A 55,580-nucleotide genomic window follows, 5' to 3' on the forward strand; every position below is an offset into this window, starting at 1 on the left:
GGCCCCGGGTGTGCACCGACTCCTGGCCCCGGGCGGTCAGGCCGGCCCTGGGGGTGCCCGACTTAAACCTGCCGAGGGACCGCCCGGCGCGCGGCCCCGCCGGCCCGCGCCCGCCTCCCCCGGCGGGCGCGGCCGTCGCCGTGCGACGTCGCCCGTGCGACGTCAGGTGTCCTCCAGCCGGAAGCCCACCTTCATGCCCACCTGGTAGTGGGCGACCTCTCCCCCTTCGATGTGCCCGCGCACCTCCGTAACCTCGAACCAGTCGAGGTGACGCAGCGTCTGCGAGGCGCGCCGGATGCCGTTGCGGATGGCCTCGTCGACGCTTTCGGCCGAGGTCCCGACTATCTCGGTGACCCGGTACGTTCGGTCCGTCATCTCCACATCCTCCTTACTCGAAAGCCATGATCGCATGACCCGTCTTCCAGGGCCGGGCAGCCGTCGCCCGGTGCCCCTCCGAGGTCTACGGTGGGAGATATGAGGATCTGGCGCAGGAAGAACGACGTTCATCAGGTGACGGACGCCAGACCCTCGCTGAGCGCGGACATCCAGCGCCGCGAGGTGAGCTACCTGATCAAGATGGGCATCCGGACGATCTGCCTGATCCTGGCCGTCGTGGTGCCCGTGCCGTGGCCGTACAGGCTGCTGTTCATCGCGGGCGCAGTCTTTTTGCCATACATAGCCGTAATCGGAGCCAATGAGAGGGGGATGGATGTCCCTCCTCCCACCTTTCAGACACCGGAAGCTAACCAAAGCGAGATACCGAGGCACCGACGCGAGATCGGGTCGTGACTAAGTCTTGACGCATCCCATGGGTTGTAGGTGTACGCTTTAGCCAGCACTCCGGTCCCCCGTCGGAGTGCTGGTGCCGGCGTTCCGGGCCCCCGTCGGAACGCCGATGAAGCGACGCCGGGTGGTTTGCCCCCGTAACCACCCGGCGTCGCCCTTTCCCGGGGAAATCCGCGCCGTAGATGATCAGTCCGGCGACGACACCACCCGTGTGATAGGGCCCCTTTCCCGAAATCGTTTTCGCTCCGTCGCGTCCATAATTGCCAGGAAACTTTCAGGTTCGCGCAGCGCTTGACATGAAGAGTTCGTTGGAGTGTCAGTCGCCGGTCAGCGTCCGGGGCGCGGCCTGCCCCCAGTCGCGGGCCAGGGCGGTGAGGCGGGCGACGGCGTCCTCGGGCGCGGTGCCGGCGCCCTCGGCGAGGCCGAGCAGGTAGGCGGTCAGCGGGGCGGCGGGCCGGGCCACGCCGTGCGCCACCTCCTTGGTCAGCTCCAGGATCAGGTCGCGGTCGACGCGGGCCGGGTCGACGCCCAGCTCCTTGCAGGCCAGCGCGGTCCACTCGTTCAGCACGTTCATACGGTTGTGCGGCGCGCACGTCCCCGCACGCCACGGCCTCGCGGCACGTCCTGCCGCGTCACGGCCGTCACGGGGCGGGCGTCGCGCCTCCTCCTGTCGTCGGGAAGGGGACACGGGTCGTGTCACCGAGGCGGGCTTCGTCCAGGTCGTCCATTGTGTCGCAGTCGAACCAGGCCCGCTCGGGCAGCGCCACGCGGGCCGCGACGAGGGGGGCCAGCAGGCCGCGCAGGGACCGCCCCCCGTACCGGCCGAGCGCCGCCCGCAGCGGCGCGGCCTCCCACCCGCCCAGCAGCCACTGCTCCCGCCCGTCACCGTCGACCGCCACCACCCCGGCCGGCCGTGCCGCTTCCTCGCCCCCGCGGTCGCCCGGGGCGCTCCCACGGCCCTCGTACGCGCCCGGGGCCTCCGGGGCGCCCGTGGGCCGGGCCGCCGCCGTTCCGGGCGCCAGAGACGGGCCTCGCGCCTGCGCGGGGTGGACTCCGGGGGCCGCGGGAGGGCCGCCGGAGGTCTCGGCGGGGCGGCCGGGGACGGCGGAGGTCTCGGCGGGGCGGCCGGGGACGGCGGGCATGGCGGACAGGAGGGTGGCGATGTGGGCCGGGGTCAGGAACGGGAGGTCGGCGGCCAGCAGGACCACCACCGGCGCCGTGACCTCGCGCAGCCCGGCACGGAGCGCGAGCACCGGGCCGCCGCCCGGAGGGTCCTCCCGGGTGAAGACCACGCCGGGCAGGTCCCGTTCGGGCCCGACGACCACCACCCGTCCCGCCCCGGGAACGGCGGCGACGACCCGCTCCAGCAGCGTCCGCCCGCCCACGACGAGCCCGGGCTTGTCGGCGCCGCCGAGCCGCCGCGCCTCTCCCCCGGCCAGCACCACCACGTCGTACCCACCGCTCATGCCTTCACCGTACGCACCTCGGTCCGCGCCCGGTCCCGATACCCCGCCGCGTATCCGACGACGCCGCGCCGGGCGTCCGCGCCCCGCCGCCCACTGCCTCCGCAACCGCGGGGAGCCGGCCACCCTCTATGGCAACAGCGATTGACATAGAAAGTACAGGAGTGGTCCGATGGCGCGATGAGTACCGAGTTCCTCCTCACCACCCTCGTCATCGTCGTCACGCCCGGCACCGGTGTGCTCTACACGATGGCCGCCGGCCTGGCCCGGGGCGGGCGTGCCGGCATGGTGGCCGCCCTCGGGTGCACCCTGGGCATCGTGCCGCACATGGCCGCCGCCATCACCGGCCTGGCCGCCGTCCTGCACGCGAGCGCCCTGGCGTTCCAGGTGCTGAAGTACCTCGGCGTGGCGTACCTGCTCTACATGGCCGTCCTGACCCTGCGCGAGCGCGGGGCGCTCAGCGTCGAGCCGGAGACGGCCCCGCGCCCGGCAAACCGGGTGATCGCCTCCGGCGTGCTGGTGAACATCCTCAACCCCAAGCTGTCGATCTTCTTCTTCGCGTTCCTGCCGCAGTTCGTGAGCGTGGACGAGCCTGCGGCGTTCGCGCGCATGCTGGAGCTGAGCGGGGTGTTCATGCTGGCGACGTTCGTGGTGTTCTGCGGGTACGGGTGGTTCGCCGCGGCCATCCGTGGTCAGGTGATCTCACGTCCCCGGGTGATGGCGTGGATGCGCCGGGTGTTCGCCGGCGCGTTCCTGGCGCTCGGGGTGAAGCTGGCGCTGACCGAGAACTGAGCCTCAGCCGCCGATCGCCGACATCGGGCGGGACGGCTGCAGGAACGACGGGTCGTCGATGCCGTGTCCCGCGCGCTTGCGGGCCACGGCGGCGGTCCAGCGCGCGGCCAGCTCCTCGTCCGTGGCGCCGTCCCTCATCGGCGTCTTGAGGTCGGACTCCTCGGTGGCGAACAGGCAGTTGCGCACCTGGCCGTCGGCGGTGAGCCGGACGCGGTCGCAGGCGCCGCAGAACGGCCGCGTCACCGAGCCGATCACGCCCACCCGGGCCGGCCCGCCGTCCACGAGGAACCGCTCGGCCGGGGCGCTGCCGCGCTCCTCCAGGTCGTCGGGGGTCAGGTCGAACGCGGGTGAGAGCCGGTCGAGGATCTCGTCGGCGGTCACCATGCCCTCGCGGCTCCAGCCGTGCTGGGCGTCGAGCGGCATCTGCTCGATGAAGCGCAGCTCGTACCCCTGGTCGAGGCAGAAGCGCAGCAGCGGCACGGCCTCGTGGTCGTTGATGTCGCGCATGAGCACGGTGTTGACCTTGACCGGGCGCAGGCCGGCGTCGTGGGCGGCGGCCATCCCCTCGACCACGTCGGCGAACCGGTCGCGGTGCGCCAGCCGCTTGAACGTGTCGCGGTCGAGGGTGTCGAGCGAGACGTTGACCCGGTCGAGCCCGGACTCCGCCAGCGGCCGGGCGAGCCTGGACAGGCCGATGCCGTTGGTGGTCAGGGAGACCTGCGGCCGGGGGCGCAGCGCGGTGGTGCGGGCGACGATCTCCACCAGCTCGCGGCGCAGCAGCGGCTCCCCGCCGGTGTAGCGGACCTCGGTGACGCCGAGCCGCTCGACGCCGATCGTGACCAGCCGGACGATCTCGTCGGCGGTCAGGAGCTGGGCGTTGGGCAGCCAGTCGAGCCCTTCGGGCGGCATGCAGTACGTACAGCGAAGGTTGCACTTGTCCGTGAGGGACACCCGCAGATCCGTCGCCACCCGTCCGAACGAGTCCCGCAACATGGGCGTCACCTCCTGTCAGATCACCGGACGGCAAGCCTACGGCCCGGCCCCGCCGTAGCCCCAACCCGGCTGGTCACATGGTGCCGTATCCCATGACAACAGCCGCACACCACACCGGATTCCCCCGGCATCACGCCCCCGGAAATCGAGTACCGGGCATGCCGGACAGGATGCCATCATCCGGACCATGCATCACTGGCCGCTCTTCTCCCTGACGATCACGACGCCCCGGCTGGAGCTCAGGCTGCCCTCGCTGGCCGACCTGGACGAGCTGGCCGGACGGGCCGCCGAGGGCATCCACGACCCCGCGGTCATGCCGTTCCTCCACCCCTGGTCGGACGCCGAACCGGAGGAGCGCGCCCGCAGCACCGTGCAGTACCACTTCCGGCAGTGGGCCGGCTGGACGCCCGCCGCCTGGAGCTGCCCGCTGGTCACCGTCTTCGAGGGACAGGTGGTGGGCGTGCAGGAGGTGGAGGCCGTGGACTTCGCGATCACGCGGGAGGTGCGGACGGGCTCGTGGCTCGGGCGGCGCTTCCAGGGCCTGGGGATCGGCACCGAGATGCGCCGCGCCGCGCTGCATCTGGCGTTCGACGGGCTCGGGGCCGAGAGCGCCGTGTCGGAGGCGTACCTCGACAACCACGCGTCGCTGCGCGTCTCGCGCCGGCTCGGCTACCGGGACGACGGCCTCGTCCGTCACAGCCGCCGCGGCGAGCTGGCCCTGCAGCAGCGGCTGCGGCTGGACCGCGAGGAGTGGAGCACGCCGCCCGGCCACCGCATCGACGGGCTGGAGGCGTGCCTGCCGCTGTTCGGCCCTCCGACCGGCCCGGAGCGGGCGCCGGGAAAACGAGTGGGGTTCTCGTCATGATCGCGGCACACTGGGGCACGGACGAGTAAAGGAGACCTCGGACATGCCGAACCAGCCCGCACCCAACGTGCTCTCGTGGGCCAGCGAGATCGACGACGCCGCGATCATGCAGGCCGCGCGCACCGCACGCCTGCCGTTCGTCGCCGGCCACGTCGCGCTGATGCCGGACGCGCACGTCGGCATCGGCGCCACGGTCGGCTCGGTCATCCCCACCGAGGGCGCGATCATCCCGGCCGCCGTGGGCGTCGACATCGGCTGCGGCATGGTCGCCACCGAGACGACCCTCACCGCGGCCGACCTGCCCGACAGCCTCGACGCGCTCATGCCGCTCGTGGAGCGGCGCATCCCCGCCGGCGTCGGCAAGGGCCACGACGACCCGTCCGTGGACCGCACGCTGAGCGCCCTCGGGCTGCCGCACACCGATCTGACGGCCAAGCAGGAGAAGACGGTGGCGGTGCAGTTCGGCACCCTCGGGTCGGGCAACCACTTCGTCGAGGTGTGCCTGGACGAGCGGGAGCGGGTGTGGACGGTGCTGCACTCGGGCTCGCGCGGCATCGGCAACCAGCTCGCCACCCAGCACATCGTCGGCGCCAAGGGCCTGATGCGGCGCCAGGCCATGGGCCTGGAGGATCCCGACCTGGCCTACTTCACCCAGGGCACCCCGGAGTTCGAGGCGTACGTCGAGGACATGCTGTGGGCGCAGAGCTACGCCATGGCCTCGCGCGCCCGGATGGACCGGGTGCTGGTGGACGCCCTGTTCCGGGTCGTCGGCAAGGGATCGCGTGTCCGTGTCATCAACTGCCACCACAATTTCACCCAGTTGGAGAGCCACGGCGGCAAGGAGCTGTGGATCACCCGGAAGGGCGCCATCAAGGCCGCCACCGGTGACGAGGGCGTGATCCCGGGGTCGATGGGCACGCGGTCGTACATCGTGCGCGGGCGCGGCAACCCCGCCTCGTACGACTCGTGCTCGCACGGCGCGGGACGGCGGATGTCGCGCAGCAAGGCCAAGAAGCGGCTGACGGCCGGCTCGCTGGCCGAGGCGATGCGCGGCCGCACGTGGAACGCGGACCGGGCGGCCGCCCTGGTGGACGAGCACCCGGAGGCGTACAAGCCGATCGACCAGGTCATGGCCGACCAGCGGGACCTGGTGGAGGTGCGGCACACGCTCAGCCAGGTGTTCAACTACAAGGGCTGAGCCTCACAGCCGCAGGTGCGCGCGCTGGGCGGCGTATAGGTCGGCGACCTGGGGCCGCTCGCCGTGCCCGGCGAGCAGGCTCTCCAGGTCGCCGGCGAAGTCCGGGACCAGCCCGCTCACCGTGCCGGTGACGCCCCGGACGCCGACCGTGACGCTGCGGGGCGCGACGTCGGCGATCGTGACCGCGTACGGGTCGCCGCCGGTGACGCGGATGTTCCAGTGGGCGATGCGGGCGCCGAACAGCGGCCCCGAGGCGGCCGAGCCGCCGACACGGCCGTTGTTGACGAGTGTGACGTCGGTCCGGACGTTCTCGAACGGCAGCGCCCGGTGGGTGTCGAACGTGCCCTCGGCCATGGTGCCGCGCCGCCAGACGTTGCCGGACGACAGGCCCTCCAGGTTGAGGCCGTGGTGCACGGCCCCGGCGGGCACGGGCGGGGACCAGGGGGTGGGCTCCCTCCGCCTGCGCCCACTGCTCCAGGAGCGCGGCGGAGGCGTCCTGCGGTCGCGCGCGGGCGGGACCGGCCTGCTCGGCGCCGGCCGGCTCGGCGCGCGCCTGCTCGCGGGCCGGCTCGGCGCGGGCCGGCGCGGCCAAGGGTAAGGACGGCACCGCCAGGGCTCCCGCGGCGGCGCCGATCAGCGCCCGGCGGCTCACCGGGGAAGGATCGTGACGCATGGTGCTCCCTAGGGTCCTTCAGGGCGGCGGGACCGCCCAGCGCGGCCCCGCCGGGTGGCGTGACGGCGCTAGCCCAGGGACACGCGGTCCAGGTCCGGGGCGGCCGCCGTGTCGTTGTAGACCTTGATGGTGTTGGCGCCCGCCTTCAGCGCGACGGGCACGGACGTGACGTAGGGGGTGTTGTTGCCGACGCCGCTGACCTTCACCTCGACCGGCGCGCCGCCGTTGACGGACACGTGGTAGGAGCGCTCGCCGTTGACGGTGAAGTCGAGGTACAGCGTGTACTCCTTGGCCTGGTCGACGGTGACGTCCTCGAACAGCACGTACGCGTCCGGGGAGCCGCCGAGGTTGCGCACCTTCTGCCCGCCCGAGCACGGGGTGCAGCCGGTGATCCCGGCGTCGCCGATCCGGTTGCGCGAGTCCTCGGCCTCGCGCATGAACACCCGGTCGGCGGGGCGCGGCCGGACGCGGACCTGCTCGCTCGTCCCGGCGGGCCGGCCCAGGCTCCGGAACGACGCGGTGACCGGGATGTCGGCCTGTCCGGCGTCCTGGCCGGCCGGGGAGGTGACGGTCCAGGAGCCTTCCAGGGTCTGGCCGAGCCGCATGGACGCGGCCGTGGCCGGGGCGCCCTCCAGGGTCCAGCCGGCGGGCACCGCGGGCGCCAGCGTCACCTCGTCGACGGACTCGTCGGTGTCGAGCCGCAGCGTCGCCGTCACCTTGATCGACTGCCGGCCGGGGCCGGTCCACTGGATGCCCGAGGGTGAGACGGTCAGCGTCGTCCGGGGCGTCTCCGACGCGGGCGGCATCGGCCCCACGGCGATCCGGTCCACGCCGGGGCCCTGGGCGGCGGCGCTGGACAGGCGGATCGTGTTGGCGCCGACGTTCAGCGGCACGGCCAGGGCCGTGCTCGCCACGACGCCCGCCTTGTCGCCGGGGACCGTCACCTGGACCGGCGCGGCGCCGTTGACGCTCACCGACAGCGGCGCGGGCGTGGCGGCGGTGTGGTCGATCTGCAGCCGGTACGTGCCCGCCGCGGCGGCGGTGACGTCGCGGAACGTCACCGCGTCGCGGTCACCTCCGCCGAGGCCGGTGACCTGGGCGAGCCCGGAGCAGGCGGGGCAGACGGCGACGCGGGCCGCGCCGTCCCGGCTCGCGCGCTCGGCCTCCAGCGGCGGCGGCGCGCTCAGGGAGAGGGGATGGCCGAAGCCGACCCCGATCTCGTCGATCTGGAGCTGCCGGTGGAAGCGGGGCGCCTGGGGGCCGCTCCACGTGCTGAGGATCTCCAGCTTGACGTGGCGGGTGGTGCGCGGCCCGAGGTCGATGAACTGGACGCCGCGGGCGCTGCGCAGGGCGGCGGCGCGCACGGGCTCACCCCACCGCTTGCCGTCGTCGCTGACGTAGACGCGGTAGTCCTTGATCCGGGCGGAGTCCTCGGGCCGGCCGAACGACTCGCGGGCATACGTGGGCGACATCTCCCGCTGGTTGACGGCCAGGTAGGCGACGGGGCGGCGCCGGCCCAGATCGAGCGTCACCGACACGGGGAGCCGGGCGTCGCTGTCCCAGTAGTCCTGGAAGCCGCCGTCCACGAGCGCGGAGGCGGGGTGGCCGGCGCGGGAGGAGGTGGCGGTGGCCGTGAACCCGGACGAGTCGTACACGAACGGGCGGCCCTTGGTCTCGATCTCGAAGACCGTGTCGTAGTCGTCCCACCTGGTGATGCCGAGGATCGTCAGGTGGCCGCCGGACTGGTGGAAGCGCATGCGCTCGCCGGTCCGCAGGTCGCGGACGCCGGTGACGAGGTGGCCGTTGTCGCGCAGGCGGACGAAGTCCGTACGCGGCCTGGTCACCACGTGGACGTACTGGGTGCCCGAACCGCGGGCGACGGTGACGACGCCGTGCGCGCCGTCGTTCCAGAAGCCGGGCTGCAGGCCGCCGTACAGGTAGCCGCCGCCCTCGGTCCGCTCCAGCGAGGCCCGGATGGGCCGCACCCAGCTTGCCATGAACGCGTTGAACGCCTCCTGCTGCGGCGGGAAGCGGCCGTTGACCATCGGCGTCTCGGCCATGAGGGACTTCATGGAGGAGCCGGCGTTGGTGATGTAGCGGCCGGTGCTGAGCCGGACGTCCACGGGGTGGTCGCTGCCGTCGTACCACCAGTCGCCGGTGGTGGGCAGCTTGTAGTCGGCCTCGGTCAGGCGGGGCATGGGGGTGAAGGCGGCCTGCGGGTAGTCGTAGGCCGGGGTCATGCCGGTCTTCTGCTCGTTGCTGACCGTGTCCATGATCGGCGTGTCCTCGTTGTTGTTGCTCAGCAACCAGGACGGGCGCTTCTCGCGGATCTGCTGGTAGAGGTGGTTCTGCTCCCAGTACTCGTTGTCGTTGTCGATCCAGAACCCGGCGAGGTCGGGGTAGTTCCGCATGACCTCGAAGAACAGGTCGTAGCTGAACATGCCGAACCCGGGCCGGGTGGTGAGGTCCACCTGCCGGCCCTTGTAGGCGGAGTAGGCGGCCGAGTCGAGGGTCTGCACGCCCTGCTCGCTGTGCCACTGCGGGTCGTCGGTCATGTAGAGCAGGACGCGGACGTTCTTCGCCTTGCCGGCGGCGACCAGCTCGCCGAGGAGGTCACGCCGCGTGGAGCAGCTCCCGGGGATCTGCGACGGCCATGGGCGGGCGTAGCCCAGGCGGCTGTGGAAGGTGGCGAGCACGATGTACGAGGCGCCGAGCTTGCGTGCCTCGTCGACCCAGTAGCCGGCGCTCCAGCCGCCGTCCGTGACGTCGCGCTCCCACTGGGCGCAGTCGAGGTGGCGGGGGGCGGTGAACATGCCCCAGTGCAGGAACAGTCCGGCGGTGGAGTCGCGTAACCACTGCTGGCGGGGGTGCTCGACCTCGGCCGCGGCGGGGCGGACGGCGACGAGGGTGGTGAGGGCGGCGATCAGGGCGAGGACGAGCGCGGCGCGGGAGGCGCGCCGAGCGGGTCTCACCTGGGTGCGGGGCTGCGGAGGAAGTCCCATGACGGCGGCTCTTTCGTCGAGCTGTGGCGGAGACTCGCGGATCAGAGATCCGATGATTACATCGACGTTGACGACGGTCAAGGGACTGACTCGCGCATCCGTGCCCCATCCATCCGATGACTGGCGGGAGGATCGTGGGGGTTCGACCTGGTGACGCTGGGTAGCGGAAGAACCATCGGATATCCGGGGGAGAGAGAGTTCGACATGCGCCGTACCGTCGCAGTCTCCGCCGTCGCGCTGACGCTCGCGACCGCGGGATGCAGCGGCCTGACGTACAACTCCGAGGACGTCACCCGCATCTTCACCCCCCAGAACGAGGGAGCCAACGCCAGCGGCAAGGGGGTCCACGTCCGCAACGCGTTCCTCCTCGGCGGTCAACCGGGGGCGCGGCCGGCCACGCCGCCGGCCGGGCTGCCGCTGTACGCCGTGCTCGTCAACGACCGAGCCGAGCCGGTGCGCCTGGCACAGGTGACGCTGCAGAAGGGCGGGCAGGCCCGGCTGACGGCCCCGGTGGTGGTGCCCGCGCGTGGGATCGTGGGGACCGACCGGCCGATCGGCACGGTGACGGGCGTGGCCGACACGGGCTCGGTCCCGATGACGTTCAGTTTCGACGCGGGGCGGGGCAGCCTGCGGCTCATCGTGCCGGTCGAGGCGAGGAACGGCCTGTTCGCCACGCTCAACCCCGGCGGCCCCTCGACCCCCACCGGCCCGGCGTCACCGGCGGCGCCGGGTTCACCGGGCGCCACGACGAGCCCGTCACCCGCGAGCACCCCGTGACCGTCCGGGCATACCCCCCCGGGCCGCCCGGCCGGTCTCCGGCAAGCCGGCGAACGTGGGGCTTCCCGTCACGCCGCGCCGGCGTCGCCGGCTCCGGTCACTGGCCGGCCAGGCCGGTGTGCGCGACGCCTCGCACGATCTGCCTCTGGAACAGCACGAACACCACCAGCAGCGGCAGCCCCGCGAGCACGACGGACGCCATGATCTGGGCGTAGCGCAGGCCGAACGTGCCCTGCACGACGTTGGCCAGGCCCACCGGCAGGGTCATCGTGTTCGGGTCGGTGGAGACGATGAACGGCCACAGGAAGTTGTTCCACGTCGTGATGAACGTGAAGATCGACACGGCGGCGAGCACCGGCCGCGACAGCGGCAGCACGATGGTGAAGAACACCCGCCAGCGCCCGGCCCCGTCCACGAAGGCCGCCTGCTCCAGCTCCGGCGGCACGTCCTGGAAGAACTTGTAGAGGATGTAGACGATCAGCGGCGCGGCCACCTGCGGCAGGATGACGGCCCACCAGGTGTCGACAAGCCCCAGCGACACCATCTCGGCGAACAGCGGCGCGATGAGCACCTGGGGCGGCACCATGATCCCGGCCAGGATGAGAGCCAGCAGCGCCCGCTGCCCGCGGAAGCTGGTCCGGGCGAAGCCGTAGGCGGCCATGGCCGAGAACAGCACGGTCATGGCGGTCACGATCACGGCGGTGACCACCGAGTTGACCGCCCACTTCACGATGCCGCCGGTGCCCAGCACGAGGCTGTAGGCGTCGAAGGTGATGCGGCTGCCGATCCACTCCAGCGGCAGCTTGGTCGTCTCGCTCTCGGGCTTGAGCGAGGTGGCCACGGCCCAGGCGACGGGCGCGAGCCAGGCGGCGGCGAGCACGAGGGCGACGGCCAGCAGCACGAGCCGGCCCCAGCCGAACCTCTTGGTCATGACGGCTCCTCGCTCTTGCGGAACAGCCGGAGCTGCGCCAGGGAGACCACGACGATGATCGCGAACAGGATGTAGGAGACGGCCGAGGCGTAGCCGATGCGGTAGCCGGTGAACCCGGCGTCGTAGGCGTACTCGATGATCGGCCGGGTGGAGTCCTCGGGGCCGCCGCCGGTCATCAGGTAGATCTGGTCGAAGACCTTCAGCGAGGCGAGGAGCTGGAGCACGACGACGACGCCGGTCGTGCGGCCGAGCAGGGGCAGCGTGATGGAGCGCAGCCGGTTCCAGGAGGACGCCCCGTCGATCGCGGCGGCCTCGTACAGGTGGCGCGGGATCGACTGGAGCGCGGCGAGGTAGAGCAGGAAGTTGAAGCCGACCGTCCACCACACCGTGGTCAGCACCATCGACCACATCGCCGTGGACGGGTCGCCCAGCCACAGCACATCGGTGCCGAGGCTTCCGTTGAGCAGCCCGTACTCGGGCGGGTAGATCATCTGCAGCCAGAGCAGCGAGACCACGGCCGACGGCAGCAGGAACGGGCCGAAGAACGACAGCCGCCACAGCCACTGCATGAAGCGCAGCTGGTGGACCAGCAGGGCGAGGGCGAGGCCGAGCAGCACGAGCGGGACCGTGCTGAGCACGGTGAACACGAGGGTGTTCCACAGGGAGCGCCACATGCGGGGGTCGGCGAACGCCTCGGCGTAGTTGGCCAGGCCGACGAAGCGGTCGTTGGTGCCGGCGATGTTGACGCTCGACAGGCTCATGCGCAGGCCCTGCAGCAGGGGCCAGACGAGGAAGGCCAGGTAGATCGCCAGGAAGGGCGCGATGAACAGCATCCCGTGCTGGGTCCAGCGGCGGCGCGCCCGGGCGTGCTCGGCGGGCGCGGCGGCCGGGGCGGCGGGGGCGGCGACGGTGGTGGTCATCATCGCTCCTCTGCGGGGAAGGGGTTGGGCGCGGCCATGAGCCGGCGCAGCGCCTGCCTGGCCTGGGCGAGCCCCTGCTCGGGGGTGCGGGCGCCGCTGACGACCGGGGAGAACGCCTCGCCGAAGTCGAGCCAGAGCCGCGACGCGGATCCGGCGAACCACGCCCTCGGGTCGAGCGCGACCTCCGTGATGACGGAGCGGTACTCCGACTGGGGGTGCAACGCGAGGTACTCCGGCTCCTCCAGCGTGGGCAGGTAGGCGGGGACGTGCCCGGCGACGGCCCAGTCGGCGCTGTTCTTCACCAGGTAGGCGATGAAGCGGTAGGTGGCCCGCTCGATCTCCGGGTCGCGCTCGCGCTGGTGCGGCAGCACGAACGCGTGGCAGTCGGCCTGGGCCGCTCCCGTGCCGAGGACGCTGGGGAAGCGGGCCATGCTGAACGGGGTGCCGCGCTGCTTCAGGCCGGTGGTCTCCCAGTCGCCGTTCCACAGGAAGGCCGCCTGGCCGTTGGTGAAGGCGGCCACGGAGGCGCCGTAGTCGGTGCGCGGGTCGCACAGCCCCTCCGCGCCGAGGGTGCGCATGAGGCGCAGCGCGTCGAGCGCCTTGGCGTCGTCGAGGGTGACGCGCGAGCCGTCCTCCGACAGCAGGGTGCCGCCGCTCTGCGAGTAGAGCGACCACCACAGGCGCCAGGGGCCGACGGTGCCGAGGCCGAGGGCGTCGAAGACGAGCGGCGGCCGGCCGCCGAGCACGCCCTTGGCCTTGCGCAGCGCGGCGAGCAGCTCCTCGGGCCCGTCGGTGGGCCGCAGCCTGCCGTCGGGGGCGAGCAGGCCGGCCCGCTCGCAGATCTCGGTGTTGTAGTACTGCACCATGGGGTGGGCGTCGAACGGGACGGCGTACAGCTCGCCGCCCACGTGCGCGCGCTCCCAGATCGGCGGGCTGAAGTCGGCGGCTTCGAGACCGTTCTCGGCCAGCAGGGCGGGGTCGATCGGATCGAGGATGCGGCCGGCGCCGATGCCGGACAGGCGGGCGAGGTGGAAGGTGGCCAGGTCGGGCGAGCGGCCGCCGGCGCCGGCCATGGCGATCTTCGTGTAGTACGCCTCGCCCCACGCGAGCACGTTCTCCTCGACGGCGATGCCCGGGTTGTCCTTGGCGAACCCGCGGACCATCTTGTTCATGATGATGCCGTCGCTGGCACCGAGAAAGTGCCAGTAACGCACGCGGGTCCCGGCCGAGCCGAGTCCGACGGGAAGGGAACAGCCGGCGGCGCCCGCGCCCAGCAGCGCGAGACCACCGCCCAGGAGGCTGCGGCGGGTGAGGGATGGTCTGTCCACGGTGGGCCTCGTTCCTCTGGACAGCGATGCCTCAGGAGTGTTAGCGGTCACAATCCGCATGTCAAGACCTTGCTTCCATCAGTGCACAGACCTTGACGTTGATGGTGATAACGCTAACAATCGGGGCATTCCAGTCACACCTGCACCACAGGAGCGCGAGAGCACGTGAGCAACCGCAGGGCCCGCGAGGCGCACCTCACCATCGACCCGGCGTTCCGAGTGGCCCCCGTGCGGCGGCGCACGTTCGGCACGTTCGTCGAGCATCTGGGCCGGTGCGTCTACACCGGCGTCTACGAACCCGGCCACCCCTCCGCCGACGAGGACGGCTTCCGCCGTGACGTCCTCGACCTCACCCGCGAGCTGGGCGTGTCCACCGTGCGCTACCCGGGCGGCAACTTCGTCTCCGGCTACCGCTGGGAGGACGGCGTCGGCCCGCGCGAGAGCCGGCCGCGCCGGCTGGACCTGGCCTGGCACAGCACGGAGACCAACGAGGTCGGCGTGGACGAGTTCGTCCGCTGGTGCCGCAAGGCCGGGGTCGAGCCGATGATGGCGCTCAACCTGGGCACGAGGGGCGTCGCCGAGGCCCTCGACCTCCTGGAGTACTGCAACCACCCGTCCGGCACGGCCCTGTCGGACCAGCGGATCGCCAACGGCGCCAAGGAGCCGCACGACATCCGCATGTGGTGCCTGGGCAACGAGATGGACGGCTTCTGGCAGACCGGCCACAAGACCGCCCCCGAGTACGGCCGGCTGGCCGCCGAGACCGCCCGCGCCATGCGCATGGTCGACCCGGGCCTGGAGCTGGTGGCCTGCGGCAGCTCCGGCTCCTCCATGCCGACGTTCGGCGCCTGGGAGGCGCAGGTGCTGGAGGAGACATACGACCTTGTCGACTACGTCTCCTGCCACGCCTACTACGAGGAGAAGGACGGCGACCTCGGCAGCTTCCTGGCCTGCTCGACCGACATGGAGTACTTCATCTCCTCCGTCGTGGCCACGGCCGACCACGTCGGCGCGAAGCTCAAGTCCCGCAAGAAGATCAACATCTCCTTCGACGAGTGGAACATCTGGTACCTGTCGCGCTTCCAGGCCGCCGAGCCGCCGCGCGACTGGCCGGTGGCGCCGCCGCTGCTGGAGGACCACTACCACCTGGCCGACGCCGTCGCCTTCGGCGGGCTGCTCATCACCCTGCTGCGCAACAGCGACCGGGTGACCGCCGCCTCCCTGGCCCAGCTCGTCAACGTCATCGCGCCGATCATGACCGAGCCGGGCGGGCGGGCCTGGCGCCAGACCACCTTCCACCCCTTCGCCCAGGCCTCCCGGTACGCCACGGGCGACGTGCTGCGGGTCGAGCCCGTCTCCCCGTCGTACGAGACGGCCGAGTACGGCGAGGTGCCGCTGCTGCACGCCGTGGCCACCCGGGCCGAGGACGGCGGCGTCACCGTGTTCGCCGTCAACCGCTCCACCGACGAACCGCTGTCCCTGGAGATCGACGCCCGCGCGCTCGGCGGCGTGCGGATCACCGAGGCGACCACGCTGACGGACACGGACGTCTACGCCCGCAACACCGCCGACGATCCCGGCCGGATCGCCCCCCGTCCCAACCCGGACGTCGAGCACGACCCCCTGCGGGTGCTGCTGCCGCCGGTCTCGTGGAACGTGATCCGGCTGAGCTGAATCAGCCCGGGCCCGGCCCCTCAGGCCCGCTGCGGGGTGCCCGTGCTCTCCCGCACCACCAGGTCGGGCTCGACCAGCCGGCGCCGCTCGCCCTTCTCCTCGCCCGCCATGCGGTCGAGGAGGAGGTGGAAGGCGTGCCGGCCGACCTCGCGGAAGTCCTGCCGTACGGTGGTCAGCGGCGGCCAGAAGTACGCCGACTCGGGAATGTCGTCGAAGCCGACCACGCTGACGTCCTCCGGCACCCGCCGCCCGGACTCGCGCATGGCGCGCAGCACGCCCAGGGCCATCTGGTCGTTGCCGACGAACACGGCCGTCACGGACGGGTCGGCGGCCAGCCGGCGGCCGAGCTGGTGGCCCGAGCGGGGACTCCAGTCGCCGCGCAGCGGCTCGGGCACGGAGCGGCCCTCGGCCTCCAGGACGCCGCGCCAGCCCTCGATGCGGCCGCTGGCGTCGATCCAGTCGGCCGGGCCGCCCACGTGCCAGACGGTCTCGTGGCCGAGGCTCAGCAGGTGGCGGGTGGCGCGGATCGCGCCGGCCCGCTGGTCGACCATGGCGACCGGGACCGGGATGTCCTCGCCCGCGTCGACCGCGACCACCGGCAGGTCGGGCGGCAGGTGGTGCAGGCCGTCGGCGGCGGACTCGTGCGGGGCGACGATGATGACGCCGTCGACCGACTGGGAGCGCAGCCGATGGACGCCCTCCTCGATGGAGCGGCGGTTGAGCGCGCTCAGGCTCGCGATGCTCACGGTGTAGCCGCTGAGCCGGGCGGTCTGCTCGATGCAGTACAGGGTGGAGGCCGGGCCGTACAGGGTGGTGTCGATGCTCACCACGCCCAGCACGCCCGAGCGGCCGGTGACGAGCTGCCGGGCCGCGGAGTTGGGCCAGTAGTCGAGCTCGCGCACGGCCGCCAGCACGCGCGCCCGGGTCTCGGCGCGCACGCGGTGAGGCGTGTTGAGCACCCGGGAGACGGTCATCGCGGAGACGCCGGCGAGCGCGGCGACGTCCCCGAGCACCGCGGGCCGGCTGCGCGGCCTCCCTCCCCCGTCAGAAGCCGTCGCCATGCGCCTCACCCCTTTCGCGATAACGCTAACAGGAACGGTCCCGCACCGCGTGCCCAAAGGCGATCTCCTTTGCGTCGACGCGGGCTCCCGTGCGACCGGTCACCCCTGGCGGAACCCCATCAGGCGCGTCTTCGTTCGCTAGGCAGGCGGGAGCCCCCCGCGCGACAGGACGGACGCGGAGGTACCCGATATGCCCGGACAAACCACTCAGACGGCCCGGCCCCTTCCGGACGCCGCCGGAGACCGGGTGCTGCGGTACCCGGCCGGGGCGCTGGTGATTTTGACCGGGCTGCCGGGGGCCGGCAAGAGCACGATGCTGCGCCGCCTGTACGCGATGGACGGCACCGAGGCGGCACCCGTGGTCGTGGACGGGGTCACGGTCATCGACTCCGCGCAGTCGAAGGCGCGCTGGGCGGGCACCCTCGTCCGGGCGCCAGGACGGGTGCGCACCGCGGTCGTCTTCGCCACCCACCTCCTGCGGATCCGGCGCGCGCTCGCCGCCGGCGGCCCGGTGATCGCGCACAACCGGGGCTGCGGGCCGCTGGTGCTGCGCGTCTTCGCCCGGATGGCCCGGCGCAGCGGCGCCGCCTTCCACCTGCTGCTGCTCGACGCCGGCCCCGAGGCGGCCCTGGCCGGCCAGCGGGCCCGCGCCCGGGTCGTGCGGGCGCGCACGTTCTCCTACCACCGCCGCCGCTGCGAGGCGCTGCTCGCGCGGGTCAGGGCCGGGACGGCCGCTCCCGCGGCGGGCGCGGTGGTGATCGACCGGAGCGCGGCGGCCCTGCTCCGCGGCATCGTCTTCGACGGGGAGCCCGCCTCCCCCTCCTCGCGCACGGAGCCCAGTACGATCTACAGATGACCGAAATGACCGAAACCACGCCGGGCTGGCTCGCACCCGAGGAGCTGGAGTCGCTGCGCGGCCGGATGCCGATCCTGTACGTCGACGCGGTGCCGGTGCGGGTGGACGACATGGGCATCGTCACCCACGTGGGACTGCTGCTGCGCATCGCCCCCGACGGCAACGTGAGCCGGGCCCTGGTCTCCGGGCGGGTGCTCTACCAGGAGCGGGTCCGCGACGCGCTGCTGCGCCACCTGGAGAAGGACCTCGGACCGGTCGCCCTGCCCAGCCTGCCGGCCTCCCTCGCGCCGTTCACCGTGGCGGAGTACTTCCCCTCCCCCGAGGTCACGCCGTACCACGACCCGCGCCAGCACGCGGTGTCGCTGGCCTACATCGTGCCGGTGCGGGGCGACTGCCGGCCGCGCCAGGACGCGCTGGACCTGGTGTGGTTCACGCCGGAGGAGGCGGCCTCGCCGATGGTGCAGCAGGAGATGACGGGCGGCCAGGGAGTCCTGCTCAAGCAGGCGCTGGCGCACGTGGGCCGGCTCACCTGACACCCCGGCCGGCCCCGGCGAGGGCCGGGAGGCGGAAAGGCGACCGCCCGGCCCCCAGGAGGGAGCCGGGCGGCGCCGCGCGAAGGGCCGGGCGGGTCAGCGGCGGTGGCCGACGACCTTGACCCAGTCCGTGGCCTCCACCGGGTCGAGGCGGCGCGAGCCCTCGAAGACCGCGCGCCACGTGCCCGAGGTGTAGGCCGGGACCCTGGTGTGGAAGGAGCCGTCACGACCGGTCGTGACCGTCTCGACGTGCTCCCAGTCCCCGCCGCGGTCCGGGCGGAAGAGGATCACGATCCGCTTCCAGCCGAGCCGGTGCCACGACTCCGACTCCTTGCAGTAGTCGGCGTGGTGGACGGAGACGAAACCGCTGATGTAGTCCTCCTCGCACTCCACCGAGAGCCTGCCGTCCAGCGAGAGGCTCCTGCCCTGCCAGACGGGCTCGGGGCCCGCGTCGAACCGGAGCGCGGTGTGGCCGCCGTCGACGTCCGGGTCCGCCAGCGCGGGGGCGGCGGCCGCCCCCACCATGGTGACGCCCAGAGCGGCCGCCGCCAGGCCGGCGGCGAGTCGTCGCATCATTGGGTGAACTTCCTTCCCCGTGTGGAACGCGCGCCCGGACGGGTGCGCGTCATCGCGATTGACGCGACGCGGTAAAGGAAAGTTGCGATCCGCCGATCACAATCATGCAACGACTCTTCATTTCATAGCCCGAAATATGCCTTTCTCGGGCCATTTATCGTGCTATTCGGCTATTTGGTGGATTTTTGAGAGGATCGGGGCGTAGCGGGAGGTCCCCTCGTAGCGCAGGCGCCAGGAGCCGCCGGTACGGCCCGCCACCGACGTGGTGAAGGCGCCGGTCTCCCCCGTGGTGGCCTCGGCCACCTCCTCCCACGTGTCACTCCCCTCGGGCCGCCAGAGGACGTCGACCGGCTGCGCGGCGAACGGGGCGTAGTCGGCCAGGCCCCGCGGTCCCACGCGGGTCAGCGAGCCGGTGAACCGCACGGCCGAGCCGTCCGGTGCGGGAGCCACGCGCACGGCGTCCAGCCTGGTCTCGCGGCGCAGCTGGAACGTGGTGTACTTCGTCGCCGTGGCCCCGTCGGCGCCGACGGCGGTCGCGGTGATCGTCCACGTGCCGGCCGGATAGGTGCGGTTCAGCGCCTTGTCCGGCAGGAAGCGCCACGTCTGCCAGTCGCCGTCGAACCGCATCCAGCCCGGCGTCGGGCGCCAGGACACCGTCGCGTCGCCCTTGTCGCGCCCCGCGTCCCGGCCCGCGGCGGAGCCCCGCTTGTGGTCGCGCTCCGGGGAGCGCGGCGCCAGGCGGGCCGCGCCGTGGATCTCACGGGCCGTGCCGGGCGACGCGGACGAGGAGTGGTCGTGGGACACCACCACGCCCGGCTGGTGGTCGCGCGTGGGCAGCAGCGGACGGCCCGCCGGCCGGATGGCGTGGCCGGACGGCATCGGCGCGCCCAGGTCGTCGAAGGCCACCGCGGGCGCCACGGCTGGTGGGCCGGCGGGTGAGCCGGCGGGCGGCGTCCGGTCCTGCGTCCCGGGTCCGGAGGCGGCTGATCCGGGCCTGCCCGTGCCGGGAGCGGCGGGGCGGGGAGCCGGAGCGGCCGGGCGGGGCGCCTGGGCGGCGGGCTCGCCGGGGGCGACGGCTCCCGTGGCCGGGGAAGTCCCGTCGGAAGAGCCGGGAGAGCCGGGGGCCGACTGGGGCGGTGCGCCGGGCTCGACCTTGACGCTCACCCCGTTCCTTCCCTTGACGTCCTTGGCCACGACGTCGATCACCATGCGGACGGAGTCTCCGGCGCCGACGACGGGAGACGCCGGCCGCAGGTTGATCTCGCGGATGGTCGGGACACGGGCGGCACGCGCGGCGGCGGCGAGCCCATGGCCGGAGGCGGAGGTGGAGGTGGAGGCGACCCCGGCGGGACTCGCGGCCCCGGGCAGGGTCGTGGCGGCGGAGGACGCCGGCGCGGGCACCGTGAGGGCCCCCGCCGCGAGCGAGACGAGAACGAGTCTTCTGGTCATGATCCAGACCGTAGGAAGCGCCCGGTCATGGCAGTGACCACGACACACGCCCCGGAGGGCAAAGACTCGTCAGCCGGAGTACAGCTCCTCGATCAGGTCCGCGTACTTGGCGTGGATGACCCGCCGCTTCAGCTTCAGGCTGGGCGTCAGCTCCTCGGTCTCGGCCGTCCATTCGGCGCCGAGCAGCGCCCACCGCTTGACCTGCTGGACCCGGGCGAGCCGCTGGTTGGCGGCGGCGACGGCGGTCTCGACCTCCTTGAGCACGTCGGGGTGGGCGGCCAGCTCGGCGAGGGTGCCCTCGATGCCGCGGGCCCGGGCCCAGCCGGGCGCCATGTCCGCGTCGAGGGTGAGGAGGGCGACCGGGTAGGGGCGGTTGTCGCCGTAGGCCAGGGCCTGGCCGACGAGGGGGTGCTCCTTGAGGTGGTTCTCGATCGCGGCGGGCGAGATGTTCTCTCCGCCGGAGGTGATGATGAGCTCCTTCTTGCGGTCCACGACCCGGTAGAAGCCGTCGTCGTCGACCGTGCCGATGTCGCCGGTGTGCAGCCAGCCGCCGGCGTCGACGAGCGCGGCGGTGCCGTCGGGCCGGTTGAGGTAGCCGCGGGTGTTGAGGGGGCTGCGGGTGAGGATCTCGCCGTCCTCGGCGATGCGCACCTCGACGCCGGGCTCGGCCCGGCCGACGGTGCCGAGCCGGTAGCAGCCGGGGCCGTTGCCGGTGAACGCGCCGGTCGTCTCCGTCATGCCGTACACGTCGATGACCTTGAGGCCGAGACCGGCGTAGAAGCGCTGCACCTCGGCGGGCAGCGGCGCGGCGCCGGTGGCGGTCCACTCCGCGCGGTCGAACCCGATGAGCGCGCGCACTCCGGCCAGCAGCTCCGCGTCGGCGCGCTCGTAGGCGGCGCGGACCTCCGGGGTGACGGTGTGGCCGTGCTGCCCCGCCTCGACGTAGGCGAGGCCCGCCGCCATGGCCCGCCGCACCGCCTCCTGGCGCTCCTCGGGCTGGGCGGAGAGCACGGCGAGCAGGCGGGCCATCATCTTCTCCCACACGCGGGGCACGCCGAAGAACAGCATCGGCCGCACCTGCCCGAGCGTGGCGCCGAGCTGGGCCAGGTCGGTGCAGAAGTGCACGTGCGATGCCTTCACCAGCGGCAGGTAGAGGCTGAGGACCCGCTCGGCGATGTGCGCGTACGTCAGGTAGGAGACCTGGGTGCCGCGCTCCGGCAGCCGGGCCATGCGGTCGGTGGCCGCGACCTCGTACAGCACGTTGCGGTGGGTGAGCGGCACGCCCTTGGGCGTGCCGGTGGTGCCCGAGGTGTAGAGGACGGTCACCACGTCCTCGGCGGTGACGGCGCGCACGCGGGCCTCGGCGGCCTCCGGATCGTCGGCCAGCGCGGAGCGGCCGAGCGCGAGCAGGTCGTCCCACGCCATGAACCGGTCGCCGGCCGGCGCGCCCTCCAGCAGGATGACCTTCCGCAGGCCGGGCAGCTCGTCGAGCACGGGCTGCCAGCGCGCGAGGTCGTCGGGGCCGCCCAGCACGGCGTAGGCCGCGCCGGCGTCGGCGGCGGCGAACGCGATCTGGCCGGGCGCGAACGTGGAGTAGATCGTGCACCCGACGCCGCCCGCGTGGACGGCGCCCAGGTCGGCCAGCACGTGCTCGCTGCGGTTGACCATCATGAGCGCGACCGTCTCACCGGGCCGCAGGCCGAGCGCGGCGAACCCGGCGGCGATCTCCAGCACCCGCAGCCGCGCCTCGGCGTAGGTGAGCGTGACCCAGCCGCCTCCGGCGGCCGGATCCGAATAGGCGGGAGCGCCGGGATGCCGCTCGGCCGCCGTCCTGAGCTGGTCGCAGATGGTACGGCCGGCGATCAGCTCGTCGATCTCCGCCCGCACGTCGAGGACATCGGCCATGGCAACCGCCTCCGCAGCTGTTCACTTGTCCGCTCACTTGCCCGCGTGGCATGCATCGCACCACACGACCGGGGTAGCGGCAAGGCCCCACCGGTGACGGAGTCCGCTATCACGTAGAGTGATGAATCGACTGCGGAAGAATGCCCGGGGGCGCGCATGAAAACGCACGAACGCACCTTTTTCGGCCATCCGTGGGGGCTGGCCACGCTCTTCGGCACGGAGATGTGGGAGCGGTTCAGCTGGTACGGCCTGCGCGCCATCCTGGCCACCTTCATGGCCGCGTCCCCCGCCCAGCACGGCCTGGGCATGAGCGAGCAGACCGCGACGGCCGTCGTCGGCGTGTACGGCGCGCTCATCTACCTGGTTGCGCTGCCCGGCGGCTGGATCGCCGACCGCATCCTCGGCCCGCGGCGCTCGGTGTTCTGGGGCGGGTTCGTCATCATGTGCGGCCACATCAGCATGGCCGTGCCGGTGACGTCGCCGGTCTTCGTGTGGCTGGGGCTGGGGCTGATCATCGCCGGGACCGGCCTGCTCAAGCCGAACATCTCCGTCATGGTGGGCAAGCTCTACCCGGACGAGGACGACGGCCGCCGCGACGCCGGGTTCTCGCTGTTCTACCTGGGGATCAACCTGGGCGCGTTCTTCGCGCCGATCGTGGTGGGCTGGCTGGCCGACGGCGACCGCTGGCACCTGGGCTTCAGCGCCGCGGCCGTCGGCATGGCCCTCGGCCTGGCCCAGTACGTCCTCGGCCGCGGGAACCTGCGCGGCGTCGGCGACCGGCCCGGCATGCCGCTGCCGCCGGAGCACCGCCGGCAGGTGCTGCGGCACGTGGGGCTGGGCACGCTCGGCGTCGTGGCGGCCATGGCGATCTGGGTGGCGACGGGCACGTTCACCATCGACCGGTTCACGGTCGTCGTGACCGTGATCATCCTGGCGGTGCCGGTCGTCTACTTCGGCTACATCCTGCTGGGCAGCCACGACCTGACCGAGGACGAGCGCTCCCGGGTGAAGGCGTACGTGTGGCTGTTCGCCGCCGCGGCGATCTTCTGGATGCTGTACGACCTGGCGCCGAGCAAGCTGCTGTTCTTCGCCGAGAACAACACGGACCTGACGCTGTTCGGGATCCACATCAACGCGGCCACCACCCAGTCCTTCAACCCGCTGTTCATCATGATCTTCGTGCCGGTGTTCGCGGCGCTGTGGGTGAAGCTGGGCACGCGGGTGAGCACGCCGCAGAAGTTCTCCTTCGCGCTGGTCATGGTGGGGCTGAGCTTCCTGGTGATGGCGGTGGCGGCCACGCTCGCCCAGGGCGGCCGGGTGTCGGTGTGGTGGCTGGTGCTCGTCTACCTCATCCAGGTGTTCGGCGAGCTGTCGCTGAGCCCCGTCGGGCTGTCGGTCACCACCAAGCTGGCTCCCCGGGCGTTCAAGGGGCAGATGCTGGGGCTGTGGTTCATCGCGGTCTCGGTGGGCGACGCGGTCGGCGGGCAGACCGGGCGGCTGAGCGGCGTCGTGTCCGAGCCGATGTACTACACGTTGCTGGCGCTGATGGCGATCGTGGCGGGGCTGGCCCTGCTGATGTTCACCCGCAGGCTGCGCCATCTGATGTCCGAGCACCACGAGCCCGCGACGCCGCCGATCCGCTGACTCCGCCCGCCCGTCCCGCGCGCTGAGCCCGCCCGCTGAGCCCGCCCGCGCGGACCCGCACGCGCCCGCGGGACGGCCGATCCGATAGACATGTGACCGTGCCCGAACTGCTCGACCTGGTGGGAATCTTCGTCTTCGCGCTGTCCGGCGCGCTCATGGGCGTGCGCAAGCGGCTCGACGTCGTGGGGATGGCGGTGCTCGCCGAGATGACGGCGCTGGGCGGGGGCGTGGTGCGCGACCTCATCCTGAACGTGCGGCCGATCGCGTTCCAGAGCGTGGGGTACGTGCTCGTGCCGCTGGCGGCCACGGTGATCGTGTTCTTCTGGCACCCGCACGTGGCGCGGGTGATGCCGGCGATCCTGGTGTTCGACGCGGCCGGACTCGGGCTGTTCTGCGCGGTCGGCACGCTCAAGGCCCTCGAGTACGGGCTGAGCCCGCTGCACGCCACCCTGCTCGGCGTCACCACGGGCGTCGGCGGCGGCATGCTGCGCGACGTGCTGGCGGGCGAGATCCCGACGCTGCTGTACGACCGCCAGCTCTACGCGGTGCCCGCGCTGCTCGGCTCGGCCATGATGGCGGAGCTGTCCACGCTGGGGCTGCACGGCTGGCCGGCCACGCTGGCCTCGGCGCTGGTGGCCTTCGGGCTGCGCGTGGCCGCGATGCGCTACAAGTGGCGCGCCCCGCTGGCCCGGGGCGTCAAGCCGTCCGAGTGAGCACCGGTCAGACCATCGGGACCAGCGAGTCGGCGGGCCTGTCCCCTCCCGCGGGGCCGTGGTCGCGGGCGGCCACGATGCGCTCCACGGCCTCCTCCAGCACCGCCGGCGGCAGCGTGTACGGCAGGCGCAGGTACCCCTCCAGCGTCCCGTCGACGCCGAACCACGGCCCGGGCGCCAGCCGCACCCCGCGCGTGGCGGCGGCCTCGGCCAGGGTGACGGCCGAGCCGGAGTCGAGCCGTACCCACAGCGTGCCGCCGCCGCGCGGCACCGTGAACTCCCAGGCGGGCAGTCGCTCCCGCAGCGCGGCCACGAGCATGGCGCGGGAGGCGCGCAGCCCGCGCAGGCGCTCGGCCCTGGTCTCCTCCAGCCGGTCGAACAGGCGGGCCACCACGAGCTGCTCCAGCACCGGGCTGGCGATGTCGACGGCGGCCCGGTGCACGGCCAGCCGGCGGATCAGCGCGGCGCTGGCGCGCAGCCAGCCGATGCGCAGCCCGCCCCACCACAGCTTCGAGGCGGAGCCGATGCTGATCATCCGGTTGTCGGAGTCGAAGGCGCCCATGGGCGCGACGGTCCCGCTCCTGACGGCCGTGTGAGGGGCCGGCTCGGACGGGTCGGGCCCGGACAGGTCCAGCTCGGCCCAGGTCTCGTCGATGAGGATCGTGGTGTCGGTGCGCCTGGCCGCGCCGGCGACGGCGGCGCGGGTGGCGTCGTCCATGAGCGCGCCGGTGGGGTTCTGGAAGTCGGGCATGAGGTACGCCACCCGGGCCGCCGACTGGCGCAGCGCGCAGGCGACCAGGTCGGCCTGCCAGCCCTCGTGGGAGATGCCGACCGGGACGATCCGGGCGCCGCACCGGCGGGCCACGTCGATGGCGTGCGGGTAGGTCGGCGACTCGACGAGCACGGGGTCGCCGGGCCCGGCCAGCAGGCTCATGGCGAGGTGGAGGGCGTGCTGGGAGCCGGTGGTGACGAGGATCTGCTCGGACCGGGTGGCCAGGCCGCGCGCGGTGTAGCGGGCGGCGACGCGCTCGCGCAGCGCGGGCAGGCCCATGGGGTCGTAGCCGTGGCCCATGCCGTACCGGGGCAGGTCCTCGACGGCCTCGGCCATCGCCTCGCGCAGCGCGGACGGCGCGGGCGGGGCGGCGGCGTGGAGCTGGATGAGCCCGTCGCGGCCGGTGGACAGCCACGGGTTGTCGGTGGTGGAGGCGGGGTCGGGCAGGGCGGTCCAGCTTCCGGAGCCCTGCCTGCTGTCGAGGTAGCCTCGTTCGCGCAGCAGGTCGTAGGCGGCGGTCACGGTGGTGCGGCTGATCCCCAGGGTGGCGGCGAGGTGCCGCTCGGCGGGCATGCGCACGCGGACGGGGATGCGCCCGTCGAGGATGAGCGCGCGCACGGCGTCGGCGAGCGCCCGGTAGTACGGGCGGGCCTCCGGCGGCACGTCGGCGAGCCGGGCCACCTGCGCCGCTCCCACATATCTCATCAGGCCACTTTTGATGATTGGCCCTGTTTTGGCAAGGGGGTGGCCTGCCACTCTGGGTCCACTATGAGCGAAGCGACCGTCCCGCAGCTGGGCTCCCTCCCCTCCCGTCTCGTCCGGCTCTACGGCGGCCTGGCCCTGTACGGCCTCGGCATCGGCCTCCAGGTCAGCTCGGGGCTGGGCAACGACCCGTGGGACACCTTCCACCAGGGCCTGGCCGGCCGCCTCGGGCTGTCGATCGGCACCGTGATCATCGGGGTCGGCGCGCTGGTGATGCTGCTGTGGATCCCGCTGCGGCAGCGGCCCGGCGTCGGCACCATCAGCAACGTGATCTTCGTCGGCCTGTTCGCCGACGCCGCGCTCTTCGTGCTGCCCGCCTCCGGCCACTGGGCGTTGAGCTGGCTCTACCTGGGCCTCGCCATCGTGTCGATCGCGCTGGCCACCGTGCTCTACATCGGCGCCGGCATGGGTCCGGGACCGCGTGACGGGCTCATGACCGGCCTGGCGCGGATGGGGCTGTCCCTGCGGCTCGGCCGCTTCCTCATCGAGATCGCCGTGCTGGCCGTGGGCTGGCTGCTCGGCGGCACCGTCGGCATCGGCACGCTGGTGTTCGCGCTCGCGATCGGGCCGCTGACCCAGCTGTTCGCCCGCCGCTTCCCCCTCACGTGATCGCGCGGCAGGGCCCGTCACGACGCGACGTGATCGGACCCGGCCGCGTGATCACCCTCCGGCCGAGTAGCGTCAAGGCATGCGGATCGAGGACTACGCGCTGATCGGAGACATGCAGTCGGCCGCCCTGGTGGGCAGGGACGGCTCGATCGACTGGCTCTGCCTGCCCAGATTCGACTCCCCGGCCTGCTTCGCGGCGCTGCTCGGCGGCGACCGCAACGGCCACTGGTGGATCGGCCCGCCCGGCAGGCAGCCCGCCACCCGCCGCCGCTACCGCCCCGACACGCTGATCCTGGAGAGCGAGTGGGACACCCCCACGGGCACCGTCCGGGTCATCGACTTCATGCCGCCCCGCGACCGCAACCCCGACGTGGTGCGGATCGTCGAGGGCGTCTCCGGCACGGTGGAGGTGGCCACGCAGTTGCGGGTGCGCTTCGACTACGGCCGGATCGTCCCGTGGGTGCGCCGTACCGACGGGCACCTCCAGGCCGTCGGCGGGCCCGACTCCGCCTGGCTGCACTCCCCCGTCCCCCTCAAGGGCGGCGACTACGCCCACCGCGCCGCCTTCCACGTCAAGGCGGGCCAGCGGCTGCCGTTCGTGTTCACCTGGCATCCGTCGCACGAGCCGATGCCCGAGCAGATCCACGCCGAGGCCCAGCTCGACGAGACCGAGGCCCTGTGGAAGGAGTGGGTGGAGACCTGCACCCACCAGGGCCCCTGGCGCGAGGCCGTGGTGCGCTCCCTCATCACCCTCAAGGCGCTCACGTACGCCCCCACCGGCGGCATCGTCGCCTCCCCCACGACGTCCCTGCCGGAGGACCTCGGCGGGGTGCGCAACTGGGACTACCGCTTCTGCTGGCTGCGCGACGCCACGATGACGCTGGAGGCGCTCATCAACAACGGCTACCTCGGTGAGGCCGCCGAGTGGCGGGCCTGGCTGCTGCGCGCGATCGCCGGCCGGCCGCAGGACCTCCAGATCATGTACGGCGTGGCGGGCGAGCGGCGGCTGCCGGAGATGCAGCTCGACTGGCTCGACGGCTACGAGGGCTCCCGGCCCGTCCGCATCGGCAACGACGCCGTCAACCAGCTCCAGCTCGACGTGTACGGCGAGGTGATGAACGCCCTCTACCTGGCCGGCGCCTCCGGGCTGACGGCCGACCAGCGGGCCTGGTCCATCCAGCGGCAGCTCCTGGACTACGTCGAGGAGCACTGGGACGAGCCCGACGAGGGCCTGTGGGAGGTGCGCGGCCCCCGCCGGCACTTCACCCACTCCAAGGTCATGTGCTGGGTGGCCCTGGACCGGGCGGTCAAGTACGTCGAGCGCTACGGCCGGGTCGGCCCCGCCGACAAGTGGCGGAGCATCCGGGACCGCATCCACGCCGAGGTGTGCGAGAACGCCTTCGACGCCAGGCGCAACACCTTCACGCAGTCCTACGGCTCCAGCGAGCTGGACGCGTCGCTGCTGCTGATGCCCATGGTCGGCTTCCTGCCGGCGGACGACCCGCGCATGGTGGGCACCGTGGCGGCCATCGAGAAGGAGCTGATGGCCGACGGCTTCGTGCTGCGCTACCCCGTGGCCGAGGACAACGCGGTGGACGGCCTGCCCGGCGGCGAGGGCGCGTTCCTGGCGTGCAGCTTCTGGCTGGTCGAGGTGATGGCGTTGCAGGGGCGCAGGGACGAGGCGAAGGAGCTGTTCGAGCGGCTGCTGGCGCTGCGCAACGACGTGGGGTTGCTGGCGGAGGAGTACGACCCCCGCTACGGCCGCCTGGTCGGCAACTTCCCGCAGGCGTTCAGCCACGTGCCGCTGATCCACGCGGCCCGCGCGCTGTCGGAGAGCGACCGCACCCCCAAGCTGGGCCGCGACACCTGAGCCGGGCGTCCCGCTCAGGCGGCGAGGCGGGCCAGGACGTGGGCGAAGTCGGGCGGCGGGGCGACGACCAGTCTCGTCTGGCCGCCCCGCAGCTCGATGTCGGCCCGGATGAGCGTCAACCGGCCCCCGTGCCACCAGTAGACCTGCGGGCTGAGCCCGCCGGTGCGGGCGGCGTGGACGCGCAGCCGCTCGATGGCGCGCACCACGCCGATCCCGTTCACCGGATGGACGAGCAGCGTGTACGGGTCGGGCAGCACGGCGAGCGCGCCGTGGGCGGGCACCGGAAGGTAGTCGCCGAGCCAGCGCAGGTGCGTGGCCGCCGACGGCCTGGGCCCGGTCAGCCGGACGACGGCCGTGCCGGACAGCTCGACGGCCTCCACCGTCAGCCTCTCGCCGCGCCGGACGTTGGCGACGGCCAGCTCCAGGGCCTCGGCCGTGGGCAGGGGCCAGCAGCCGGCCTCCTCGGGCAGCACCGGGCGGTCCCCGACGGTGAGCAGCTCCACCAGGTCGGCGTTGAGGTGCCGGCCGACCACGCGGGCCGGGTCGGGCACCTCGTCCACCGCTTCGACGCGGGTGCGCAGCAGCGGCGCCGCCTGCTCGAAGTCGCACACGTCCACCCGGTCCCCCGCGGCGCCGACGGCTCGTGCCAGATGCTCGGAGACGAGGGTCGGCCAGTCCTCGCGCGGGCGGCGGCCCGCCTCGCGGCGCAGCCCGGCCAGCCGGACGAGGATCTCGCCTTCGCGCGGCCGGCGGGGAGCCGGGAGACCGAGGGTGAGCGAGCCGCCGTCGGCGGCGAAGACGCAGGTGAAGCCGAGAGTCTCGGCGACGAGTGCGAGCAGGGAGTCGAGGTCGACGTCCTCGATCGCCCTGCGCGGGGGTTTCCGGCCACGTTTGAAGAACGTCACGTGCCGTGTCCCATCATGTCCGTTTCATCCCGATATGTATCTCCTACCTTGCCTGCTCCCCACTGCGGAGCGGCCCAGCCAGCGAGCACGATTCGGTATCGATAACGGCCGGGGCTCCAAGCCACACACTCAGCTGTGGTGATCCGTGTCCAACCGGCAGGCCCGCCAGGACCGGCACCCCGAGCGGCAGCAGCCGGTCACGCAGCACCGGAGCGGGGTCGCCGCAGTCCACCCACGAGCCGAGCACGAGGCCCCGGACGCCGTCGAAGGCGCCCGCCTGAAGGAGCTGGGTGAGCATCCGGTCGATCCGGTACGGCTCCTCGCCGATGTCCTCCAGAAGGACGATCTTCCCGTCGAACGACGGGTGGTGGCGGGTGCCGCACATCGAGGCCAGCAGCGACAGGTTGCCCCCGGCCAGCACGCCCTCGGCCCGGCCCGGGGCCAGCGCCCGGTCGCCGGTGACCGGGGGCGCCTGCCCCGTCAGGGCCGCCCGCAGGTGCTCCCACGACACCGGCTCGGGGGCGTCACCGCCGGCGATCGTGTCGCAGGCCGGCATCGGGCCGTGCAGGGTCGGCACGCCCAGCTCGGCCGCGAACACGTGGTGCAGCGCGGTGATGTCGCTGGAGCCGACCAGCGTCTTCGGGCCGGCCGCCCGCATCGCGTCCCAGTCGATCAGGCCGAGCAGCCGCGCCGCCCCGTACCCGCCCCTGGCGCAGAACACCGCCGTCACGGCCGGATCGCACCAGGCGGCCTGCAGGTCGGCGGCGCGGTCCGCGTCCGAGCCGGCCAGGTACGGCAGCTCCTGCCGGTCGAGGACCCGCCCGCCGGCCACGACCTTCAGCCCCAGCCCCTCCAGCCGCTCGACTCCGCGCTTCAGCAGCGCGGCGTCCGGCGGCCCCGACGGCGCCACGACGGCGACGGTGTCCCCGGGCCGGATCGGGGTGATCTGTCCGTCAGGCCGCGACGGCCCGTTCCCTGGCTCGTTCCCTGGCTCGTTCACGGGGAAAACGGTGTCACACTTGCATCTCGTATGCGACTTCCGCCCCACATCCTCGTGGTCAACGGCATCAAGGTCCGCCGGCCGGTCTTCCTGCTCGGAGCGCCGCATTCCGGCACGGACCTGCTCGGCCGCGCCCTGAAACGGTCACCGGGCTTCCACATGACCATGGGCCGGACCGGCGTGGCCCATGTCCTGTACGCCTTCGCCCGCAAGCCGTCCCTCGGCGAGAGCTCCGGCGCCGTGCGGGTGCTGCGCGACGCGCTCGCCGAGTCGTGGCAGGTGCTGCCCGGCTCGTGCCGCCAGTGCGGCGAGGCGTGCCGCGACGCGGGCGGCGTCACCGGCGCCGGTCCCTGCGTCTCGACGGGGGACGTCACCCGCTTCGGCGACGCGAGCCCCGACCTGATCTACAGCGCGGCCACGCTGCTGCGGGCCTTCCCCGACGCCCGGTTCGTGCAGATCGTCCGCGACGGCCGTGACGTGGTGGCCGACATGCTCGCCGACCCGGCGTGCCTGGCCTGGTTCAAGCCGGCGATGCTGTCGGAGGGAACGGAGTTCCCCAACGCGTTCCTCGGCGTCAACCGCGACGAGCACCTCGACAAGTGGAAGGGCATGCCGGTCGCCGGCAAGAGCGCCCTGCGCTGGCGCAGCGCCGTGCGCCTCAGCGCCACGCTCCGCCGCGACCTGCCCGAGGACCAGCTCCTGACGCTGCGCTATGAGGACCTGGCGCTCAGGCCCGCCCAGGCGGCGGCCTCGGTCGCGGACTTCCTCGGCACGCGCGTCTCCAAGGTCGCCCTGTACGGCGGCCCCTCGGAGCCGGGCTCCCGCCGCTCCCGGCTGCGGCCCGACGACCTCGCGCTGGTGGAGAAGGTCGCCCGGCAGGAGCTCACGACGCTGGGCTACCTGACGAGTTGAACTGCGTGCAGTGCAGCTCCGCGTAGAGGCCGCGGCGCGCCAGCAGCTCGTCGTGGGTGCCCCGCTCGGCGATCCGCCCGTCCTGGACCACCAGGATCTCGTCGGCCTCGCGGATCGTGGACAGCCGGTGGGCGATGACCAGCGAGGTGCGGCCCGCCAGGGCGGTCTTCAGCGCCTGCTGCACGGCCGCCTCCGACTCCGAGTCGAGGTGCGCCGTGGCCTCGTCGAGGACGACGACGCGCGGCGCCTTCAGCAGCAGCCGCGCCAGCGCCAGCCGCTGCTTCTCGCCGCCCGACAGCCGGTGGCCGCGGTCGCCGACGACCGTGTCGAGCCCGTCGGGCAGGGCCTCCACCAGCTCGCCGATCTGCGCGGCGCGCAGCGCCTCCCACAGCTCCTCGTCGCTCGCGCCGGGCCGGGCGTACCGCAGGTTGGCGCCGATCGTGTCGTGGAACAGGTGGGGGTCCTGCGCCACCACGCCGACGGTGTCGCGCAGCGAGGCGAGCGTGGCCTCGCGCACGTCGAGCCCGTTGAGCCGGACCGCGCCCTCGCTCACGTCGTAGAGCCGGGACACCAGGGAGGTGATCGTGGTCTTGCCCGCTCCGGACGGGCCGACCAGCGCCACGAGCCGGCCCGGCCTGCCGGTGAACGACACGCCCTTGAGCACGGGGTGCGAGGGGGCGGTGTCCTGCCGGGCCACCGACTCCAGCGAGGCCAGCGACACCTCCTCGGCCGCCGGGTAACGGAAGTGGACGTCGTCGAACTCGATCGTCACCGGCCCGTCGGGCACCGACCGGGCGTCGGGCCGCTCGGCCACCATGGGCTTCAGGTCGAGGATCTCGAAGACCCGGTCGAAGCTGACCAGCGCCGTCATCACGTCCACGTGCACGTTCGACAGCGACGTCAGCGGGCCGTACAGGCGCATGAGCAGGGCGGCCAGGGCGACCAGCGTGCCCAGCTCGAACACGTCGCCGATGGCCAGCACGCCGCCGATGCCGTACACCAGGGCGGTCGCCAGGGCCGCGACCAGGCCGAGCGCCACCCGGAACACGGTGCCGTACATGCCGACCGTGACGCCGACGTCGCGCACCCGGGCCGCGCGCCCGCCGAACATCGCGGCGTCGTCCTCGGGCCGGCCGTAGAGCTTGGCGAGCATCGCGCCGGCCACGTTGAAGCGCTCGGTGGTGACGGAGCTCATCTCGGCGTCGAGCCGCATCTGCTCGCGCGTCAGCGCCGACATGCGCCGGCCCACCCACTTGGCCGGGATCACGAAGATCGGCAGCAGCACCAGGGCGACCAGCGTCACCTGCCACGACAGCACGAGCATGGCGCCCAGCACGAGCACCAGACTGATCACGTTGGACACGACGGATGACAGGGTGCTGGTCAGGGCGCGCTGGGCGCCGATGACGTCGGTGTTGAGCCGCGAGACGAGCGCACCGGTCTGCGCCCGCATGAAGAAGGCGACCGGCATGCGCTGCACGTGGTCGAACACCTCGGTGCGCAGGTCGTAGATCAGCCCCTCGCCGAGCCGGGCCGAGAACCACCGCTGCGCCAGCGTGAGCCCGGCGTCGAGGAGCGCGAGCGCCCCGATCGCCAGCGCCAGCCCCACCACGACGTCGGTGCGGCGGGGCAGGATGCCGTCGTCGATGATCGCCTTCATCAGCAGCGGGTTGGCCACCACGACGACCGCCCCCGCCATCACCAGCAGCAGGAACGCGGTGATCTGCCGGGTGTACGGCCGGGCGTAGCCCGCGATGCGCCGCACGGTGCCGGGCGTGAGCCGCTGCTTGGTGACCGACTCGTCGCGGCGCAGCGACGCCATCAACTGGGGGCCGAAGCCCCCTCCCATCATCGCCATCCGGGGCCCTCCTCCCCGGTATGAGCGCCGCCGGGACGCCCGGTAATTCCCGGCTCCGCTCAGCGCGAAACCCGTCCTGGGGTCAAGGTTGAGAGGAGAACAGCGCGCGGAGGCGTTCGGCCTGCTCGGCGCCCTCGGCCGCGCACTGCTCCTCCAGGGTGCGCGAGCGCGCTCCCTGGAGGAGTCGCTTGGTCGCCGCCGCCGCGTCCCGGTTGGTCGAGAGCAGCCCGGCGATCTTGTCGTGTACGGCCCGGTCCAGGCCGTCGCGGGCGACGACCTGCTCGGCGAGCCCGATCCGCTGGGCCTCGTCGGCCTCCACGATCCGGGCGGTCAGGCAGATGTCGATCGCCTTGGCCAGGCCCACCAGCTCGACCAGCGGCTTGGTCCCGGTCAGATCGGGGACCAGCCCCAGGGCGGGCTCCTTCATGCAGAACTTGACGTCGTCGGCCACGATCCGCAGGTCGCAGGCGAGCGCGAGCTGGAAACCCGCGCCGATCGCGTGACCCTGCACGGCCGCGATGGAAACGATCTCGGGGCGGCGCAGCCACAGGAACCCCCGCTGTGCCTGCCGCAACCGCTGCTCGAACGCCGCGGCCCCGAGCCGCGCCGTCGAACTGAACGAGCCCTGTCCGGGCACCCCCTCTGGTGTGAACATCCGCAGGTCGATGCCTGCCGAGAAGGACGGTCCCTCACCTCTCACAACGACGACGCGCACCCGGTCCGGTAGGTCATCACCGATTCGGGCCAACGCTGACCAGGTCGCGAACGTCTGAGCGTTCCGCTTGTCCGGCCGGTCCAGCGTGATCGTCGCGATCTCACCGTCCACCTCGAAGCGCAGTCCCGTCTCCGCCGGATCCTCGGCGAACACGTTGTCCGCGTTCCCCCCGCGCTGCTGTGGCGCCTTCGCTTCCGCCATCGCCCGCTCCCTCTTCGCCACTGAACCGTCGCGCCCGAGCTTACAGAATGAGATTCTGGGCCCGGGCGCGGCGGCTGGCTGACTAGGGACGAGCGGCTGCGGTCGCACGTTCCGAGGCGGCCGTCAGCGCTTGGACTTGCCTCGGGTCGCCCCGCCGCGCCCGCGCAGAGTCACACCGGACTCGCTCAGGATGCGGTGGATGAACCCGTAGGACCGACCGGTCGAAGCGGCGAGCGCACGGATGCTCTCACCCGCGGCGTAGCGCTTCTTGAGATCGCCGGCCAGCTTTTCACGGTCGGCCCCGGTGACCCGGGTGCCCTTCTTCAGTGTCTCGGCCACGAGTACCTCCTGTAGTGCCGGACTTCCGCAGCGTTACTCCGCCATGATCAGTCATTTCAGCGGGATCGGCTACCTACTCCATGGGAAAAGATCCGTACCCGCCCAAATTAAGATCAGGCAAGTGCCACAAGATCGGAAAATTCGGCGCTCCACGCGTCTTCAGTTCCGTCCGGTAGCAAGATCACCCTATCCGGTGACAGGGCGTCAACGGCACCCTCGTCGTGGGTCACGAGGACGATTGCTCCTGAATACGACCTCAGAGCGTTGAGAACCTGCTCGCGGCTGACCGGATCGAGGTTGTTCGTTGGCTCGTCGAGGAGGAGGACATTGGCGCTGGAGAGGACCAGCATGGCCAGCGCCAGGCGGGTCTTCTCGCCGCCGGACAGCACGCCCGCCGGCTTGTCGGAGTCGTCGCCGCTGAACAGGAAGGAGCCGAGCACCTTGCGCAGCTCGGTGTCGGTGAACTCGCCGCCGGCCGAGCGCATGTTCTCCAGGATCGTGCGCTCGCCGTCGAGCGTCTCGTGCTCCTGGGCGTAGTAACCGATCTTGAGGCCGTGGCCGGGGCGGACCTCGCCCGTGTCGGGCTTCTCGATGCCGCCCAGAATCCGCAGCAGCGTGGTCTTGCCCGCGCCGTTGAGCCCGAGGATGACGACCCGGTGACCTCGGTCGATGGCCACGCTGACGTCGGTGAAGACCTCCAGCGAGCCGTACGACTTGGACAGGCCCTCGGCGGTGAGCGGGGTGCGCCCGCACGGCTGCGGCTGCGGGAAGCGCAGGCGGGCCACCTTGTCGCTCTGGCGCTCCTCCTCGGTGCCGGCCAGCAGCCGGTGGGCGCGCCGCATCATGTCCTGCGCGGCCTTGGCCTTGGTGGCCTTGGCGCGCATCTTGTCGGCCTGGGCGAGCAGGGCTCCGGCCTGCTTCTCGGCGTTGGCCCGCTCGCGCTTGCGCCGCTTCTCGTCGGTCTCGCGCTGGGCCAGGTAGGCCTTCCAGCCGACGTTGTAGTGGTCGATGACACAGCGGTTTGCGTCGAGGTGCAGGACCTTGTTGACCGTGGCTTCAAGAAGGCCGACGTCATGGCTGATGATCGCCAAGCCGCCCTGATGGGAACGCAAAAAATCACGAAGCCACCCGATTGAGTCCGCATCTAGGTGGTTTGTCGGCTCGTCAAGAAGGAGAGTTTCCGCACCGCTGAAAAGAATGCGCGCCAATTCCACGCGCCTGCGCTGTCCGCCGGAAAGCGTTTCCAGCGGTTGTCCGAGGACGCGGTCCGGCAGACCGAGACTGGAGGCGATCGAGGCGGCCTCCGCCTCGGCCGCGTAGCCGCCGAGGACGTGCATCTGGTCCTCCAGCCGGCCGTAGCGGCGCACCGCCTTCTCGCGGGTCTTGTCGTCGGCGGAGGACATGCCGAGCTCGGCCTCGCGCAGCTTGCGCAGCACCTCGTCGAGCCCGCGGGCGGACAGGATGCGGTCGCGGGCGAGCACCTGCAGGTCGCCGGTGCGGGGGTCCTGCGGCAGGTAGCCGACGCTGCCGCTCGTGGTGACCGTCCCGGAGGCGGGCAGCGCCTCGCCGGCCAGGACCTTGGTCAGCGTGGTCTTACCCGCGCCGTTGCGGCCCACCAGGCCGATCTTGTCGCCCGGGTTGACCCGGAAGGAGGCGCTTTCGATGAGCAGGCGCGCGCCGGCGCGCAGCTCGATGTCATTGGCAATGATCATGGTTGACGGAACACTCCCGAGCTAGGAAACGAGGGATGGGGTGTGCGGCGGCCGCGTGCGCCGTGCCGTCAATCGGGAGTGTGCATACCGATCAGTGTAGGCCCCTGAGCTGGAGTACCACCTCCCGTTATCGCCCTGCTCGTCACCTGTGTCCCGGCGCTCCCTCCCCTACCGCCGGGACGCCTCCTCCGGGTTCTCCTTCTCGCCGGGAGCCTGCTCCGGGAGGTGGTCGCCGATGAGCGCGAGATTCTGGATGGCCGCCAGGCCGTACTGGGCGGCGTCGTTGGTCGAGACGAACGGCGCCTCCTCGACGGCGGCGAGCACGCCCGGCCCCTCCACGCGGGTCAGCCGCCAGTGCGGCTCGCGCTGCAGCTCGTTGCGGTTGAGCTGGTCGTCCTCGTCCAGGTAGAACTTGCGCCAGGCCCGCGCCGCCTGCGCCGCGTCGCCCGTTCGGGCCGCCGCGTACGCGGTGAGCCGGCTGTGCGCCTGCACCAGCGAGATGCCGCGCAGCGGCTCCCCCACCTCGGCGGCCTGCTCCGCGGCGGGCGCCAGGTAGAGCCGGCAGTAGTCCAGCCAGGCCCGCTCGAAGCCCGGCACGTCCAGGTCGAGCGCGATCAGCTCGGAGCACATCTCCGGCAGGCCGAACACCGACGACAGGTGCGAGACCATGATCGCGTCGCGGGAGGCGTCGAAGCGCCCCGTGGCCAGGTCGAGCCGGGCCTCGCCGGTCAGGAACCCCTGCGGCAGCGCCCCGATGCCGGCCATCGTGCCGAGCAGCCGGTCACGCGCCCGCTCGTCGCCGTGCCGCTCCCAGCGGGTCAGCCAGGCCGCCGCGAGCGCGCCCCAGTCGGTGCCCAGCCCGACCGACAACGCCGACGGGTCCGGCGTGTAGACGTCCTCGCGCACCTTGCGCTGCGGGTCGATCGCCACGAACGTCGCCTCCGGCTCGGACAGCTCGTCGAGCAGGTCGCCGGCGCGTTCGTCGGCGGTCAGGTAGTAGAAGAAGCGCCGGTAGGCGGCGTTGGAGATGCGCAGCTGCTTGCAGCTGCACCCCCAGTGCTGCACGTTGTGCCGGCTGCCCAGCCCCTTCCAGCGGCCCAGGTGGTAGACGTCGACCTCGCCGGTGTGGCGGGTCATCGCCTCGGCGAAGCGGAAGACGTCGGCCCGCCCGGTGCGCAGGAACTGGTACCACAGCCACAGGTCGGGCGACAGCTCCGAGTTGTCCCAGGCGTAGCCGCCCACGTCGTAGCGCCAGGTGTGCCGGTCGGCGTCGTAGGTGTGCATGACGTCGCCGTAGTCCCAGAAGCCGTACCAGCGGCGCTGCTCCCGCTCCCGCGTGTACAGGTCGAACAGGAAGTCCAGCCGGTCCTCGATCGCGGCGCGGGCCGGGGTCGAGCGGTCCGGCAGCGCCCAGTCGCCGAACACGCCCGCCGCGCGGATCCGCGCGGGCGGGGCCGTCAGCAGCGCGGGGTCGTTCATGGCCGCGGCGTGCGCGGCCAGCGCCTCTGCCGGGGGCGTCGCCTCGTGGACGCGCAGGGTCAGCTCGTGGGTGCGGGCGACGCCGTGGGCGTCGCCGAAGCCCGGCTCGTGGTCCTCGTAGGTGATCTCCAGCCCTTCGAGCTGCTCGGCGTACGTGTCCTGGCCCATGCCGTCGTGCCAGAACCGCAGGTCCATGGCCGGGGCGGACGGCGACCACAGCCACACCGTCGCCGTGGCGAGGTCCGTGGCCGCGCCGCGCACGTCCAGCCGCGTCGGGTGCAGCCGCCAGAAGTCGCGCAGCCCGAACCCGAGCCCGCCGCTCACCCCGCCCACGTAGCCGTAGCCGGCCGAGCGGGTGCCCGAGGGGATCGTCACCCAGGCGTGGCCCTCGCCGGTGCGCTTGCGCAGCGTGAAGCCGTCGGCGGAGGTCTGGTCGAGGGTGTAGTCGTTCCACGCCGGGATGAGGTGCAGGCGGCCGGCCACCTCCGGGTTGCCGATCGGGCCGCACGGCCGGCCCTCGACCTGCGCCCGCCGCACGACCTCGCCCGGGTCGCGGCGCAGCCCGGTCAGCCCGCGCACGGCCTCGGTGAGGAACCCGTCCGGCCCGGCCAGCCGTACGTGCCGGTCGTGGAGCTCGTCGCGCATGACGACGTCGGCGCGCAGGCCGAGCCCGGCCAGGAAGTCCCGCTCGGGGTCACCGTCCCAGACGAACGTGTGCACCACGCGGACGTCCTCGGCCCCGGCGTAGAAGTACAGCCGCACGCTGAACGGCAGCCGCGCGCCGCCGTCTCCTCCCGCCGTGCTTCCCAGCGGGCCTCCCGCCGTGACTCCCAGCGGGCCTCCCGCCGTGCTTCCCGCCGTGCGGACGTGGTGGCCCTCCAGCCGGACGACCGCGCGGACCGGGCCGTCCTGCTCGACGGTGACGCGGGTGACGTGACCGGTCGCCTCGGCTCTCGTGAGCGTGCCGGCGTCGTCGGGTGTGGGCCCGTCCTGGTGCAGGCTGACCAGGCGGACGTCGCGGACGATCTCCTGGGAGCCGCGCTCCACCGAGCGGGCGAGCGTGGCGCCCGACTCCTCGATCGTCCAGGTCACGACGCCCGTGCTCACGCGCAGCACGCCGTCCCCGCGCGTCACGGTGACGGGCGAGGAGGGGGCGGCCGGGCCGCGGCCGGGCTCCAGCCGGTACGTCGCGGCTGGCTCCGCCTGCGGGGCGACGGCGTGCGCCGACCACTTCACCGAGCCGTCCGGCCAGGTCGCGGTCACCCAGCTCTGCACCGGGACCTCGCGGCCCTGCGGATCGGCCAGGGCGAACGCCGCGCCCGGCTCCACCGTGCCGCGCGACCAGGGGACTCCCCAGGTCACCCCCTGCTCCGCGGGTCGGTCCAGCCAGCGCAGCACGGTCATGCGATCTCCTTCAGTCGCTCGGCGACGATGGCGGCCACCTCGTCGGCGCCGCGGAAGCAGAAGTGGGTGTCGTCGGCCACCCCGTCCGGGTGAAGGGGATGCCGGCCGGGCGGGAAGTGGGTGAACAGCGCCTTCGACCCTTCCGGGCCGAGGCGCTCGTACAGCTCGGTGGTGGCGGCCGTCAGGTCGATCAGCGGCACGCCCCGCTCGGCGGCGAGCGCGCGGACCCGGTCCGGGTAGTCGCCGTGCGTCGGCGCCAGCCGGTCCCCCACGAACCGGCGGCGCTGCACGGGCGTGCACAGCACCGGCAGGGCGCCCGCGCCGCGCGCCTCCTCGACGAAGGCGCGCAGGTTGTCGCGGTACGGCAGCTCGGGCTCCTTCTGGTCGTTGTGCCCGAACTGGATCACCACGAGGTCGCCGGGAGCCGCCTCCAGCAGGAGCGCGGCCCACAGGCCCTCGGCCCGGTGGCCGGCCGTGGTGGCCCCGCCCTTGGCGAAGTTGCGCACCGGACCCCCGACGTGGCCCCCGAGCTGCGCGCCCCACCCGGACATCGGCGCCTCGGACGCCGGGCACGACGCCACCGTCGAGTCCCCGGCCAGCAGCACCGTACAGGTCATTCCTTGACGCCTCCGATGAGCACTCCCTTGGCGAAGTGCTTCTGCAGGAACGGGTAGACGAACAGGATCGGCAGCGTCGCGATCACCACGACGGCGAACTTCAGCCCCTGCTCCGGCGGCACCCAGGTCCGGTCCATCTGCGCCAGGGCGTTGGCCGCGTCGTTGTTGGTGAGCTGGCGCACCAGGATCTGCAAGGTCCACTTGGACGGGTCGCTGAGGTACAGCAGCGGCGACATGTAGTCGTTCCAGATGGCCACCGCGTAGAACAGCGAGAACGTCGCGATGATCGGCTTCGACAGCGGCAGCACGATCTTGAAGAAGACGCCCATCTCGTTGCAGCCGTCGATCCGCGCCGCCTCCTCCAGGGCCTGCGGCAGCTCCTGGAAGAAGCTCTTCACGATGATCAGGTAGAACGGGTTGATCGCCAGTGGCAGGATCAGCGCCCAGTAGCTGTCCAGCAGCCCGAGGTCGCGCACCACCAGGTAGGTGGGGATCATGCCGCCGGAGAACACCATGGTGAAGATGACCAGGTTCAGCACCAGCGTCCGGCCCGGCAGGTACCGCTTGGCCAGCGGGTAGGCCATGGTGAACGTCAGCAGCAGCTGCACCACCGTGCCGACCGCCGTCACCACGATGGTCGTGACCAGCGCGCGGACGAAGGTGTCGGTGGCGAAGATGTACTGGTACGACTCGGTGACGATCTTCTTCGGCCACAGGAAGAAGGGCCGCGAGGAGATCTCCGCCTCGCCGGCGAACGATCCGGCCAGGACGTACAGCAGCGGCAGGATGGTGATCAGCGCGAGGGCGCTGAGCACGACGATGTTCAGCGTGTCGAACACGCGGCTGCCGAGGGAGCTGCCGTTGCCGACCGGCGTTTCGGTCTTGGTCTTCATGCTCGGGGCTCCTTAGAACAGTCCACGCTGGCCGAGGCGCTTGGCGAGCCAGTTGGAGCCGAAGATCAACAGGACACCGGCCACGCCCTTGAACAGGCCGACCGCCGTGGAGTAGCTGATGGCGCCCTGGGTGATGCCGGCGTAGTAGACGTAGGTGTCGAACACGTCCGCCACCGAGCGGTTCAGCGAGGTGGTCATGAGCCAGATCTGCTCGAAACCCGAGTCGAGCAGGTTGCCGGAGGCGAGGATCGCCATGACGACGACCGTGGGGCGGATCGCGGGCAGCGTGACGTGCCACAGTTGCCGGAAGCGGCCGGCGCCGTCCATGCGCGAGGCCTCGTACAGGTTGGGGTCCACACCGGCCAGCGCGGCCAGGTAGATGATCGTGCCCCAGCCGGTCTGCTTCCAGAGCTGCTGCAGGATGATCAGCGGCCGGAACCAGTCCTCCATCGCCATGTAGTCGATCTTCGCCGTGTCGCCCATGATGTCGCGGATCCAGCCGGACATCACCCCGAAGTCGGCCGCGAACAGCAGGTACGTCAGCGAGGCGACGATCGTCCAGGACAGGAAGTGCGGGATGTAGACCAGCGACTGGACCGTGCGCTTGAGCACGTTGATCCGCAGCTCGTTCAGCAGCAGCGCGACGATGATCGGCGCGGGGAAGACGAACACGATGTGCAGCAGCGCCAGGAACATCGTGTTGAACAGCAGCCGCCCGAAGTCGGGCCCGGCGAACAGCTCCTGGAAGTGCTTGAAGCCGACCCAGGGGCTGCCGGAGTAGCCGAGGAAGGGCAGGAAGTCCTGGAACGCGATCGTCACGCCGTACATCGGCAGGTACTTGAAGATCACGAAGTAGGCCAGGCCCGGAAGGAGCATCAGGTAGAGCCAGCGGTAGCGCATGAGCGCCGTACCGAGCGGCACCTTGTCCGCGCGCCGCTTCTTGGCCGTGGGGACCGCCTTCACGCGAGGCGGCGCCAGGTCGGTGGCCACAGCGGCCTCCTTTCGTGTGAGGGGCCCGGGCCGCGGCCCGGGCCCCTCAGGGCGTCTACTGACCGAGCTTGGAGACCAGGTCGTTGACCTCGGCGGTCACCTGCGTGCCGCCGCTGTCGTACCAGCGCTTGATCTCGGCCTTGAGCTGGTCCTCGGAGAAGGTGCCCGACAGGTACTTGATCCGGGCGTCCGGAATGATCGTGTCGAGCAGCGCGCCCTTGGCGACGGCGGTGGGCGAGACCACGGGCAGGCCCACGTTGTGCACGGCCGTCTTGAGGTCCTCGGCCACCAGCTCCTTCTGGAGCTTCAGCATGTTCTTGTAGGGCTCGCCGGACGGCACGCGCTGGTAGGCGATGCCGCCGATGTCGATCGTGCCCTTGGTGCTGAGCTGGGTGAAGGCGTCGTCGACGTTGTCCTGGATGGTCTTGACCGCGGGGTCGTCCTCGTTGATGAGCGCGGCGGTGTCGCCGTTCTCGACCTTGAAGTTGCGGCCCTCGATGCCGTTCTGAAGGAGGACCTGGCCCTCCTTGGTGGCCAGCTTGTCCAGCGTCTTCAGGACGTTGTCGAGCTCGGCGTCGGTCCGCACGCTCTGCTTGGAGATGGCCAGGACGTCGTTGTAGCCGGTGAACGGGTAGGAGAACTTCTTGCCGTCGGAGCGGGCGAGGTTGCCGACCATGGTGACCTTGTCACCGTAGTTCTCCGGGTCGTCCTCCTTGAACAGGTCGAGGACCTGCCGGGAGCGGATGTTGACGTCGATGATCATGCCGCCCTTGTTCTGGTGGAACGGCTCGTTCCACTTGGCGGCGTCGAGGGTGGCGAAGTCGGGGTTGACCATGCCGCCGTCGACCATCTTCTTCAGCCACCGGTTGGCCTCGAGGAACTCGGGGGTGTCGAAGCCCGGCACGACCTTGCCGTCGCGCTCTCCCCAGCCGTTCGGGGCGCCGAACCAGGTCTCGATCACGTCGTACGGGCTGGCGGTGGCGTAGTTGCCGGGCCACTTCGGGATGACGAGGCCGTAGGTGTCGTTCTTGCCGTTGCCGTCCGGGTCCTTCTCGGTGAAGGCCTTGGCGATCTCGTACAGGTCGTCGACCGTCTTGGGCTCCTCCAGGCCGAGCTTCTTCAGCCAGTCCTTACGGATGACGATGGCCGAGCGCAGCAGGGGGCGCATCCGGTAGAAGCCGTAGATCTTGCCGTTGATGGAGGAGTTCAGGCCCGTGCGCTCGTCGGCGGGCTTGAGGTTCGGGTACTTGTCCAGCTTGTCGGTCAGGTCCCAGAACGCTCCGGCCTGGGCGGACTTGACGAACGCCGGCATGTGCGGGTCCACGTCCACGACCTGCGGGATCTTGTCCGAGGCGAGCATGACGTTGAGCTTGTCGGAGTACTCGGCGTTGGGCACCCAGGTGACCTGGATCTTCTTGCCGAGGAACTTCTCGATCGCCTGCTGCATCTCGCCCTTGGGATCGGGCGCCGTCCCGAACAGCCTCGACACGAACGTGATCGTGTTGGTATCCGCCGCGGGCGCGTCACCGCCGCCGGAGCAGGCCGAGGCGGTGAGTGCAGCCGTGAGCGTTAGCGCACCGGCGATGAGCCGGCGGCGACGGGGTGCGCTCATGTGTTCCCTTTCGAATGCAGGCGCGCCTCGTTCTCCTCGAAGAAGCGCAGGCAGAGCCACGTGTTGAGGTAGATCCACGCGCCGAAGCTGATCACCGGGGCGAGGATGGGCGCCGCCGAGGTCGCGTAGGCGATGGCTGAGAGGGCTAGCAGCAACAGCACGGACGAGGCCGGGCGCAGGAGCGCTAGCTGTACCGCCTTGGGCCAGTACGCCCGGAGCGGCAGGTCGAAGTGCGCGTAGAGCGGCCCCACGTACGCCCCCACACCGGCCAGTGCGATGAGCGCCACGAAGGTCGCGATCCGCAGCGTTCCCATGCTGGGCCCGAGTGCGGAGAGGTACAGGTAGTTGCCGACCAAGAGGACGGCCAGCACCGCCACCGGCAGCACCAGCAGCGAGCCGCGGACGAACTCCCGCCGGTAGACGGACCAGAACTCCGGAATCGCCTGAAACGATTCACCACGGGCGTGCCTCCGAGCCAGCGTGTAGGCGGCGACGGTGGCGGGGCCCAGACCCAGGACGACTCCACCCGCGAGAGTGAAGGCGATCCACAGCAGGTTCAGGCGGACCGCCCAGACGAGCTCCGAGCAGACCGCGTAGACCCTGGTTGACGTGGTGGTATGGCTCATCCGGCAGCACTTTCTCGTGGCGTGTGCACGGACACGGCGATGGGGGTGTTGCACCGTGGTTCCCGCCCCGTTACGGACGGATGAACGTCTCGGTGGTGGCGAACGTAGTGTTGAATCGACTCAGAGTCAATGACGCGAAACCCGGAGATTTCCGTATTCGCCAATCAATGGGGCCATCTGCCGGAAGCCGACCTTGCCTCCGGCCAGGGCCGGACCGCCTGCGAGGCCCTCGTCCATCCAGCTGAACGAGACCAAATCGTTGACCGAGAACGTGACCTCACCTGCGCGGATGTCGAGACGCATGGCGTAGGGGCCCTCGGCGTCGAGCACCGCGGGCAGCGGGTCGGGCCCCTGCGCGACCAGATGGAACCCGTGGCTCTTGCGCAGGTTGCAGGTATGCAACTTTCGCTCCGAGGGCCACATCCGTCGAAAGTAGGACACGTGGTAGGCGTCGATGTCGCCGCTGTGATATTGCTCGTACGGCCCGTCACGCCTGGCCAGCGCCGGGTCGAACAGGTCCTCGCCGCCCCTGCCCCGCGCGTGGAAGAACAGGATGGCCAGGCCCGGCTCCCTGACCGGCCAGAAGTCCCACTCGATCCGCACGTCCGCGGGGAAGTCCTCGGGACACCACAGCACCAGGTTGGCCGCCTGCCCGTCGGCCGGCGGGCGCAGGCTCTCCAGCCGCATCCTGCCCAGGGGGAAGGAGACCGCCCCGGCCCCCTCCATCCGGAAGCCCGCCAGGTCGTCGGGTCCCGCGAGCCGGTTGCGGTAGATCTCGGTCACGGTGGTGCTCCTTCTAGCTGCGCCTTCGCGGTGCGCTGGACTCCCGGACGACCAGGTCCGGCTGGAAGATCACCTGCCGGTGCCGGTGCCGCTCCGGGTGGGCGACCTCCTCCAGCAGGAGCTCGATGGCCGTGCGGCCGAGCAGCTCGCGCGGCTGCCGCACCGACGAGAGGGGGACCGCCGCGGCGGCGGCGAAGTCGATGTCGTCGTAGCCGACGATCGCCATGTCGTCGGGCACGCGCAGCCCGCACGCGGCCATGGCCTGCAGGAACCCGAGCGCGAGCAGGTCGTTGGCGCAGAAGGCGGCCGTCGGCCGCTCGCCCGCGGGCATGGCCGCGACGCGCTCACCGGCGGCGCGCCCGGCCGCGGCGCTGAGCATGGGCATCGAGGAGTCGATCAGCTCCACGCCCCCGGCCGCGGCGACGGCCCCGGCCACACCCGCGTGCCGGTCGGCCACCTGTTTGATCGACGGCGGCCCGCCGACGAACGTGATGCGGCGATGTCCCCGCTCGATGAGGTGGGCGGCGGCGATCTGGCCGCCGAGCCGGTCGTCCACGGCCACCGAGCACTGGAGGCCGGTGGCGGCGCTGTCGACCAGCACCACGGGCGTCCCCCGGGCGGCCAGCTCGGCCAGCCGGGGATGCTGCGCGTCGACCGGGGTGATCAGTATGCCCATGACGCGCTGCTGTTCGAGCTGGTCGAGATGGCGCCGCTCACGGCTCGGATCGGCCCCGCTGTTGCACAGCACGACCATCGTGTCGTGCTCGTCGGCCAGCGCCTCGGCGCCCTGCGCGACGTCGGCGAAGAACGGGTTGGCCACGTCCAGCACGACCAGGCCGACCGTGCGGCTGCGGCCGACGCGCAGGTGGCGGGCCACCTCGTTGCGCACGAAGCCCAGCTCGCGGATGGCGTCGAACACCCGTGCCCGGGTCGCCGGCGCGACGATCTCCGGCCGGTTGAGCACGTTGCTCACGGTGCCGACCGAGACGCGCGCCAGACGCGCGACCTCCTTGATGCTCCTTGTCGCCATGGATCCTCACGAGGCCGCGCCGGGGGTGAACGTCGCTCATCATAGCGGCCTTGAACATTCTTTTGAATCGACTCAACCTGCGGTTTCTCTGGCAACCGCTTACCGGAACAATATTCTACTTCGCGTTTCATTGTGACCCCGCCGAATGCCCCGTCAACCCACCCACCGAACGGACTCGGAGCGAGGGAGCCGGTCCCGCGCCTCCGAAGACGGCGGACGGCCGCGTGCGAGCCCCGTGCGATCGAGCCGGGAAGCCGCGTCAGCGGACCGGAGTCACGAACCTTCGGGCGCAGGTCCCCCGCGGTCCATCCGGGAAGCCGGGTTGCCGGGCCGGAGTCACGAACCTTTGGGCGCGGCTCCCCCGCGGTCCAGTCGGGAAGCCGGGTCGCCCGCAGCGGGTCCCGTACCCGTGGGCGATGGCGGGTCCACCACGTGGACGCGGACCGCCCGGAACTGGGCGGGCGTCTCCCGCAGCACCGCCAGCCTGGGGTCCGGGACCGTCAGGAACGGCTCCGCCTCCAGCGCCAGGAGCGGCGCGAGCCGGCGGTCGGCGCGCAGCGCGTCCACGGCCCGCCGGTCTCCCCCGAGCACCACGGCCTCCAGCTCCGGCAGGTACGGCGTCAGCACGCGCAGCGCCGTGTCGGCGGCCTTGTCCAGCGCCTGGTCCGCCTGGTTGCGGCGCCGTCGGGCGAAGCGCTGCTGGGACCAGCCGCCCGCCGCCGTGCGGCCCTGGACGAGCCGGGAGCCGACCTTGGACGCCACCAGCTCCGAGCCCTGGAACACCCCGGCCGCGTACCCGCCGAGCCGTACCAGCACGACACCGATCCGCCGCTCCGCGCGGGCGTGCGCGACGAGCCGGGTGACGTGCGGCGGCCCCGGGGGCATGGGCGGGAAGGGCGCGTGCAGCTCGGCGAGCGCCCCGTCGGCGGCCACCAGCCGCACCGCCCGGTCGTCACCCGTCGCCTCGAACGGCCCGTGCCGGTCAGCGAACCCGTCGATCCACGGGTGGACCCGCTCGGGGGGCACGGACACCCACCGCCCGCCGCCCTTGGCCGGTCGCGCGCTCATGCCCGAAGGCTACCCTTGGCCGGTCGCGCGCTCATGCCCGAAGGCTAACCGACGCGCCCGCTCCACCGGTCGGCGGAGCGGGGTGTCCGGCCGGAAACGACCGCGCGCGAGCCCCACGACATGCGCAGTGCGGGCCGCCCGGCGGCGTGCGGCACGCGAGAGAGGCCCCGGCGGTGACCCGAAAGCCGCCGGGGACAGGAGAAGGGCCGGTCAGAGGCGGCAGGCGTAGATGTCGGTGACCAGGATCGCGCGGGCGCCGATGTCCCAGAGCTGGTCCATCACCTGCTGGTGGCCCTTGCGCCGGACCATGGCGCGGACCGCGACCCAGCCCTCGCGGTGCAGCGGCGACACCGTCGGGCCCTCCATGCCGGGCGTCAGCGCGATGGCCTCCTCGATGCGCTCGGCGCGGATGTCGTAGTCCATCATGACGAAGTCGCGCGCGTGCACGACGCCCTGGAAGCGGCGCACGAGCTGCTGGACGCCGGGTGACTCCGGGGCGCTCTGCCGCTTGATCAGCACGCCCTCCGAGCGCATGATCGGCTCGCCGAACACCTCCAGGCCGACGTTGCGCAGCGTCGTGCCGGTCTCGACGACGTCGGCGATCGCGTCGGCCACGCCGAGCCGGATGGCGGTCTCGACCGCGCCGTCGAGCTTGATGACGCGCGCGTCGACGCCCGCGTCGGACAGGTACTTGCCGAGCAGCCCGGTGTAGGAGGTGGCCACGCGCATGCCGTCGAGGTCCTTGACCGACGAGAGCGTGCCGGGCCTGGCGGCCAGGCGGAACGTGGAGTCGCCGAAGCCGAGCGGCATGATCTCCTCGACCGGCGCGCCGGAGTCGACGAGCATGTCGCGGCCGGTGATGCCGGCGTCGAGGGTGCCCTCGCCGACGTAGACGGCGATGTCGCGCGGGCGCAGGAAGAACAGCTCGCAGCCGTTGTCCTCGTCGAGGACGAACAGCTCCTTGCTGTCCCGGCGGGGCCGGTAGCCGGCCTCCTTGAGCATGGCCTGGGCGGCTTCGCTGAGGGCGCCCTTGTTGGGTACTGCCAGTCGGATCATGTCGGTGTCGTCTCTTCGTGTCTCGCGGGTGCGGGCGTGGGTCGGGCGAGGCGGGCGCCGGGCGCCCTAGAGATGCTTGTAGACCTCGTCCAGCCCGATGCCCTTCGCGAGCATGAGCACCTGCACGTGGTAGAGAAGCTGGGAGATCTCCTCGGCGGCCCGGTCGCTGGACTCGTGCTCGGCGGCCATCCAGCTCTCGGCGGCCTCCTCGACGACCTTCTTGCCGATGGCATGGACGCCGGCGTCGAGCGCGGCCACGGTGCCCGACCCCGCGGGCCGGGTGCGCGCCTTCTCGGACAGCTCGGCGAACAGCTCTTCGAAGGTCTTCATGGTCTCTCTCGTCGGTCGGCTGACGTGCACGACCAGCCTAGTCGGCCCGCGTGGGTCGCACGTCCGGTGTCCGGAACGCGAGACACGATGCCGGCGAACTGATCTTGACCCCATTCTGTCATTCATCTATGGTCCATTTGGCAAATGAACAGGGGAATTTTCGACCAGCCGATGGAGGCTTTTGTGCCGACGGAAAGCCTCTTTCCGCTTTCGCTCCGTACACTGCTCCGCCCCGAAATACTGCGCGACCCCGCTCCGGTGTACTCGGCATGGCGCGAGAACGACCCGTTCTTCTGGTTCGAGGAGCTGGGCACCTGGGTGCTGACGCGTCACGAGGACTGCACGGCGGTGCTCAAGCGGCTCGACTGCTTCACCTCCGACTGGCGGCGGCTCGGCGAGGGCGTCCCCGGCGAGCTGGTCATGCTGCAGACCGTGGACCCGCCCGAGCACCCTCCCGTGCGGCGGCTGCTCACGGCCGCCTACCGGGCGTGCGACCACGTCGCGCTGGCCGGGCGCACGGCCTCCCGGGTCAGGGCGCTGCTGGCCGGGGTGGACGGGCGGACGGCCGACTTCGTGGACGAGGTGGCCCTGCCGCTGACGGTCGGGACGATCTGCGACCTGCTCGGCGTCGACCCCCCGGACCTCGCCCTGCTGCGGCGCGTGTCCCCGCCCGTCATCGACACCATGGACGCGGGGCTGCGGCCCGAGGTGATACCCGCCGGGCTCGCGGCGCGCGCGGAGCTGGACGAGATGATCGAGCGCTGGATGAGCGACCACCGTCCTGGCGGCATGTTCGCATATGTCAGTCAAAAACTCGACGGTCTCGGCGCGGATCGTCGTTTGGTAATGAATTCCCTGCGGTCCACATTTCACGCCGGTTTCGAATCGTCCGCCCGGCTGCTGTCGCTCGCGCTGCTCGCCTTCACCGATAATCCGGGCGTCCTTCCAAAATTCACCGTAAATCCGGAATCCGCCGTGCAAGAGGTCGTCCGTTACACCAGTCAGGTGCAGGTGCTCGCCCGCGGCTGTCTGACGGACACCGAGGTGGGCGGCCACAAGGTGCGCGGCGGCGACGGCGTGACGCTGATCATCGGCGCCGCCAACCGCGACCCCGCCGTCTTCCGGGAGCCCGACGCCCTGCGCCTGGGCCGCGACCCCAACCCGCACCTCGGCTTCGGCCGCGGCCTGCACGCCTGCCTGGGCGCCGGGGTCGCGTCGATGCAGGCCAGGGTGCTGTTCACCGAGCTGGCCGGCTACGCGGGCGTACGCCGCGACGGCGAGCCGGTCATGTGGGACAGCGGCACCCTGCGCGGGGTGCGAGCCCTGCCCGTCACGCTCTCCCGAGGAGGTGATCCCGCATGCGCTACGCCTACTGACCGGTAGCCGCATGGCCGGTCGCCCGATGACCGGCGCGGCCGGCCGCGCCGGCGTCCCACCCTCCGAGGAGGCCCCATGGACCGATCCACCGGCCGGCCCCCCGATCCTTCCCCCGGCCCGTCCTCCATCACGCCCGACGGCCTGGTCGGCGGCCCGGCCGATGTTCCCGGCGATCCGGCCGACGTCTCGACCGGGGGCGCGGCCGATGTTCCCAGTGACCCGGCCGACGTCTCGACCGGCGTCTCGGCCGTGACGGCGCGCGGCCGCTACCGCGATGCCCTGGCCGTCCCCGAGTTCCGTGCCCTGTTCCTGTCGCACGTGGCGGCCATGCTGGGCACGATCATGACCCAGTTCGCGCTCACCGTGCTGGTCTACCGCCAGACCGGGTCGCCGTTGCTCTCGGCCCTGGTGTTCACCGTGGCGTTCGTCCCCTACCTGTTCGGTGGGGTGCTGCTGTCCGCGCTGGTCGATCGGGTGCCGGTCCGCCGGCTGCTGGTGGGGTGCAACCTGGCCACGGCCGCGCTCGCCGCCGTGATGGCGCTGCCCGGGCTGCCGGTCGTGGCGGTGCTGCTCGCCGCGTTCGCGATCGGCCTGGTGGCGCCCGTCTTCGCGGGGGCGCGGGCCGCGGTGCTGCCCCGTGTGCTCGACGGCGACGTCTACATAGCCGGTCGCAGCCTCTTCCGGCTGGTGGCGCAGGCCGCGCAGGTGAGCGGCTTCGCGCTCGGCGGGCTGCTGCTGGTCGTGGTGACGCCGCGAACCGTGCTGCTGATCGACACGGCCGCGTTCCTGGTGTCGGCCGCGGTGCTCGCCGCGGGTGTCAGGGTCAGGCCGGCCGCCTCCGCCGGGACCGCGGCCTCGCTCGTCCGCGACTCGGTGGGCGGCCTGGGGCGGGTCTTCCGGGTCGTACGGCTGCGCCGGGTCCTGGTGTTCGGCTGGGCCGCGCCCGCGCTGGCGGTGGCTCCGGAGGCGCTGGCGGCCCCGTACGCGGAGCTGAAGGGGTTCGGCACGCTGGGGCTGGGGCTGCTCATGTCGGCGCTGCCCGTGGGCACGGTGCTGGGTGAGGTGCTGTGCCTGTGGATCGCCTCGCCGCGGCGGCGGCTGCGGCTGATCGTGCCGCTGGCCCTGCTGATGTTCGCGCCGCAGCTCGGCTTCGGTCTGTGGCCGGGGCTGCCGTCGGCCGTCGCGCTGCTCGTGCTGTCCGGCATGGGCCTGGCGCACGATCTGGGGCTGGACGCGCTGCTGGTGGACGCGGCCCCGGAGAGGTTGCTCGGGCGGGCGCTGAGCATCCAGACGTCCGGGCTGATGTTCTGGCAGGGCGTCGGCTTCGCCGTGGCGGGCGCGGCGGCCCAGCTCGTCCCGCCGCCGGTCGTGGTGGCGGCGAGCGCGGCGCTGGGGCTGGCGCTGGTCACGCTGCTGCGCCCCGGCCGGCCCGCCGCCCGGACGGCGCCGCCGCCGGACGTCGCGCCGGAACGATCGGGGTGACACCCCACGAGATCAGGCCCGGGCGAACGGGTCGATGAACCGGGTAAGCACGTGACCGCAGGCTGTGGCGTGAACACTGACAATCCCGCTGATACGGTTCAGTGAAACTTTCATGCCGGAGGTGCGCGTGAAGAGGCCGACGATCGCCGACATCGCCAGGCGGGCCGGTGTCTCGAAGGGCGCGGTGTCCTACGCGCTGAACGGCCGGCCGGGCGTGTCGGACGAGACGAGGGCGCGCATCCAGGCGATCGCCCAGGAGATCGGCTGGCGGCCGAACGTCGCCGCGCGCCTGCTGACCGGGGCCGGCTCGGGCGCGATCGGGCTCGTCGTGTGCCGCCCGGCGCGCTTCCTCGGCGTGGAGCCGTTCTTCATGGAGCTGATCAGCGGCATCGAGGACGAGCTCGCGGCCCGCTCCTGCGCGCTGATGCTCCAGGTGGTCGCCGGCCACGAGGCCGAGATCGCCGTACATCGCCGCTGGTGGGGCGAGGGGCGGGTGGACGGGGTGATCCTCGTGGACCTGCACGCGGACGACCCGCGGGTGCCGGTGATGGAGCGGCTGGGCATGCCGGCGGTGGTGATCGGCCACCCGTCCGCGGCGGGCTCGCTGCCCGCGGTGTGGTCGGACGAGGCGGCCGCGATGCGCGAGGTGATCGAGCACCTGGCGGCGCTCGGCCACCGCCGCGTCGCCAGGGTGGCCGGTCCGTCCGCCCTGGCGCACACCGCGATCAGGGACGCGGCGTTCACCGAGTCGCTCGCGGCGCTGGGGCTGGAGGAGACGGCCGTCCCGCACACCGACTACACCGGCGAGGCGGGCGCCCGGGCCACCAGGCGGCTGCTCAGCTCGCGCGCCAGGCCCACGGCGATCGTCTACGACAACGACATCACGGCGCTGGCGGGCCTGTCGGTGGCCCGGGAGATGCGGCTGGAGGTGCCGGCCGACCTGTCGATCGTGGCCTGGGACGACTCGCCGCTGTGCCAGGTGGTGCGGCCGCCGCTCACGGCGCTGACGCGGGACATCCCGGCCTCGGGCGCGCGGGCCGCCGGGCTCCTGCTGCGGAGGGCGGCCGGCGAGGAGATCTCCGGCGTGGAGGAACCGGCGGCGCGCCTGCGCCCGCGCGGGAGCACCGCCCCGCCGCCCCGCACCGCCCCCTGAACCGCTTCATCGCGGCGGCCCGGCGGCGGGACCACGGCCGACGGCCGGCGGGCTGGAAACATTCCGGCAATCTCGATCGCCGCCTATTGTAACTTACCCGTTTAAGTGGTGAGATCCCCATACCCGTGAATTCGGGCGCCGGGCGCGGGATGCCCCGCACATTCCGCATGCCTCCGCCAGGGGAACCGGGCGCCCATCCGACCGACAGATCGGACAGCCCCCATGCGACGAACGACGGCAGTCTGCAGCACGGTCCTGGTGGCACTCCTGAGCGCCGCGTGCGCCACCAGCGGCCAGTCGGAGACCAAGCAGGCCGACCAGAACGCCCCCGCGAACCTGTCCTTCTGGTCCACGGGCGGGGACGACGAGACAGCGATCTTCCAGAAGGCGGCCGACCTGTACAAACAGTCGCACCCCAACGTGACGATCAAGGTGCAGACCCTGTCGTGGGACGACGCGTACGCCAAGCTGCTGGCGGCGGCCACCAGCCGCAGCGGCCCGGACGTCCTGTCCGGCGGCATGACGTGGACGATCCAGTTCGGTGCCCGCGGGGCCATGGTGGACCTGCGTAAACACGGCCTGGACGCGCTGAAGGCGCAGGCCCAGCCCGCCCAGTGGGAGTCGGCCGTCTCCCCCGACGGCTCGGTGTACGGCGTGCCGCTCGACATGTCGACGTTCGCCCTGTTCTACCGCAAGGACCTGCTGGAACAGGCCAAGATCGACGCCCCGCCCAAGACCTGGGAGGAGCTGGTCGCCGACATCGACAAGCTCAAGGCCGCCGGGGTGAAGAAGCCGTACAGCCAGGACTGGGGCAACCTCGACTGGATCGGCTACTTCAACTACCTCTACCAGGCGGGCGGCACGTTCTACACGCCCGACTGCAAGCCGTCGCTGAACACCCCGCAGGCCGAGCAGGCGCTGACGTACTGGGTGGATCTCTACCGCAAGCACGGCGCGCCGACGGCCCAGGTGGAGGGCTCCGACGCGCTCGACACCGGCACCGCGCTGGTGGTCGCCGGCAACTGGATCGCCAAGGGCATCGACATCAACAAGCCGAAACTGAAGGGCAAGTGGGCGATGACCACGCTGCCCGCGGGTCCGGCCGGGCCCACCACGTTCATCGGCGGGCGCGCGATCGGCGTCACGTCGTTCAGCAAGTACGCCCAGATCGGCGCCGACTTCGTGAAGTTCCTCTACTCCGACCCGGCGATCACCACGATGGTGGACGAGGCCAAGAGGCGGAACCTGCCCTTCATCCCGCCGCGCCCCGACAAGGTGGTGTCGGACTCGACGTTCACCCCGGAGCAGGCCCAGGTGTTCGAGGCCTCGATCAGGACCGGCAAGGCCGCGCCGGGCTGCCCCGGCTGGGACGAGAGCGCCGGGGACGTGGCCAAGCAGCTCCAGTCGGCCATCCTCGGCAAGGCGGACGTCAAGACCGCGCTGGCCGAGGCCGCGAAGGTCATGGAACGCAACGCCGGATAGCCGCCCGCCGGGACCGGTGGGCGCCGGTCCCGGCCACCGATCCAGGAGCCTGACATGGCCGACATGGCGACCTCCGCCGTGACCACTCCCCTGCGCAGCGCGCTGCGCCGCTACGGCACCTCGTACCTGATGCTGCTGCCGTTCCTCGCGCTGTTCGCGGGCTTCCTCATCTGGCCGCTGGCCAACTCGCTGTTCCTGAGCTTCACCCGGTTCGACGGGATCAACCCGGCCGTGTTCACCGGCCTGGACAACTTCCGCCAGCTCGCGGAGGACGCCAGGTTCCACCACGCGCTCGGCAACACGGCCCTGTACGTGGTGGCGTCGGTCGGCCTGGGCACCCTGCTCTCGCTGGGCCTGGCGCTGGCCTTCAGCGGCACGAGCTGGCCGCACCGGATCATGCGCACCCTGTTCTTCCTGCCCTCGGTCACCTCCTCCATCGCGCTCATGCTCCTGTGGAAGTGGGTGCTGTTCCCCAGCGACGTGGGCCTGGCCAACACGATCGTGGGCTGGTTCGGCGGCAAGGCCGTCGCCTGGCTGGCCACGCCGGGGCTGACCGTCCCGGTCCTCGTGCTGATGTCGGTGTGGGGCGGCATGGGCTACGGCATGGTGCTGTACGTGGCGGGGCTGGGCTCGATCCCGGAGGAGTACTACGAGGCGGCCCGGATCGACGGCGCCTCGGCCTGGCAGCAGTTCCGCCGGATCACGCTGCCGCTGCTGCGGCCGGTCACCACGTACGTGGTGGTCACGGGGCTGATCGGGGCGTTCCAGGTGTTCGAGGCCGTGTACATCGTCTTCCGCGGCACCAACAACGTCGGCGGCGTGCTCGACTCCGGCCTGATGATCGTCCCCTACCTGTACGACCAGGGCTTCACCCACTTCAAGCTCGGCTACGCCTCGGCGATCGCCTGGGTGCTGTTCCTGATCATCTTCGTGCTGAGCCTCGTCAACCTGCGCCTGGGCCGCGCGATGAAGGAGCTGTGATGGCCGTCGCCCCGCTGGACACCATCGCCCCCGCCCGTCCCGCCCGGCAGCCGGAGCGGGCCGGCGACCGGCGCACCCGGGTCAACAGGCATCTGCTGCGCCTGCCGTTCTACCTGCTGTCGCTGACGATGATCGCGCCGTTCTACTGGCTGGTCATCACCGTCTTCAAGCCGCCGGCGGAGCTGGCCAGGACACCGCCGTCGTTCGTGCCCGAGTCGCCCACGTTCCACAACTTCTACGACCCGGCGTGGTCGGCCCAGCGGATCAACCCGGGCCACCTGCAGGGCATCTTCCAGCGGTTCCAGGTGGACTTCGGGTTCTGGCGGTTCCTGTTCAACAGCCTGTTCATCACCGGTGCCATCACGGTGGGATCGCTGCTGGTCTGCTCGCTGGCGGCGTACGTGATCGCGAAGCACGACATCAAGGGGCGGCGGGTGATCTTCTTGATGATCATCGCGTCGATGATGGTGCCGTGGCAGACCACGCTGATCCCCAACTACGTGATCATGCGGAACCTGGGCTGGCTGGACAGCTACGCCGCCTACATCGTGCCGGCGCTGGCCAAGGCGTTCGTGCTGTTCTTCCTCGTGCAGTTCCTCCAGTCGCTGCCGAACGAGCTGATCCAGGCGGCCCGGGTGGACGGCGCCGGGGAGTGGCGGATCTGGTGGACGATCGTGCTGCCGCTGCTGCGGCCGGCCCTGGCCGCCATGTCGATCTTCATCGTGCTGGCGGAGTGGAACAACTTCCTCTGGCCCCTGATCATCGTGCAGAGCGACGAGATGGCCAACCTGCCCGTGGCGCTGGCCAGGCTCAACTCCTACTTCGCCGGGCCCGACCACCAGGGCGCCATCATGGCGGGCGGGCTGCTGGCGTCGGTGCCGACGATCGTGTTCTTCCTCGTCTTCCAGAAGTACTTCACCCGGGGCATCGCGCTCAGCGGCCTCAAGGGCTGACCGCGCTCCGCGCTCGCGCACCACGCTGGGCACCGCTCCGCTGGAGGGACGACCGGACGTCGACACGGCGACCGTCCCGATGGGACGTACCGCCGGAAACGGCGAGGCCCGCCGTACCGCTCTCTTCGAGTGGTACGGCGGGCCGTCGAGGATGGTGCGCGGGTCAGCGGCCGTAGCGGCGCTCACCCGAGCGGAAGTTGTTGCCACGGCCCTCGGAGCGGAAGCCGCCCGAGCGCGGACCGCGGTCGTCGCCACGGTAGCCCGCCGAGCGATGGCCGTCACGGGGACGGTCCTCGGAGCGGACGCCGCGCTCACGGTCGGCCGAGAACGGCCGGCCACGGTCACCGGTGCGGGGGGCGCGGTCGTCGGCCCGGTAGCCGCCGCCGCGCGGACCGCGGTCGTCGGAGCGGAAGCCGCCGTCCCTGGGGCCGCGGTCGTCGGAGCGGAAGGGGCGGTCGTCGGAGCGGTAG

At 71.9% G+C, this 55,580-nt stretch carries 51 protein-coding genes and 1 pseudogene (1 of these 52 running past the window's edge); 20 read left to right on the forward strand and 32 right to left on the reverse strand.

Annotation, left to right across the window (positions count from 1 at the left end; all coding sequences use genetic code 11):
- Positions 1-162 precede the first annotated feature (162 nt).
- Entirely contained in the window at positions 163-375 is a 213-nt protein-coding gene (locus tag ACIBG4_RS35560; protein ID WP_310709000.1) for a dodecin, read from the reverse strand.
- 99 nt (positions 376-474) lie between these two features.
- Between ACIBG4_RS35560 and ACIBG4_RS35565 the strand changes: the two genes are divergently transcribed.
- The gene (locus ACIBG4_RS35565; protein ID WP_310708999.1) at positions 475-789 is read left to right on the forward strand and encodes a DUF3099 domain-containing protein; all 315 of its coding nucleotides are present in this window, start codon (positions 475-477) and stop codon (positions 787-789) included.
- Between the two features lie 313 nt (positions 790-1,102).
- Here ACIBG4_RS35565 and ACIBG4_RS35570 read toward each other — a convergent pair whose 3' ends face one another.
- Both ACIBG4_RS35570 and ACIBG4_RS35575 read right to left on the reverse strand, forming a co-directional pair.
- Complete coding sequence (locus tag ACIBG4_RS35570) at positions 1,103-1,360, reverse strand: DUF6457 domain-containing protein (RefSeq protein ID WP_397206103.1); 258 nt, start codon at positions 1,358-1,360, stop codon at positions 1,103-1,105.
- Between the two features lie 568 nt (positions 1,361-1,928).
- A pseudogene (locus tag ACIBG4_RS35575) lies at positions 1,929-2,252 on the reverse strand (molybdenum cofactor guanylyltransferase); the annotation flags it as partial.
- 177 nt (positions 2,253-2,429) lie between these two features.
- On the opposite strand from ACIBG4_RS35575, the gene ACIBG4_RS35580 reads away from it, so the two are divergent.
- Positions 2,430-3,041 (forward strand): LysE family translocator, encoded by a 612-nt coding sequence (locus ACIBG4_RS35580; protein WP_397206105.1) that lies wholly within the window; start codon positions 2,430-2,432, stop codon positions 3,039-3,041.
- A 3-nt stretch (positions 3,042-3,044) separates the two neighbouring features.
- Here the strand turns inward: ACIBG4_RS35580 and moaA are convergent, their stop codons facing one another.
- Complete coding sequence (gene moaA / locus ACIBG4_RS35585; RefSeq protein ID WP_397206107.1) at positions 3,045-4,034, reverse strand: GTP 3',8-cyclase MoaA; 990 nt, start codon at positions 4,032-4,034, stop codon at positions 3,045-3,047.
- 187 nt (positions 4,035-4,221) lie between these two features.
- On the opposite strand from moaA, the gene ACIBG4_RS35590 reads away from it, so the two are divergent.
- Entirely contained in the window at positions 4,222-4,899 is a 678-nt protein-coding gene (locus tag ACIBG4_RS35590) for a GNAT family N-acetyltransferase (protein ID WP_397206109.1), read from the forward strand.
- 43 nt (positions 4,900-4,942) lie between these two features.
- Positions 4,943-6,097 carry an RtcB family protein gene (locus ACIBG4_RS35595; RefSeq protein WP_310708993.1) on the forward strand — a complete coding sequence of 385 codons (1,155 nt, stop codon included), beginning with the start codon at positions 4,943-4,945 and terminating at the stop codon, positions 6,095-6,097.
- Between the two features lie 3 nt (positions 6,098-6,100).
- On the opposite strand, the gene ACIBG4_RS35600 is transcribed toward ACIBG4_RS35595, so the two are convergent.
- On the reverse strand, positions 6,101-6,526 hold the full coding sequence (locus tag ACIBG4_RS35600; protein WP_397206112.1) for a hypothetical protein: 426 nt from the start codon (positions 6,524-6,526) through the stop codon (positions 6,101-6,103).
- A gap of 16 nt (positions 6,527-6,542) precedes the next feature.
- Between ACIBG4_RS35600 and ACIBG4_RS35605 the strand changes: the two genes are divergently transcribed.
- Complete coding sequence (locus tag ACIBG4_RS35605; protein WP_397206113.1) at positions 6,543-6,695, forward strand: hypothetical protein; 153 nt, start codon at positions 6,543-6,545, stop codon at positions 6,693-6,695.
- 143 nt (positions 6,696-6,838) lie between these two features.
- On the opposite strand, the gene ACIBG4_RS35610 is transcribed toward ACIBG4_RS35605, so the two are convergent.
- Positions 6,839-9,772 (reverse strand): alpha-L-fucosidase, encoded by a 2,934-nt coding sequence (locus tag ACIBG4_RS35610; protein WP_397206115.1) that lies wholly within the window; start codon positions 9,770-9,772, stop codon positions 6,839-6,841.
- Positions 9,773-9,976: 204 nt separating this feature from the next.
- Here ACIBG4_RS35610 and ACIBG4_RS35615 point away from each other — a divergent pair, with 204 nt between their 5' ends.
- The gene (locus tag ACIBG4_RS35615; protein ID WP_397206117.1) at positions 9,977-10,549 is read left to right on the forward strand and encodes a hypothetical protein; all 573 of its coding nucleotides are present in this window, start codon (positions 9,977-9,979) and stop codon (positions 10,547-10,549) included.
- 97 nt (positions 10,550-10,646) lie between these two features.
- Here the strand turns inward: ACIBG4_RS35615 and ACIBG4_RS35620 are convergent, their stop codons facing one another.
- From ACIBG4_RS35620 to ACIBG4_RS35630, 3 genes are read right to left on the reverse strand one after another with little or no spacing between them, the layout of a single operon-like run.
- On the reverse strand, positions 10,647-11,480 hold the full coding sequence (locus tag ACIBG4_RS35620; RefSeq protein ID WP_397206119.1) for a carbohydrate ABC transporter permease: 834 nt from the start codon (positions 11,478-11,480) through the stop codon (positions 10,647-10,649).
- Positions 11,477-12,400, reverse strand: a complete 924-nt coding sequence (locus ACIBG4_RS35625) for a carbohydrate ABC transporter permease (RefSeq protein ID WP_397206274.1) — start codon at positions 12,398-12,400, stop codon at positions 11,477-11,479. Before ACIBG4_RS35625 ends, ACIBG4_RS35620 begins: the two co-directional genes overlap by 4 nt.
- Complete coding sequence (locus ACIBG4_RS35630) at positions 12,400-13,728, reverse strand: extracellular solute-binding protein (RefSeq protein WP_397206121.1); 1,329 nt, start codon at positions 13,726-13,728, stop codon at positions 12,400-12,402. The genes ACIBG4_RS35625 and ACIBG4_RS35630 overlap by 1 nt, the downstream gene beginning before the upstream one ends.
- A gap of 165 nt (positions 13,729-13,893) precedes the next feature.
- Here ACIBG4_RS35630 and ACIBG4_RS35635 point away from each other — a divergent pair, with 165 nt between their 5' ends.
- Positions 13,894-15,402 carry an alpha-N-arabinofuranosidase gene (locus tag ACIBG4_RS35635; RefSeq protein WP_397206123.1) on the forward strand — a complete coding sequence of 503 codons (1,509 nt, stop codon included), beginning with the start codon at positions 13,894-13,896 and terminating at the stop codon, positions 15,400-15,402.
- A gap of 20 nt (positions 15,403-15,422) precedes the next feature.
- Here the strand turns inward: ACIBG4_RS35635 and ACIBG4_RS35640 are convergent, their stop codons facing one another.
- Positions 15,423-16,463, reverse strand: a complete 1,041-nt coding sequence (locus ACIBG4_RS35640) for a LacI family DNA-binding transcriptional regulator (RefSeq protein WP_355440880.1) — start codon at positions 16,461-16,463, stop codon at positions 15,423-15,425.
- A gap of 190 nt (positions 16,464-16,653) precedes the next feature.
- On the opposite strand from ACIBG4_RS35640, the gene ACIBG4_RS35645 reads away from it, so the two are divergent.
- The gene (locus ACIBG4_RS35645) at positions 16,654-17,319 is read left to right on the forward strand and encodes an AAA family ATPase (protein ID WP_397206126.1); all 666 of its coding nucleotides are present in this window, start codon (positions 16,654-16,656) and stop codon (positions 17,317-17,319) included.
- Positions 17,316-17,852: an NUDIX hydrolase family protein gene (locus tag ACIBG4_RS35650; protein WP_397206128.1), complete on the forward strand. Its 537-nt coding sequence runs from the start codon at positions 17,316-17,318 to the stop codon at positions 17,850-17,852. Before ACIBG4_RS35645 ends, ACIBG4_RS35650 begins: the two co-directional genes overlap by 4 nt.
- Positions 17,853-17,948: 96 nt before the next feature.
- On the opposite strand, the gene ACIBG4_RS35655 is transcribed toward ACIBG4_RS35650, so the two are convergent.
- From ACIBG4_RS35655 to ACIBG4_RS35665, 3 genes are all read right to left on the reverse strand, one after another.
- Complete coding sequence (locus ACIBG4_RS35655; protein WP_355440874.1) at positions 17,949-18,428, reverse strand: hypothetical protein; 480 nt, start codon at positions 18,426-18,428, stop codon at positions 17,949-17,951.
- A 162-nt stretch (positions 18,429-18,590) separates the two neighbouring features.
- Positions 18,591-19,877 (reverse strand): hypothetical protein, encoded by a 1,287-nt coding sequence (locus ACIBG4_RS35660; RefSeq protein ID WP_397206130.1) that lies wholly within the window; start codon positions 19,875-19,877, stop codon positions 18,591-18,593.
- A 69-nt stretch (positions 19,878-19,946) separates the two neighbouring features.
- Entirely contained in the window at positions 19,947-21,782 is a 1,836-nt protein-coding gene (locus ACIBG4_RS35665) for an AMP-dependent synthetase/ligase (protein ID WP_397206132.1), read from the reverse strand.
- 156 nt (positions 21,783-21,938) lie between these two features.
- On the opposite strand from ACIBG4_RS35665, the gene ACIBG4_RS35670 reads away from it, so the two are divergent.
- Together ACIBG4_RS35670 and ACIBG4_RS35675 are read left to right on the forward strand one after the other, a co-directional pair.
- The gene (locus ACIBG4_RS35670; protein WP_397206134.1) at positions 21,939-23,426 is read left to right on the forward strand and encodes a peptide MFS transporter; all 1,488 of its coding nucleotides are present in this window, start codon (positions 21,939-21,941) and stop codon (positions 23,424-23,426) included.
- A 92-nt stretch (positions 23,427-23,518) separates the two neighbouring features.
- Entirely contained in the window at positions 23,519-24,139 is a 621-nt protein-coding gene (locus ACIBG4_RS35675) for a trimeric intracellular cation channel family protein (RefSeq protein ID WP_397206136.1), read from the forward strand.
- Between the two features lie 7 nt (positions 24,140-24,146).
- On the opposite strand, the gene ACIBG4_RS35680 is transcribed toward ACIBG4_RS35675, so the two are convergent.
- Positions 24,147-25,616, reverse strand: a complete 1,470-nt coding sequence (locus tag ACIBG4_RS35680) for a PLP-dependent aminotransferase family protein (protein ID WP_397206138.1) — start codon at positions 25,614-25,616, stop codon at positions 24,147-24,149.
- 63 nt (positions 25,617-25,679) lie between these two features.
- On the opposite strand from ACIBG4_RS35680, the gene ACIBG4_RS35685 reads away from it, so the two are divergent.
- Positions 25,680-26,282, forward strand: a complete 603-nt coding sequence (locus ACIBG4_RS35685; protein WP_397206140.1) for a YitT family protein — start codon at positions 25,680-25,682, stop codon at positions 26,280-26,282.
- Between the two features lie 79 nt (positions 26,283-26,361).
- Entirely contained in the window at positions 26,362-28,152 is a 1,791-nt protein-coding gene (locus tag ACIBG4_RS35690) for a glycoside hydrolase family 15 protein (protein ID WP_397206142.1), read from the forward strand.
- A gap of 14 nt (positions 28,153-28,166) precedes the next feature.
- Here the strand turns inward: ACIBG4_RS35690 and ACIBG4_RS35695 are convergent, their stop codons facing one another.
- On the reverse strand, positions 28,167-29,057 hold the full coding sequence (locus ACIBG4_RS35695; RefSeq protein WP_397206144.1) for a hypothetical protein: 891 nt from the start codon (positions 29,055-29,057) through the stop codon (positions 28,167-28,169).
- A gap of 43 nt (positions 29,058-29,100) precedes the next feature.
- Positions 29,101-30,057 carry an LD-carboxypeptidase gene (locus ACIBG4_RS35700; RefSeq protein WP_310708971.1) on the reverse strand — a complete coding sequence of 319 codons (957 nt, stop codon included), beginning with the start codon at positions 30,055-30,057 and terminating at the stop codon, positions 29,101-29,103.
- A gap of 30 nt (positions 30,058-30,087) precedes the next feature.
- On the opposite strand from ACIBG4_RS35700, the gene ACIBG4_RS35705 reads away from it, so the two are divergent.
- Positions 30,088-30,969, forward strand: a complete 882-nt coding sequence (locus tag ACIBG4_RS35705; protein ID WP_397206146.1) for a sulfotransferase family protein — start codon at positions 30,088-30,090, stop codon at positions 30,967-30,969.
- Here ACIBG4_RS35705 and ACIBG4_RS35710 read toward each other — a convergent pair.
- From ACIBG4_RS35710 to ACIBG4_RS35780, 15 genes are all read right to left on the reverse strand, one after another.
- The gene (locus tag ACIBG4_RS35710; RefSeq protein ID WP_397206148.1) at positions 30,941-32,827 is read right to left on the reverse strand and encodes an ABC transporter ATP-binding protein; all 1,887 of its coding nucleotides are present in this window, start codon (positions 32,825-32,827) and stop codon (positions 30,941-30,943) included. The genes ACIBG4_RS35705 and ACIBG4_RS35710 overlap by 29 nt on opposite strands.
- A gap of 82 nt (positions 32,828-32,909) precedes the next feature.
- Positions 32,910-33,743: an enoyl-CoA hydratase/isomerase family protein gene (locus tag ACIBG4_RS35715; RefSeq protein WP_397206150.1), complete on the reverse strand. Its 834-nt coding sequence runs from the start codon at positions 33,741-33,743 to the stop codon at positions 32,910-32,912.
- A 123-nt stretch (positions 33,744-33,866) separates the two neighbouring features.
- Positions 33,867-34,082 carry a helix-turn-helix domain-containing protein gene (locus ACIBG4_RS35720; protein WP_020547488.1) on the reverse strand — a complete coding sequence of 72 codons (216 nt, stop codon included), beginning with the start codon at positions 34,080-34,082 and terminating at the stop codon, positions 33,867-33,869.
- Positions 34,083-34,195: 113 nt separating this feature from the next.
- Positions 34,196-35,794 (reverse strand): ABC-F family ATP-binding cassette domain-containing protein, encoded by a 1,599-nt coding sequence (locus ACIBG4_RS35725; protein WP_310708967.1) that lies wholly within the window; start codon positions 35,792-35,794, stop codon positions 34,196-34,198.
- Between the two features lie 168 nt (positions 35,795-35,962).
- Positions 35,963-38,677 (reverse strand): Tat pathway signal sequence domain protein, encoded by a 2,715-nt coding sequence (locus ACIBG4_RS35730; protein WP_397206152.1) that lies wholly within the window; start codon positions 38,675-38,677, stop codon positions 35,963-35,965.
- Positions 38,674-39,294 (reverse strand): rhamnogalacturonan acetylesterase, encoded by a 621-nt coding sequence (locus ACIBG4_RS35735; RefSeq protein ID WP_397206154.1) that lies wholly within the window; start codon positions 39,292-39,294, stop codon positions 38,674-38,676. Before ACIBG4_RS35735 ends, ACIBG4_RS35730 begins: the two co-directional genes overlap by 4 nt.
- A complete protein-coding gene (locus ACIBG4_RS35740) occupies positions 39,291-40,187 on the reverse strand; it encodes a carbohydrate ABC transporter permease (protein WP_397206156.1) in 897 nt (298 codons plus the stop codon). The genes ACIBG4_RS35735 and ACIBG4_RS35740 overlap by 4 nt, the downstream gene beginning before the upstream one ends.
- A gap of 12 nt (positions 40,188-40,199) precedes the next feature.
- Positions 40,200-41,177: an ABC transporter permease subunit gene (locus ACIBG4_RS35745; protein ID WP_355440829.1), complete on the reverse strand. Its 978-nt coding sequence runs from the start codon at positions 41,175-41,177 to the stop codon at positions 40,200-40,202.
- A 55-nt stretch (positions 41,178-41,232) separates the two neighbouring features.
- Complete coding sequence (locus tag ACIBG4_RS35750) at positions 41,233-42,789, reverse strand: extracellular solute-binding protein (RefSeq protein ID WP_397206158.1); 1,557 nt, start codon at positions 42,787-42,789, stop codon at positions 41,233-41,235.
- On the reverse strand, positions 42,786-43,415 hold the full coding sequence (locus ACIBG4_RS35755) for a YesL family protein (protein WP_397206160.1): 630 nt from the start codon (positions 43,413-43,415) through the stop codon (positions 42,786-42,788). The genes ACIBG4_RS35750 and ACIBG4_RS35755 overlap by 4 nt, the downstream gene beginning before the upstream one ends.
- Before the next feature lie 126 nt (positions 43,416-43,541).
- Positions 43,542-44,198: a DUF1961 family protein gene (locus ACIBG4_RS35760; RefSeq protein WP_397206162.1), complete on the reverse strand. Its 657-nt coding sequence runs from the start codon at positions 44,196-44,198 to the stop codon at positions 43,542-43,544.
- A gap of 13 nt (positions 44,199-44,211) precedes the next feature.
- A complete protein-coding gene (locus ACIBG4_RS35765) occupies positions 44,212-45,228 on the reverse strand; it encodes a LacI family DNA-binding transcriptional regulator (protein ID WP_397206164.1) in 1,017 nt (338 codons plus the stop codon).
- A gap of 336 nt (positions 45,229-45,564) precedes the next feature.
- Positions 45,565-46,296, reverse strand: a complete 732-nt coding sequence (locus tag ACIBG4_RS35770) for an acVLRF1 family peptidyl-tRNA hydrolase (RefSeq protein ID WP_397206166.1) — start codon at positions 46,294-46,296, stop codon at positions 45,565-45,567.
- Between the two features lie 210 nt (positions 46,297-46,506).
- Positions 46,507-47,352, reverse strand: a complete 846-nt coding sequence (gene hisG, locus ACIBG4_RS35775; protein ID WP_310708957.1) for an ATP phosphoribosyltransferase — start codon at positions 47,350-47,352, stop codon at positions 46,507-46,509.
- Between the two features lie 66 nt (positions 47,353-47,418).
- Positions 47,419-47,682, reverse strand: coding sequence for a phosphoribosyl-ATP diphosphatase (locus tag ACIBG4_RS35780; RefSeq protein ID WP_214636287.1), 264 nt, complete (start codon positions 47,680-47,682; stop codon positions 47,419-47,421).
- A gap of 258 nt (positions 47,683-47,940) precedes the next feature.
- Between ACIBG4_RS35780 and ACIBG4_RS35785 the strand changes: the two genes are divergently transcribed.
- The 6 genes from ACIBG4_RS35785 (at position 47,941) to ACIBG4_RS35810 (ending at position 55,110) form a co-directional block, all read left to right on the forward strand.
- Positions 47,941-49,065: a cytochrome P450 gene (locus tag ACIBG4_RS35785; RefSeq protein WP_397206169.1), complete on the forward strand. Its 1,125-nt coding sequence runs from the start codon at positions 47,941-47,943 to the stop codon at positions 49,063-49,065.
- A gap of 69 nt (positions 49,066-49,134) precedes the next feature.
- Positions 49,135-50,541 carry an MFS transporter gene (locus ACIBG4_RS35790; protein ID WP_397206171.1) on the forward strand — a complete coding sequence of 469 codons (1,407 nt, stop codon included), beginning with the start codon at positions 49,135-49,137 and terminating at the stop codon, positions 50,539-50,541.
- A gap of 127 nt (positions 50,542-50,668) precedes the next feature.
- Entirely contained in the window at positions 50,669-51,694 is a 1,026-nt protein-coding gene (locus tag ACIBG4_RS35795) for a LacI family DNA-binding transcriptional regulator (protein WP_397206173.1), read from the forward strand.
- Between the two features lie 258 nt (positions 51,695-51,952).
- Complete coding sequence (locus ACIBG4_RS35800) at positions 51,953-53,176, forward strand: extracellular solute-binding protein (protein WP_397206175.1); 1,224 nt, start codon at positions 51,953-51,955, stop codon at positions 53,174-53,176.
- A 54-nt stretch (positions 53,177-53,230) separates the two neighbouring features.
- Positions 53,231-54,157: a carbohydrate ABC transporter permease gene (locus ACIBG4_RS35805; RefSeq protein WP_397206177.1), complete on the forward strand. Its 927-nt coding sequence runs from the start codon at positions 53,231-53,233 to the stop codon at positions 54,155-54,157.
- Positions 54,157-55,110 (forward strand): carbohydrate ABC transporter permease, encoded by a 954-nt coding sequence (locus ACIBG4_RS35810; RefSeq protein ID WP_397206179.1) that lies wholly within the window; start codon positions 54,157-54,159, stop codon positions 55,108-55,110. Before ACIBG4_RS35805 ends, ACIBG4_RS35810 begins: the two co-directional genes overlap by 1 nt.
- 163 nt (positions 55,111-55,273) lie before the next feature.
- On the opposite strand, the gene ACIBG4_RS35815 is transcribed toward ACIBG4_RS35810, so the two are convergent.
- Positions 55,274-55,580 carry the 3' end of a DEAD/DEAH box helicase gene (locus ACIBG4_RS35815; RefSeq protein WP_397206181.1) on the reverse strand. The gene runs 1,760 nt beyond the window's last position, so 307 of the gene's 2,067 nt are visible here — the last part of the coding sequence; its start codon lies beyond the right edge, outside the window — the gene reads right to left on this strand; its stop codon occupies positions 55,274-55,276.

This window comes from Nonomuraea sp. NPDC050383, from assembly GCF_044459125.1.
Classification (GTDB): domain Bacteria; phylum Actinomycetota; class Actinomycetes; order Streptosporangiales; family Streptosporangiaceae; genus Nonomuraea.

What these genes read in the sequence shown, in the direction of transcription:
- ACIBG4_RS35645 (WP_397206126.1), top strand. Translation starts at nt 16,654, where the DNA reads ATGCCCGGACAAACCACTCAGACGGCCCGGCCCCTTCCGGACGCCGCC.
- hisG (WP_310708957.1), bottom strand. Translation starts at nt 47,352, where the DNA reads ATGATCCGACTGGCAGTACCCAACAAGGGCGCCCTCAGCGAAGCCGCC.
- ACIBG4_RS35710 (WP_397206148.1), bottom strand. Translation starts at nt 32,827, where the DNA reads ATGGCGATGATGGGAGGGGGCTTCGGCCCCCAGTTGATGGCGTCGCTG.
- ACIBG4_RS35655 (WP_355440874.1), bottom strand. Translation starts at nt 18,428, where the DNA reads ATGATGCGACGACTCGCCGCCGGCCTGGCGGCGGCCGCTCTGGGCGTC.
- ACIBG4_RS35670 (WP_397206134.1), top strand. Translation starts at nt 21,939, where the DNA reads ATGAAAACGCACGAACGCACCTTTTTCGGCCATCCGTGGGGGCTGGCC.
- ACIBG4_RS35640 (WP_355440880.1), bottom strand. Translation starts at nt 16,463, where the DNA reads ATGGCGACGGCTTCTGACGGGGGAGGGAGGCCGCGCAGCCGGCCCGCG.
- ACIBG4_RS35730 (WP_397206152.1), bottom strand. Translation starts at nt 38,677, where the DNA reads ATGACCGTGCTGCGCTGGCTGGACCGACCCGCGGAGCAGGGGGTGACC.
- ACIBG4_RS35560 (WP_310709000.1), bottom strand. Translation starts at nt 375, where the DNA reads ATGACGGACCGAACGTACCGGGTCACCGAGATAGTCGGGACCTCGGCC.
- ACIBG4_RS35725 (WP_310708967.1), bottom strand. Translation starts at nt 35,794, where the DNA reads ATGATCATTGCCAATGACATCGAGCTGCGCGCCGGCGCGCGCCTGCTC.
- ACIBG4_RS35610 (WP_397206115.1), bottom strand. Translation starts at nt 9,772, where the DNA reads ATGGGACTTCCTCCGCAGCCCCGCACCCAGGTGAGACCCGCTCGGCGC.
- ACIBG4_RS35715 (WP_397206150.1), bottom strand. Translation starts at nt 33,743, where the DNA reads ATGGCGGAAGCGAAGGCGCCACAGCAGCGCGGGGGGAACGCGGACAAC.
- ACIBG4_RS35755 (WP_397206160.1), bottom strand. Translation starts at nt 43,415, where the DNA reads ATGAGCCATACCACCACGTCAACCAGGGTCTACGCGGTCTGCTCGGAG.
- ACIBG4_RS35620 (WP_397206119.1), bottom strand. Translation starts at nt 11,480, where the DNA reads ATGACCAAGAGGTTCGGCTGGGGCCGGCTCGTGCTGCTGGCCGTCGCC.
- ACIBG4_RS35680 (WP_397206138.1), bottom strand. Translation starts at nt 25,616, where the DNA reads ATGAGATATGTGGGAGCGGCGCAGGTGGCCCGGCTCGCCGACGTGCCG.
- ACIBG4_RS35650 (WP_397206128.1), top strand. Translation starts at nt 17,316, where the DNA reads ATGACCGAAATGACCGAAACCACGCCGGGCTGGCTCGCACCCGAGGAG.
- ACIBG4_RS35590 (WP_397206109.1), top strand. Translation starts at nt 4,222, where the DNA reads ATGCATCACTGGCCGCTCTTCTCCCTGACGATCACGACGCCCCGGCTG.
- ACIBG4_RS35625 (WP_397206274.1), bottom strand. Translation starts at nt 12,400, where the DNA reads ATGACCACCACCGTCGCCGCCCCCGCCGCCCCGGCCGCCGCGCCCGCC.
- ACIBG4_RS35685 (WP_397206140.1), top strand. Translation starts at nt 25,680, where the DNA reads ATGAGCGAAGCGACCGTCCCGCAGCTGGGCTCCCTCCCCTCCCGTCTC.
- ACIBG4_RS35805 (WP_397206177.1), top strand. Translation starts at nt 53,231, where the DNA reads ATGGCCGACATGGCGACCTCCGCCGTGACCACTCCCCTGCGCAGCGCG.
- ACIBG4_RS35780 (WP_214636287.1), bottom strand. Translation starts at nt 47,682, where the DNA reads ATGAAGACCTTCGAAGAGCTGTTCGCCGAGCTGTCCGAGAAGGCGCGC.
- moaA (WP_397206107.1), bottom strand. Translation starts at nt 4,034, where the DNA reads ATGTTGCGGGACTCGTTCGGACGGGTGGCGACGGATCTGCGGGTGTCC.
- ACIBG4_RS35595 (WP_310708993.1), top strand. Translation starts at nt 4,943, where the DNA reads ATGCCGAACCAGCCCGCACCCAACGTGCTCTCGTGGGCCAGCGAGATC.
- ACIBG4_RS35790 (WP_397206171.1), top strand. Translation starts at nt 49,135, where the DNA reads ATGGACCGATCCACCGGCCGGCCCCCCGATCCTTCCCCCGGCCCGTCC.
- ACIBG4_RS35770 (WP_397206166.1), bottom strand. Translation starts at nt 46,296, where the DNA reads ATGAGCGCGCGACCGGCCAAGGGCGGCGGGCGGTGGGTGTCCGTGCCC.
- ACIBG4_RS35750 (WP_397206158.1), bottom strand. Translation starts at nt 42,789, where the DNA reads ATGAGCGCACCCCGTCGCCGCCGGCTCATCGCCGGTGCGCTAACGCTC.
- ACIBG4_RS35565 (WP_310708999.1), top strand. Translation starts at nt 475, where the DNA reads ATGAGGATCTGGCGCAGGAAGAACGACGTTCATCAGGTGACGGACGCC.
- ACIBG4_RS35615 (WP_397206117.1), top strand. Translation starts at nt 9,977, where the DNA reads ATGCGCCGTACCGTCGCAGTCTCCGCCGTCGCGCTGACGCTCGCGACC.
- ACIBG4_RS35705 (WP_397206146.1), top strand. Translation starts at nt 30,088, where the DNA reads ATGCGACTTCCGCCCCACATCCTCGTGGTCAACGGCATCAAGGTCCGC.
- ACIBG4_RS35665 (WP_397206132.1), bottom strand. Translation starts at nt 21,782, where the DNA reads ATGGCCGATGTCCTCGACGTGCGGGCGGAGATCGACGAGCTGATCGCC.
- ACIBG4_RS35765 (WP_397206164.1), bottom strand. Translation starts at nt 45,228, where the DNA reads ATGGCGACAAGGAGCATCAAGGAGGTCGCGCGTCTGGCGCGCGTCTCG.
- ACIBG4_RS35690 (WP_397206142.1), top strand. Translation starts at nt 26,362, where the DNA reads ATGCGGATCGAGGACTACGCGCTGATCGGAGACATGCAGTCGGCCGCC.
- ACIBG4_RS35740 (WP_397206156.1), bottom strand. Translation starts at nt 40,187, where the DNA reads ATGAAGACCAAGACCGAAACGCCGGTCGGCAACGGCAGCTCCCTCGGC.
- ACIBG4_RS35660 (WP_397206130.1), bottom strand. Translation starts at nt 19,877, where the DNA reads ATGACCAGAAGACTCGTTCTCGTCTCGCTCGCGGCGGGGGCCCTCACG.
- ACIBG4_RS35570 (WP_397206103.1), bottom strand. Translation starts at nt 1,360, where the DNA reads ATGAACGTGCTGAACGAGTGGACCGCGCTGGCCTGCAAGGAGCTGGGC.
- ACIBG4_RS35735 (WP_397206154.1), bottom strand. Translation starts at nt 39,294, where the DNA reads ATGACCTGTACGGTGCTGCTGGCCGGGGACTCGACGGTGGCGTCGTGC.
- ACIBG4_RS35580 (WP_397206105.1), top strand. Translation starts at nt 2,430, where the DNA reads ATGAGTACCGAGTTCCTCCTCACCACCCTCGTCATCGTCGTCACGCCC.
- ACIBG4_RS35810 (WP_397206179.1), top strand. Translation starts at nt 54,157, where the DNA reads ATGGCCGTCGCCCCGCTGGACACCATCGCCCCCGCCCGTCCCGCCCGG.